The following is a 55416-nucleotide window of genomic DNA, read 5'->3' on the forward strand; positions in this document are numbered from 1 at the left end:
CGTTAGCATCGATCTGCGCCATGTCCCCCTGGTGAGAGTAATAGCCACTCGCCATACCGCCGTCGCGGCTAATGCCGCTACTCAGTTGGTAACTGTCGCCATTTTTCAGTCGATCGTAGTAACTCACCTGGTGACTGTTGTTGGTACGGCTATAGCTGCCGCTGTAGCTGATCGATCCGCTGCCTCCCCACGGCAACGATAACGAGAGGTACATGCCGTCGTCGTTGGCACCGTAATATTTATTGCGGTATCCCGTCAGCGACAGGCTGATATTCCTGAACTGACCGATGTCGAAATTACGCGACAGCGTCAGGGTATAACGGTCATTGGTGGCACTGTTCCAGTAAGTCTGGTGGTTGTAGTTCAGGTAAGCACTCACCCCCAGATCGCGGAGTTGCTGGCTGTAACTGATGGTGTACATTTCTTTGCTGCTCTGGGTGCGGATACCGTTCTCCAGCACATCCAGATATTCACTCATCGACATGTAGTTCCGCTCCGAGAAGCGGTAACCGGCGAAGGTCACCTGGCTGTCAAATTCGTCGAAGCTTTTCGAATAACTCAGTCGGTAGGAGCCACCGGTCAGCGTGCCGTTTTCCCATTGATTGTTCAGGCGCGCACGCGACTGGGTAACGTCAAATGACAGCGCACCGAACATCATCAGATCCCGTCCAAGGCCGACTGCGACTGCATTGTAATCACCGCCCGCCACACCGCCGCCGTAAAGCGACCAGCCGTTGCTAATCCCCCAGGAAAACTCCCCCGTGGCAAACAGCGGCCCATTGGTGTTGTGCTTCCAGTCGGAGGGCCGCCCGCTTGCCACTTTGTAACGTACGGTCCCCGGTCGGGTCAGATATGGAATGCTGGCAGTATCAATTTTGAACTCCTGCACGCTACCGTCCTGCTCTTCGACACGGACATCCAGTTGCCCGGTGACGGCATCATTGATGTCCTGAATACGAAACGGCCCAGATGCAACCTGGGTTTCGTAGAGGACGCGTCCCTGCTGGCTGATAATGACCTTAGCGTTGGTGCGAGCCACCCCGGTCACCTCGGGTGCATAACCGCGCAGGTTCGGTGGCAGCATGCTGTCATCACTGGTCAGGCTAGCCCCCGTAAAGCGGAAACTGTCAAAAATGTCGGAATACAGGTAATTTTCCCCAACCGACAGCTGTGCCCCCATGCGAGGGAGCGCCCGGTAAGCATAATAGCGGCTCCAGTCCCAGCTCTGGCGCGTACCCTCACCGCTACCAGTGGTATGATCCAGCCGTGTTTGCCAGTCAGCGCGCAGCCGCCAGGCCCCCAGATTCCCACCAATCGTACCGTTGCCGCTGACGTTATATTTCTGTTCACCACGTTGCTGCTGACGCTGAGTTTGCGCATTGAGGTAATAATCCAGCAGCAAGCCGGGAACACCATTATCCCAGCGCGATGGTGGATCCCAGTTATCCGCAGAATACTCGAGATAGGCCTGCGGCAGGCTCACGGTAAGGCTGGCACTGCCTAAATCGCCACGCGTTGACATACCCGGCAAACTTTTCAACGACAGGCACTCACCCTGATGCCACCAGGTGAGTTTTTCTTTCATATCCGGCTTTAAACCAAACTGTTCAACCATTGATGGGCTGATGCAGGCGGTACTGTCTTTAGCATCATCCTCTGCGGGATAAAAAATTACGGACTGCTCAGGTAATTCCTGCTTATTAATTCGCACAAGCATGATGTAGTTGCCTGGCATGATATAACCACCGCGAGAGAACTGCCCCAGATCGATATTTTGACGATCTTTCACATCAAGAACATCAGTATTGAACTGTACTTCTTCCGCACTGGCATAATACCCAACAAAACCTAGCGCACAGGCAATGTAAACGCCCAGCGTACGGACGGGAAAGGGTAATAAATTCCAGTTAGCCATCATCATGCTTATTAGTCCCTTTTCTTATTTCCACACCAGCGCCACCAATGAAAATCATTGTTTTTCCATGCGCCATAAAGCAAATGACAGATACACCTGTTGAATAGATTCTTTGCTCTTTAATTTATCATTTCTGAGAATGGATCAGTAATAGTCCATTTTAAACCTGATAGTTGAGGTGTATTCTCCACTACGCAATGTCTGTTTATTACTCACTAATCGCAGAGAGTATTTCAGTTCTTTATTTCCCTCGCTGATATCCAGATAAGGCGAAGGCATGCCGGGTTTGATAATATTCCCGTAACTATCCACTATCTGTAGTGCAACACCCCGCGCAGGTCCGTCGACACCGAATAGTTCATTATCTACCCTGCCATCAAAAGTTACCTGAAAACGCCGCCACTTGGGCAAGCGGTCATCCACGCGATCCAAAACACAGTTTACTAACCGAATACTGAATGGATACTTGCCCCCTTCACCATCACGTATAATTTGGCTCAATGGTATCACCGACATATCAATAGTTTGATCGCGACTGTCGGTATCAATAGCACAGGCAGTTTCAATCACAGCACCTTGCATGTTGACCTGCCCCCAGCCAGCCGCTTGGCTGCTCTGTCCAGGCAACAGCATCAACAGGCAAAGCGCCGGGTAATGAATGGTTAGCGGTTTCATCTCTCACACATCTCCCACAGATAATTCCAACAAGAATGCATGCAAGGTATTCCCCGCATGCATTCTTGATCCTGTTATCGGAACAGATTATTTGTAGTTAAGAATGAAGTTTGCCACGCTCTGGAATTTACCTGGGACGATAGTTTTATCATCACCACCGTCGCCTTTCAGATAAGCACTGAAGGCCAGCGTTGCTTCTGAACCACCAGCACTGAGGACCTGGCCCTGGGTTGCTTTACCCAGTTCAATCAAATTATTGCTACCGTCGGTAATAGCAATGCTGGCACCTTTAGCATCACCGGTCATACCCAGTAAGCCATTCTTACCGGCCGCACCATTGAACGTCGTGGTCACCGTTTTAGCGGTTTCCAGGCTGCATTTCTCCAGATGGATTTCAAATGGTTTCGGGCTGGAGTTACCACCGTTAAGCAGAGAAACGTTTGAAACACCGCCTAAATCTACAGTCTGGTCAAGAGACTTAGAATCAATCGAGCAGGGTGCATCAATAATAGAACCCGTAAAGGTCACTTTACCATGTCCCTGGTCGGTAGCTGGTGTACCAGCACCTGAACCTGCAGCCTGTGCACCAGCAATTGTCCCTAAAGTCACTACTGCTGCCAGCATGGTTTTTTTAAAATTCATTTTTTGCTTTATCCTTAATAAAGAAAGTTATATTCCGTATTCCATTTTCTTTGCAAAGCCGCCACCACTTCTTTGGTGCCATTCAGCAAACACGTAATAGATAGTGTAGGTAACGCACTACTCTGTATCCCGTTGCGTCATAGCCACCAGCGACTGAGGAAAATGATAACCCCCGAAAAAGATTTTAGCAAAATAATCTAATTAAGATAAAGAAATCAGCATAAAAAACTAAATCACTCACAAAAGTACGCATTGATTAAGATTAAAAACCAACAACGAGTAACAAGTTAAAAAATAATACTCTATTAATTTCAATGGGATTTAAGGGAAGGAATCACTTGCTTAAAAATAATTTGACTATGCATGTAGAACTGCAATAAATTTAACAATCACAAAAAATAAGACTATTCTCATCATTGCTGCATTTTTGATTGCACACCCGGAGTAAATGAGTATCCACATGAAATATATAATAAATCTAACTATAGTCTTCGACCCAGAAAACCAATCGTTACTTGTCAGGAATAACCACCAGCTAAAAGTTGAGTTATCTAACCCAGCAACACGCTTGCTAACAGAGTTCATAAAAAATAATAAAGTCGAGTTAACTCGCGAAACACTCATCAAACGCGTCTGGGAGGACTTTGGATTTTCACCGTCGAGCGCTTCGCTGAGTAACCATATTAGCGAATTAAGAAAAGCCTTCGCAGCGCTTGAGTTAAGTACAAAAATTCTGATTACCGTACCGCGGGTAGGCTTCAAAATGGAGGCTGAAATCCATCCTGAGACAAGGATGCAGGTAGACTCAGTCACTGCTGAAAATATAGAGCATGCCCCTTCCTCTTATGAATCGTCGGCAGAAAAAAATACTAAACCCACCTTGATTAACAAAAAGATAGTGGGGAAATTTAAAAAAAAACCTTTCTCAATAAAAATGGCAGCGCTTGTTTTAATCCTTGTCCTGATCATCCTTGCAATAATGGCAATTTACGTTGCTATGCCCCGGGATCACAGGCCGAGGTTAGTCGGCATTGAAGGGAAATGTAGGATTTATACTCTGAATGATAACCAGCAAGGCAATAAACAGTTTGATACCGCTAAAAGGATGCTGGCCAATAAGAGGATAGATTGTACGCAAACACAGCAGAACATCTATTATATGGAGGCTCGCCCGGAAGAGGGGCTGTTCAAAATTCACTTCATGGCTGCATGCACCCTAAATGACAACGTGGATCATACCGACTGCAGTAACTATAAGTTGGTTGAGTAACTTGCAATGAAAAGGATTATTATCGGGATATCCGTTTTTACGATCATCCTCATAAGCGGGGTTGCCCTTTACCTTAACAACACGAGCTGGACACCTTATCGCTGTAAATCTGTCGTAAATGCAAACCTTGTTTACATGAATGGCGAGAACCTTGACCTGAACTTAAGTGTTAATATGATCACCACCCATGAAGGAAAGAGTGAATGGCTTGTGGTCGGTTCCGTTAAAGGACGAAATATACAATATATTATCTCGCGAAGAGTGTTTCTCTCCACCAGAGAAAGTGGTTTTAAAGGGTTAACCAGGTCCATGATAACCCGGGAAGAGCATCAGCCGATCGATAATATTCCCAACGACATCTGGCAGCGGCACGTTCTGCCTGAAGTTCCTGGTGTGGCGTTTTATATGGAAATGAAGCGTTTGGATAACAATCTGTTATTTGTTAAAGGGCTGACCAATCCCTTTTTTATCTGCGCGATTAACGAGAATTAACCATTTAAGGGCATCATTCCTTACCCTGTAAGTCATAATGCCCTTAGCTTCAGGCTACGAAAGCAGCCCTCTCAACATTCCATTGCCACTAAGTTAACGTTAGTAAAAAAACCACTGAAAACCGACGTCAATAATATAAGAAACCAGCAGGGAGAAAGAGGCGCGCTGATTTCAACACTGGCGGAGGCGTGGTTAAAATGCGCTGACCTTGGGAACTGTCGCTTTCGTGATTTAATGAATATGTAGAAGGGTTGGCTGGTGTTCCGCTTTCGGCACTGCAGGAAATGGGAGGTTGGGAGAGCATAGAAATGGTTCAGAGGTATGCGCACCTGCCCCCTAACCATCTGATTGCACATGCACGAAAAATAGACGCAATTTTGTCACCTGATAACACAAATAAGACACAGGGAGAGAATCAGGCAGGATTAAGAATTGCGTAAATGATTGAAAGATATTGGTACGCCCTACAGGATTCGAACCTGTGACCTACGGCTTAGAAGGCCGGTGCTCTATCCAACTGAGCTAAGGGCGCATGGTGATTGCGTCGGATTATACGACGCGATCCTGCTGAGTCAACGTTTTTACAGTGAGTTGCATTCCACTGCTGAAGTAATGAACAGTCTCTCAGCCTCAGATCCGTATCGTGCCATAAAAAACCCACCTTGCGGTGGGTTCCTCATAAATACCGCAACAGAGCCCCTTAATTGGTCGCTTTGTTTTTCAGTTCTTCTGCACCCTGCTTGGTTTTATCCCAGCCTTTCTCGGTGCCTTCTTTGGTTTTGTTCCAGGTTTTCTGGGAACCTTCAGAGATCTTGCTGCTGGTCGAGTGACTCTCGCCTTCCGCGGCATGTTTAGCTTTCAGCTGCATCTCTTCCCCTTCGTGCTGGGATTTATGCAGCTTCTCTTTGGCGGTATCAGCACCTTTATGCGCTTCTGCCACAGTGTTATCCGTCGTAGTCGCAGCAAAAACAGGTGAAGCCATCAGCAAAGCAGACAGTGCAATAATAGTTGTTTTCATCATTCCCTCTTTATCTTTTCGATAAGTTGCCGTGTCACAGTTCAATCCTGGCACAGCCCCGGCGGTAATGATTTAGGAATAAACCGGGAATGGCAGGTTAATGCCGTGTGGAACGCTTTAAAAGCAGTCTGTGGTGTCACCCTTGCCTGTCCATCGTTGAAACTCTGCCTGACAGCGAGCCGCGCTTCTGACAAAATAGGCGTAATCCCCGAATTAACTCAAAACAGATGGATCCCCTTTCTGATGGTAGCAAAAATTATTGACGGTAAAACGATTGCGCAGCAGGTGCGACAAGAGGTTGCAGCACTTGTTCAGCAGCGTCTGGCGGCAGGTAAGCGTGCTCCTGGTCTGGCCGTAGTGTTGGTGGGTGAAAACCCGGCTTCGCAGATTTATGTTGGCAGCAAGCGCCGTGCCTGCGAAGAGGTCGGTTTCCTTTCGCGTTCTTACGATCTGCCCGCGTCCACCAGCGAAGCGGATCTGCTCGATCTGATTACAAAGCTGAACAACGACGCGGAAATTGACGGTATCCTGGTGCAGCTACCGCTGCCTGCGGGCATCGACAACGTCAAAGTGCTGGAACATATTGCACCGGAAAAAGACGTGGATGGCTTCCACCCTTACAACGTCGGCCGCCTGTGCCAGCGCTCTCCGAAGCTGCGCCCGTGTACGCCCCGTGGCATCGTCACGCTGCTGGAACGTTACAATATTGATACATACGGCCTTAATGCCGTAGTGGTCGGCGCATCCAATATCGTTGGCCGCCCGATGAGCATGGAGCTGCTGCTGGCCGGTTGCACCACCACCGTCACCCATCGCTTTACCAAAAATCTGCGTCACCATATCGAACATGCCGATCTGCTGGTGGTGGCGGTAGGTAAGCCCGGGTTTATTCCCGGCGAGTGGATCAAACCCGGCGCGATTGTCATTGACGTGGGGATTAACCGCCTGGAAAGCGGCAAAGTGGTTGGCGATGTGGAGTTTGACGTGGCGGCTGAACGCGCCGCCTATATTACCCCGGTGCCGGGCGGTGTGGGGCCAATGACGGTCGCCACCCTGATCCAGAACACCCTGCAGGCCTGTGAAAATAACGACGATGGAGCAACAGCATAATGGCAACTTTTTCTCTGGGCGATCATCCCCACGTGGATCTGTGCGATCTGATGAAACTGGAAGGCTGGGTTGAAAGCGGCGCAATGGCAAAAATCATGATCTCTGGCGGTCATGTGACGGTCAATGGCGTAAAAGAAACCCGTAAGCGCTGCAAAATTGTGGCGGGACAGAAGGTTGAGTTTGATGGCGAAAGCGTCACCGTAACGGCCTGATATTCAGGGAGATGCGCGAAAGGCTGCCTGCGGGCGGCCTTTTTTGATCGCGGCAGCGCCCGGGCGCAGTACGATTAACATTTCCTGTTGCGGTGGTCACTCCTCACCTGCAATCTGTGTTGCTCCGTCGACCTGCTGCAGCCGGTAGTGGCGTATCGCCGTGTGTCCGGCGATCAGCTGTGCCAGCAGCGGGGAGTGGCTGGTGACCCAGATCTGGCTGTAGCGACTCGCTTCAGCGATCAGCTGCGCCAGCGCCGGTAACAGGTCGGGATGCAAACTGTTCTCTGGCTCGTTAAGCGCCATAAAGGCGGGCGGGCGTGGACTGAGCAACGCCACCACCAGACAAAGGAAGCGCAGCGTGCCGTCAGACAGTTCAGCGGCGTCGAGCGGCCGCAGGATCCCCTGACGGTGCATCAGCATCTGAAAGCGGCCGCTCTGGGCTTCCACCTCAAAATGACTGTCGGGAAACGCCTGCTGCAAAATAGAGAACAGCAACTCGGTGTGGCCGCGTTCGCGGAGGGTCTCAAAGGCGGCGGCAAGGTTGCGACCATCGTGCGCCAGGATCGGCGAGCGGATGCCGACCTGCGGTACGCGCAGCGCACTGCCCGGCCAGACGGCAAACTCGTGGTAAAAGCGCCAGCCGCGCAGGTTCTCACGCACCTGCGAGACTTCCGGATAGAGATGCGGGTCAGCCAACTGACCAAAAACCGACTCTTCCTGGTGCAGTGAAGCCGGATAGGCCACGCGCTCCCCGTCGATATTGTGCAGAAAAGCGGTTTGATTGCTGCGCTCCAGCAGCTGCGCCGAACGCCGCCGCTTTTGCCCACTCAGCCAGAGCTGCTCTTTTTTCACCACCGGGTCGAGGTTAAACAGGCTGATCAGCGGTTCGGGAAAGCCGATCTCCAGCTGATAGTCGAAGTCGTCCATCGTCGCCGACAGGATCATCCGTTTGACTTCGCTATGACGTTCACCGCGCCGCGCGCCTCCGGCCCACATGGCTTTCTGAATGCCGCCATCCTCTGCCAGTGCCGGGGACAGGCGTTCGCAGGCCGCTTCATGCAGCAGGCGTACCGCTTTATACAGATTGGATTTGCCACAGCCGTTGGGGCCGGTGATAACGTTAAGCTGACCGAGTTCAAGTTCGAGGTAGCGAATGGAGCGGTAGTTGGTGAGGGTGAGTTGTCTGATCATGGTAACGGAGTCCTGACCTTCAGCAGAAAGGACAAGGGCGCGGAATACCGCGCCCCGGAGATTACTTACGACGCCAGCGGGTGCCGCCTGCACCATCTTCCAGCACAATGCCCATCGCATTAAGCCTGTCGCGCGCCACATCGGCCTGCGCCCAGTCTTTCGCCAGTCGCGCATCAATACGCATCTGGATCAGTGCTTCAATCTGCGCCACTTCTTCATCATTGATATTCACGCCGTTCTGCAGGAACTGCTCCGGATCCTGCTCAAGCAGGCCCAGCACGCCCGCCAGTACGCGCAGTCGCGCTGCCAGCCCCTCAGCAGCGGTTTTGTCGGTGTCCTTCAGGCGGTTGACTTCACGCGCCAGGTCAAACAGAACCGAATAGGCTTCAGGGGTATTGAAGTCATCATCCATGGCAGCACGGAAACGAGTTTCAAACTCTTCCCCGCCGGCCACAGCAGCACTGGCGTCGGTGTTACGGATGGCGATGTAGAGGCGCTCCAGCGCCGAGCGCGCCTGATTCAGATTATCTTCGCCGTAGTTCAGCTGGCTGCGATAGTGGCCGGACATCAGGAAATAGCGTACGGTTTCCGCGTCGTAGTGCGCCAGCACGTCGCGCACGGTAAAGAAGTTGTTCAGTGATTTTGACATCTTCTCGCGGTCAATCATCACCATGCCGGAGTGCATCCAGACATTCACATACGGACCATCATGGGCACAGGTGGACTGGGCAATCTCGTTTTCATGGTGGGGGAACATCAGGTCAGAGCCGCCGCCGTGGATATCAAAATGCTCACCCAGTTGCTTGCAGTTCATGGCTGAACATTCGATGTGCCAGCCCGGGCGACCCATCCCCCACGGGGACTCCCAACCGGGTTCGTCAGCTTTTGACATCTTCCACAGCACGAAGTCCATCGGGTTACGCTTCACGTCTGCCGCGACTTCCACGCGGGCACCAGCCTGAAGCTGATCGAGATCCTGGCGCGACAGTGAGCCATAGTTTGGGTCGCTGTCGACGGAGAACATCACATCACCATTGCTGGCGACATAGGCGTGCCCACGGTTAATCAGCTTGCTGACCAGCTCAATAATCTCTGGAATATGGCGCGTGGCGCGCGGTTCCTGGTCCGGCGGCAGAATATTCAGCGCGGCGAAATCCTTGTGCATCTCGGCAATCATACGATTGGTCAGTTGCTCAATGCTTTCGCCCTTTTCATTGGCACGTTTGATGATTTTGTCATCAATATCGGTGATGTTACGCACATAGTTCAGCTCATAGCCGCTGTAACGCAGATAGCGTGCCACCACGTCAAAGGCGGCGAAGGTTCTGCCGTGTCCGATATGACAGAGGTCGTAAACGGTAATGCCACACACGTACATCCCGATTTTACCGGCATGAATAGGTTTAAATTCCTCTTTTTGACGACTCAGGGTGTTGTAAATCTTTAGCATTGAGACATTCCGTTTTAAACGTGTGCGGGATTAGCGAAAAAATGGCGAAGTAAATATTCTGACGTATTCTTACCTTCAGCGCGGCGCAAAGCAAGGTTATCTGCGTTTCCTTTATCAAGGGGAGGCTGACGAGCTATCACATTTTGTGATATAAGAGCCGTCTGTCGCACGGGACAGACTCCCGTCTCAGTTCCCGGCGCTCAATGTTAAATACTCCAACCCTGACAGGATGAGAATATGGTCACTTTCCAGACTAATCATGGCGATATCGTCATCAAGACTTTCGATGATAAAGCGCCGGCTACCGTTAAAAACTTCCTTGAGTACTGCCGCGAAGGTTTTTACGACAACACCATCTTCCACCGTGTGATCAACGGCTTTATGATCCAGGGCGGTGGTTTTGAACCGGGCATGAAGCAGAAAGACACCAAAGAAGAGATCCGCAACGAAGCGGGTAACGGCCTGAAGAACACCAAAGGCACCCTGGCGATGGCCCGTACTCAGGCGCCACACTCTGCGACTGCCCAGTTCTTCATCAACGTGGCTGACAACGACTTCCTGAACTTCCGTGACGAAAGCCTGCAGGGCTTCGGTTACTGCGTGTTTGCTGAAGTGGTTGAAGGCATGGACGTGGTTGAGAAAATCAAAGCCGTGGCCACCGGTCGCAGCGGTATGCACCAGGATGTGCCAAAAGACGACGTGATCATTCAGAAAGTCACCGTCAGCGAATAATGTCGCATACGCTGTTTATCGCAGATCTCCATCTGTGTACTGAAGAACCGGCTATTACGGCCGGTTTTCTGCATTTTTTACGCCGTGAAGCACAGCAGGCAGACGCGCTGTATATTCTCGGTGACCTGTTTGAAGCCTGGATCGGTGACGATGACCCGAATCCGCTTCATGCCGAGGTGGCGCACGCCCTGCGCCAGCTGGCTATCCCCTGCTATTTTATTCACGGTAATCGCGACTTTCTGCTGGGCAAACGTTTTGCCAAAGCCAGTGGCATGACCCTGCTGCCGGAAGAGCAGGTGCTGGATCTGTACGGCAGGCGCGTGCTGATTATGCATGGCGATACCCTGTGTACCGATGATCAAGGCTATCTGCGTTTTCGCGCAAAGGTCCAGCAGCGCTGGCTGCAGACGCTGTTCCTCGCCCTGCCCCTCTTTGTCCGCCAGCGAATCGCCCTGAAAATGCGCGCCGGCAGCCGTCAGGCCAACAGCAGCAAATCCCGGGAAATCATGGACGTCAATCAGCAGGCGGTGGTGGCGGCGATGTCACGCCATCAGGTACAGTGGCTGATCCACGGTCATACTCATCGCCCCGCCGTTCATCCCCTGCTGATCCAGGGGCAGGCGGCTGAACGCCTGGTGCTTGGCGCCTGGCATGAAGAAGGGTCAATGATCAAAGTCAGTGCTGACGAAATAAGCCTGATTTCCTTTCCGTTCTGAGGTCAAAGTCTGAGTGAAAACGCGGCTATTTGACGCTACGCAACCGTTTTCCTCACCGCGCAGTCGTGATATTCTCTTTGCCCTTCCCATCGGGTCGCCCTGTTGAGCGGCCCTGGTGACGTTTTACAATCACAGGAGTCAGACCCGCATGACATCGAACGCCGCACCGGCCCGCATTGCTATTGTTATGGGTTCCAAAAGTGACTGGGCAACCATGCAATTTACGGCGGAAATCCTTACCAGCCTGGACGTTCCCTTTCACTGCGAAGTGGTGTCTGCACACCGCACGCCGGACAAACTCTTCAGCTTTGCCGAACAGGCCGCCGGTAACGGCTATCAGGTGATTATCGCCGGCGCAGGCGGGGCAGCCCATCTGCCGGGCATGCTGGCGGCGAAAACGCTGGTGCCGGTACTGGGAGTTCCGGTGCAGAGCGCGGCCCTGAGCGGCGTCGACAGCCTCTACTCCATTGTACAGATGCCGCGCGGCATTCCGGTGGGCACGCTGGCAATCGGTAAAGCTGGCGCTGCCAATGCAGCCCTGCTGGCGGCGCAGATCCTTGCGCTGCACGATGCCGGGCTGGCCGATCGTCTGAATCACTGGCGTCAGAGCCAGACCGACGAAGTGCTGAACAACCCGGACCCGCGGGAGGAAGCATGAAGCCGGTCTGTGTATTAGGTAACGGCCAGCTGGGACGGATGCTGCGCCAGGCGGGTGAGCCGTTGGGCATTGCCGTCTATCCGGTGGGCCTGGATGCGGAACCCGAATCCCTGCCCATTGCACAGAGCGTGATCACTGCTGAAATCGAGCGCTGGCCTGAAACGGCATTAACCCGTGAACTGGCCAGCCATAACGCCTTTGTGAACCGCGATATCTTTCCACTGCTGGCCGATCGTCTGACCCAGAAGCAACTGCTGGACCGGCTGGGCCTGGCAACCGCGCCGTGGCAGTTGCTCTCCAGTGCAGATGAGTGGGCGCAGGTATTCACCACGCTGGGCCCGCTGGCCATCGTAAAACGCCGCACAGGCGGCTATGACGGTCGCGGTCAGTGGCGTCTGCGCGCCGGTGAAACCGAATCACTGCCCGCCGACTGCTACGGCGAGTGCATTGTTGAACAGGGGATCAATTTCTCCGGCGAAATGTCGCTGATCGGCGCACGTGGCCACGACGGTAAAACCGTGTTTTACCCGCTGACGCACAACCTGCATCAGGACGGCATTCTGCGTACCAGCGTCGTGCTGCCGGACGTGAACGAGCAGCATCAGCAGCAGGCCGAGCACATGCTGTCTGCCATCATGAATGAACTGAACTACGTCGGCGTGATGGCGATGGAATGCTTTGTGGTGCCGGAAGGTCTGCTGATCAACGAGCTGGCACCGCGCGTGCACAACAGCGGTCACTGGACGCAGAACGGCGCATCCATCAGCCAGTTTGAGCTGCATCTGCGGGCTATTCTCGACCTTCCACTGCCGACGCCGGTGGTCAGCACGCCGTCAGTGATGGTTAACCTGATTGGCACCGATGTCAATCTGGCCTGGCTGGCGCAGCCGCTGGTGCATCTGCACTGGTATGAGAAAGAAGTGCGTGCCGGGCGCAAAGTCGGCCACCTGAACCTGTCCGACGTCAGCCCGCAGGCGTTAAGCCAGGCACTGAATGCGCTGGTCCCGATGCTGCCGGCAGAGTACGCCAGCGGTATTGCCTGGGCCGAAGAAAAGCTGGGTTAATGTTACGGGCTGACCACCACAGAAGGTCAGCCCCGACATGGTCTGGCGCAGGGTCGACCTTTTTTCCGGCCGCCCCCCTTCCTTATCCCGTGTAATACCCTCTGAACAGCGCTTTCCCTTTCAGTAACCGCACGCCCAGCCAGCCGCCGCACAGCGACAGCAGAACGGCGCCGGTTAATGGCAGCACCAGCCACAGCGTAAAATCAGGCTGCCACGGGAAGTCGAACACCTTACGTTGCAGCCCCCACAGCGCCGCCTCTGCCCCGATAGCCGCCGCCACGCCAGACACGACACCCAGCAGCGCAAACTCACACCACAGCGTGCCGCGCAGCAGACGGGTACTGGCCCCGAGCGTGCGAAAGACCACCAGCTCCTGGCGGCGCTGACGCATGCCGACCTGAATCTGCGCCAGCAGCAGCAGGACACCGCAGGCGGTCACCAGAATCACCATAATCTCCAGCGCCTGACTGACCTGGGCCAGCACCTGGCTTATCTGCCGCAAAATACTGCCAATATCCAGCAGGCTGAGCGTCGGGAACTGCCGGTTTAGCTGTGCCAGCGTGGCGTTATCATTATCCATTCTGAAACTGGTCAGCCAGGTCTGCGGCTGTCCGTCCAGTGCACCCGGCGGGAAGATAAAGAAGAAGTTTGGCTTCAGACTCTCCCAGTCTACCTTGCGCATGCTGCTGATTCTGGCACTGAACTCCTGGGTATCCCCGGTAAAGGTGACGGTATCCCCCAGCTTCACACCGAGCCGTCCGGCCAGCTCCTGTTCAATCGACACTTCTCCCTTTTTCGGCGGCCAGGTGCCTGAAGTCATCGGATTGTGATCCGGCAGATCTTTCTGCCAGGTGAGATTCAGCTCCCGGTTCAGGGACTCATCCAGCGCCGGGTCGGCCGGCTTTTCATTAATGCTGGTCAGCCGCACGCGCACCACCGGATAGAAAGTTTCTGCCTTGACCTGATGCTGCTGCAGGAAGGCCTGCACCTGCGGCACCTGCTGTTCGGTCATGTTCAGCAGAAAATAGTTCGGACTGCCTGGCGGCAGCTGCTGCTGCCAGCGTTCCAACAGATCGCCCCGCATCACCAGCAGCAGCGCCAGCAGCATAAACGACAGCGAGAAGGCCGCCAGCTGGCTGAGCGTCGTCCACGGCTGCCGCAGCAGCCGGTTGACTGCCAGACGAAATGCCAGATTGCGCAGCGTCAGGCGGCGCAGCAGCAGCAGCCCGCCCCAGCCAATCGCCCCCAGCAGTAAGGAGAGCAGCACAATCCCGGCCACCAGCGCCCACAGCAGCTTGCTGCCCCCCACCAGCAGTGCCAGCAGACCGATCACCACCAGCGCCATGACGGGCAGATAGAACTTCAGCGGCCAGAGGTTGGCCACCGTGTCACGACGCAGGACGCGCAGCGGCTGGGTTGCCAGCAGCAGACGGTAAGGACGCAGCCCCACCAGCAGAGAGATGACAAACAGCGATCCCACCGCCCACAGCCACGGCCAGGCGCTGGCAGCCGGCAGCTCACCGGGCAGCACCGGACGCAGCATGCTTAACAGCAGGGCTTCAAAGCCGAGGCCGATGACGCTGCCCACCACGGCCGCCAGCAGCAGCACCGACAGCCACTGTCCGATAATCAGCCTGCGCAGTGCCGCCCGGTTGGCACCGAGCGTTTTCAGCACTGCCACCAGATCGTAGCGGCTGCGGCAGTAATGATTCATCGCCACCGCTACGGCAGCAATGGCCAGCATCAGGGTCAACAGGGCTGACAATAGCAGGAACTGCTGGGCGCGCTGCATGGATTTACCCAGTGCGTCCTCACTGTTCTCCACGCTGATCCAGCGCTGATCCGCCGTGATGCGTGAGGCGATATAACGGTCATAGCGCGCCAGCTGCGCGGGCGTACCGGAAAATTTATAGCGCCAGGTGATGCGGCTGCCGGGCTGGATCGCACCGGTCTTTTCCACATCCGCCAGATTCATCAGCAGACGCGGTGCAGTCTGGAACGGGTTAAAGCCCGCATCCGGCTCCTGGACCACCTCCCCCCCGATAAGCAGGGTGGCATCCCCCACGTCCAGTTGGTCCCCGGCTTTACGCTCCAGCAATGCCAGCAGACGCGGTGCGGCCAGCACCGTGCCCGCTGCCGGTTTCAGTCCGGCAGGCACCGTGGTCAGTTGCCCGAACATCGGGTAAAGATCGTCGACGGCTTTGACCGAAGCCAGCTGCGGGGTATCGCCCGCAAAGGTCATGGTCATAAAAGTCAGTTGACGTCCGACCTGCAGGCCGTCCGCACGCGCCTGTTCAAGCCATTCGGCAGGCACCTCTTTGCCGCTGCGCAGTGTGCGGTCACCTGCCATAAAGTCACGACTTTGCTGGCTTAAGCCTTTTTCCATGCGGTCGCTGAGTGAACCGAGAGCCAGCACGCAGGCGACTGCCAGTGTCAGCGCCAGCCAGACAATCAGCAGCGAGGGGGATTTCCACTCGCGCCAGAACCAGCGCCAGATCATGCCTCCTCCCACAGCTTGCCGTCGCGCAGCCGCAGGCGGCGGTCACAGCGCGCAGCCAGTTGTTCATCATGCGTAACGAGGATCAGCGTGGTGGCATAGTCCCGGTTCATTGAAAACAGCAGGTCGGCAATACGCTCACCGGTTTTCCGGTCAAGATTGCCGGTGGGTTCATCGGCAAAGAGCAACGCCGGCCGACCGTTAAAGGCACGGGCCAGCGCCACCCGCTGCTGTTCCCCTCCGGAGAGCTGTGCAGGAAGATGGCTCAGACGTTCACCGAGGCCCAGTTGGGCGAGCAGCGTGGCTGCCTGCTCCCGGCTTTTGCGATCACTGTCGCCGCGCAGCAGCGCCGGAAGCTGCACGTTTTCCTGAGCGTTGAGGGTGGGGACCAGCATGAAAGACTGAAAAACAAAGCCGACATTTTTCGCACGCAGTTCGGCCCGCTGCTCTTCATTCATCTGATGCAGCGGCTGCCCGAGCATCATCACTTCGCCTTCCGTACCGTCATCCAGGCCGGCAAGAATACCCAGCAGCGTTGACTTGCCCGATCCGGACTCTCCGATCAGGGCGAGCGTCTCAGCCGGTTTGACAACCAGCTCAACTCCGGTAAGGATGGAAAGCTGATGCTCACCCTGACCGACGGACTTACTAAGACGATGAACTTCAAGAATGTTTTCCGCTGGCATTTGCCTTTCCTGTTCTTATTGGCGTTTATGACGCTGCGCGCGACGGCGGCAGAGACACTGCTGGTGCTGGGCGACAGTCTGAGCGCCGGTTACCGTATGTCTGCCAGTGCCGCATGGCCTGCGTTACTCAATGATAAATGGCAAAAATCCCCTACCATTATTAACGGTAGCATAAGCGGCGATACCGCGACGCAGGGGCTGGCACGTTTGCCCGCCCTGCTGAAACAACATCAGCCTCGCTGGGTACTGATTGAACTGGGTGGCAACGACGGACTACGGGGTTTTCCTCCGCAGCAGATCGAGCAGGATCTGGACCAGGCCATTAAGCTGGTCGTGGCGGCTGATGCACAGCCGCTGCTGATGCAGGTGCGTCTGCCTGCGAACTATGGCAAACGCTATACAGAATCGTTTGCCGCACTTTACCCCAGACTGGCGGAGAAGCATGCCATTCCCCTGCTGCCATTCTTTATGGAACAGGTCTATCTGAAACCGGAATGGATGCAGGACGACGGTATACACCCCAATCCTGCCGCTCAGCCGTTTATTGCCGATCTGATGGCCAAAAATCTTACTCCCTTAGTTAAACATGAGTGACCCGGCTGTAAGCGCCGTAACAGGTAAAGTTATGCAAAAAAGTATCGTTATTACCGGCAGTTCCAGCGGAATTGGCCTGGTGGCGGCCAACGATCTGCTGCGCCGGGGCTATCATGTGATTGCAGCCTGCCGGAAACCGCAGGACGTCGCCCGAATGGACGCGCTGGGTTTTCGCGGTGTACTGCTGGATCTGGATGACGCTGCCAGCGTCGAACGGGCAGCGGGGGAGATCCTCACCCTGTGTGGCGGGGAATTACACGGTCTGTTTAATAACGGCGGCTTTGGTGTCTATGGCCCGCTGCAGTCGGTATCGCGCCAGCAGCTGGAGCAGCAGTTCTCCACCAATCTGTTTGGTACCCACCAGCTGACCGTGCTGCTGCTGCCGGCGCTGATCGCAGGCGTCGGGCGTATTATCAATACCAGCTCAGTGATGGGCCTGATTTCCACGCCAGGTCGCGGAGCCTATGCCGCCAGTAAGTACGCGCTGGAAGCCTGGTCAGATGCGCTGCGCATGGAGCTGCACAGCAGCGGTGTGCGCGTCAGTCTGATTGAGCCGGGTCCGATTCATACGCCGTTTACCGACAATGTCCGTCAGGCGCAGCAGGATAAACCGGTGCACAATCCCGGCATCGCCGCCCGCTTTACGCTACCGCCTGAGGCGATCCTGCCGAAACTTCGCCATGCGCTGGAAAGCCGCCGCCCGCGTCTGCGCTATCCGGTAACGCTAATCACGCATGCCATCGTGGTGCTACGCCGTTTACTGCCAGGCTGGCTGATGGACCGGTTTTTACGTCAGAATTAGTCGCCGCCCCTTGAAGCCGCGGCTCGCGCCCCAATACAGTAATAAACTTACGTGAAAAGAGACGAATTCATGTCACCACAAGCAACGATTGTAGAAATTAACGAAACCAACCTGCAGCAGACGCTGGAACAGTCGATGCAGATCCCGGTGCTGTTCTACTTCTGGTCTGAGCGCAGCCAGCACTGTCAGCAGCTGACGCCGTTGCTGGATCGTCTGGCGCAGGAGTATGCCGGCCAGTTTATTCTGGCCAGGCTCGACTGTGATGCCGAGCCCGCTGTGGCGCAGCAGTTTGGACTGCGCTCCCTTCCGACGGTCTATCTTTTCCAGAACGGTCAGCCGGTTGACGGTTTCCAGGGGCCTCAGCCGGAAGAAGCCGTCCGCGCCCTGCTGGAAAAAGTGTTACCAAAAGAAGAAGAACTGAAGGCGCAGCAGGCCATGCAGCTGATGGAAGAAGGCAAGCTGATCGACGCCCTGCCCCTGCTTAAAGAGGCCTGGGCGCTGAGCAATCAGGGCAGCGATATCGGCTTTCTGCTGGCCGAAGTACTGATTGGACTTAACCGCAGCGAAGAAGCCGAAGCGGTGCTGAAAGTGGTGCCGCTGCAGGATCAGGATACCCGCTATCAGGGGCTGATCGCGCAGATTGATCTGCTGAAACAGGCAGCTGATACCCCGGAAATCCAGCAGCTGCAACAGCAGCTGGAGGCGGATCCCAACAATGCCGGGCTGGCCACGCAGCTGGCGCTGCAGTTTCATCAGGTCGGGCGCAATGAAGAAGCGCTTGAACTGCTGTTCTCGCATCTGAAGCAGGATCTGGGCGCGGCCGACGGTCAGGCGCGTAAAATTTTGCAGGAGATCCTCGCAGCACTTGGCACGGGTGATGCTCTGGCAGCAAAATACCGCCGTCAGCTCTACTCCCTGCTCTACTGATATTACCGGGCCGGTGTTCACAGTGCCGGCCCTGCTCCCCTTTATTTCCTCCCTCTACCTGCCCGCAGCCTTTCTCATCCGTTTCACTCCCTCCTGATAAAACGGCCTCATCCGCATTTTCACCGCCTTCACACCAAAAGCCCTCTTCATACCAAAGCCTGAAAAACTCGCCAGCCATTGTTGATTCCCCCCTCGCACAAGGGTGACTTAAAGACTTTTAGATTGCTGGCATTAAATTGATTGAAGTCAAAATAAAAAGACAAGACAAAGACTAGCATTAGTCATAAAACATAGTCACAAAAAATGACAACGGGATGACTAAAACTAAGTCACTAAATTTTCAGGAAGAGCGCGTACTGGTGGCCGGTAAAACCATTCTGTTAATAACACTGACCTCACTCATTATCTTTACTGGAAAAAACTCATGAAACGCACGACTATCGCGCTGGCTGCTCTTGTTGTCATCACTTCACTGAATGCGACTGCTGAACAGCGGTCCCCTGTTTTTAATGATGCCGTCAACAACTGGCATAACTTGCAGGAGCAGGATCGGCAAAACCTGGCACACTACAATGATACAGACAGCAGAGACGGAACTGGCCGCTTTAATCCTGATGGCTCATTCAATAATCAATTAGCGACTGACAGTGATAAGACGCATGCTGCACTTCGGGCGGCTAAGCAAAAGGTCAACGGGACGACCTATCGAGACCAGATCGGCCAGCAACAAGCCGATGCCAGAGCGGCAGCGCTCCAGGGCACTGCGCTCACTCCGGCAGGCACCGTCGGAGTAAAGACCCCCGTTCAGTCAGTTCCCGTTGGTGTAAAGACGCCCGTTCAGTCAGTCCCCTCCGTTATCCGAAATAAGCCGGTCGTCCCCTCTACCGTCCACTTTGTCACTGCGCAAGGGAACGGCGGCAATAATAATCAGAGCCGTTCGTCCTACGGCGGGTCTGAAAATCGTGGCGCGGATAATGCACACAGCTCTGCTTTCGGCGGCCACGGCTACGGTCATGATAATTCCCGTTCTGAAGGTTTTGGGGGGCATGCTCATTTCCACTGAACTCCTGCAGATGCCTTCACCAGGCTGGCCCTGATCTGTTTGAGACCATTAACAGGAGGGGCCAGATGGCACCGGAACACCTGGCGCTGGTCGCTGCATCACGTTCAGCGCTGCTGAGGGCACTGTGCGACAGCGAGCAGTTTCACAGCGAACACCGCGCGGCATGCCTGCAGCTATCCCAGGCGGCACATCATGCACTGTCACTGGCAATAACGCTTGAACGGAGCCCTCTGGCACAGCAGGATGACTATGCACAGCGGCTGGAAAATCAGATGGTTTCTGTCCGCACCTGTCAGGCGGCGTTGAATAAATTAACCCGGAGAAAAACGCAATGAACCGATATTCACAGGCGATCGACAACAGGGTCAATACGGAAGAGCATCACCTTATGATGAAAGAAATTTCGTCTGAGTTTGGCGAAGAGATGTTAAGCACCCTACTGCTGCTGAATGCACGTCTGATGGCACTGAGTATGAGTGACCTGAAATCAGTGGTTATCAGTGTGGTTGCGCGGGATGAGACAACACTGATGCTGAAGCGCGATAACCACACGGTTCACTTTGAGGTGGGTCATTAAAGCTCTTTACCTGCGATGAGTGCCTGTAAAAGTCTCTAAACCACAGTCTGCTTCAAGCGTGAAGGAGAGGTCAGTATGAAAAGCCTTCTGACTTCATGATGGTAAGATGTGATATTATGACTTATCCAGGTAAAGCGGAAAGTTTATAATATGTCACATATTTTCTTTGAGTTTGATCTTGAGCCTGGCGTTAAGTCAGTGGCAGATCTTAACTACGTTCTGCGCGATCACGACAAAAAAACGGCCTTTGTGATGAGCGCTGAGGTGGCAAAGTTCGTTAAAGATGCCCTTATCATTAATGACACCATTATCAGCTTTAAAAACTGCTGCTTCGCTTTTGAAAAAGGAGCTGAGTTCGTTGAGTTTGATCACAATGGTCAGTCCGTTCGTTTTTCAGAGCCTGTTCCTTCATGGTTTATTAGGCCGGCTGTTTTCGCCCGCTCTGACTGGCTGGATAACCACGCTCTGGCCGATCTGGCCGCTCCTGAGTTTATCAAAGCCTTTAACGAAAAATTTCCGGATCTGCATGAACGCAGGAAACACGCCAATTATCTGTTTGACCTTCAGCTACAGAAAGGCAAATTGCCATCAACCGAAACCAGCAGAACACCGGGCAACATTCAGGGAAAATCCACCAAACCCAAAGTCACCGATCTGGGGTCGTTCGAACTCTTTAAGCAATTTTTTGACCGGCTGAAGGCGGCCGTAATGGCTGATGAATTTCCGACGCTCAACGTGCTGACGGCGGCAGATAACGTGAGCAACGTGCCGGGCAGTTATCGTCAGGCGATCCGTACGGCAATGAAAGCAGTCACTCATGAGCTACCGGTCAATAATAAGCGCCTGGCAGCAGGCAATCCGGCGCTGTTCTGCGCACCGGTGCGCGATAAAATCGCAGAGATTGAAGCCATCGGACTTGAGCCCTACTACCTGGCGCTGTCACACGCGATCGCGGAGGCAGAGGGTAGCTATATTGCCGATTTTTCCTTCCAGTACGGCGAGCATCAGCCATAACCGTCGTCTTCAGGGTGGCGCTCCCGCAGGTGTTGCCATATCATCGGGACAGTAATATCGCTGCCTCGCCATAAAGTGGCGCAGCAGACAGGGCGTGCGGGGAAAAGGTCGCCCAATAGATTTATTAATAATAACAATCCGGAGGTTATTTTTTATGTTGGCTGTGATTCCCGTCATTATCATTCTGGCTCTGATCCTCGTCTGGTCAGGGATCAAAATTGTCCCACAGGGTTACCAGTGGACCGTTGAACGTTTCGGTCGCTATACCAACACCCTGCAGCCCGGTCTGAATCTGGTGATCCCTTTTATGGATCGCGTTGGCCGCAAAATTAATATGATGGAGCAGGTACTGGATATCCCGTCGCAGGAGATTATCTCTAAAGATAACGCCAGCGTGACGATTGATGCCGTCTGCTTTATTCAGGTTGTCGATCCGGCGCGTGCCGCCTATGAGGTCAGCAATCTGGAGCTGGCTATCATCAACCTGACCATGACCAATATGCGTACCGTATTGGGTTCAATGGAACTGGACGAAATGCTGTCACAGCGTGACAACATCAACACCCGCCTGCTGCATATTGTCGATGAAGCCACGAACCCGTGGGGTATTAAAATTACCCGCATAGAAATCCGCGATGTGCGCCCACCGGCAGAACTGATCGCCTCAATGAATGCACAGATGAAAGCTGAACGTACCAAGCGTGCCGACATTCTGGAAGCTGAAGGGGTGCGCCAGGCGGCGATCCTGCGTGCCGAAGGCGAGAAGCAGTCGCAGATCCTGAAAGCCGAAGGTGAACGTCAGTCGGCGTTCCTCGCCGCAGAAGCGCGTGAGCGTGGTGCAGAAGCCGAAGCGCAGGCCACCAAGATGGTGTCCGAGGCGATTGCCGCCGGTGACATCCAGGCGATCAACTACTTTGTGGCACAGAAATATACCGATGCCCTGCAAAATATCGGCTCATCGGGCAACAGCAAAGTGGTGATGATGCCGCTGGATGCCAGCAGCCTGCTGGGTTCTATCGCCGGGATCAGTGAGCTTCTGGGAGAGAGCAGAGCGGAGCGTAAACGCTGATGATTGATGAGCTGCTTGCCAACCCATGGTGGATATGGCTGACCCTTGGCGGCCTGCTGCTGGCCGCAGAAATGCTCGGCACCAGCGGCTACCTGCTCTGGAGCGGCGTGGCAGCCGTACTCGTCAGCCTGCTGGTCTGGCTGGTGCCGATGCCCTGGGAGTGGCAGGGACTGAGCTTCGCCGCACTGACGATTATCGCTGCGCTGTGGTGGTATCGCTGGCTTAAGCACCGCGACCGGCAGCATCCTCCCTCCACGCTTAACCAGCGCGGCCAGCAGATGGTAGGCCGCCAGCTTACACTGGATGCCGACCTGGTGAATGGATTTGGCCATGTGCGTATTGGTGATGGTAACTGGCGCGTCCAGGCCGATGAAGATCTGCCTGCCGGGACGCCGATCACCGTGGTCGCCGTGGAGGGGATCACTCTGCGGATTGTACCGCGTAAGGTTTAATTCGATTTACTCCCCTGGTGACAGCCGGCCAGATGGTTGATGATCGGACACTCGGCGCCAGCGTCCCCCGGGCAGCTGGCCGCCAGGTCGATGAGCTTCTGACGCATCAGCTGGAGTTCATTAATGTGCGCTTCAATCTCCCTCACTTTACCGAGCGTACGCGCCTTCACATCGGCGCTGTGGCGCTCAGGGTCGTTAAACAAGCTGACCATCTCCCGGCACTCATCAAGATTAAATCCCACCTGACGAGCCTGACGCAGCAGCGTCAGCTCCTCCACGTGTTTTGCACTGTAGCTGCGATAGCCATTATCCATCCGTAGCGGCGGCGTCACCAGCCCCTTCTCTTCGTAGAAACGAATCGCTTTGCTGGTTAATCCGGTTTTTTTTGCCACGTCGCTAATATTCATTATTGCTCCTTGACCTTCCCCTTGATGGAAGGTTTAACCTCCATAATGAAGGTAATAACAGCCCCGGGTCAAACCGGATCAACAGGAGTCATGATATGACGCAAGTAACCACGCTGGCACTGGACGGTTTGTCCTGCGGCCACTGCATTAAACGAGTCAAAGAGACGCTGGAGCAGCGTGATGATGTGGAACAGGCAGAGATCAGCCTCACCGAAGCCCGCGTTACCGGTAAGGCCAGCGCCGATGCGCTGATCGCCGCTATTGAACAGGCCGGCTATCACGCCAGCCTGTAAGCGGGTATTTCTCATGCAAAGCCTGATACGCTGACAGAGTCAGAACCACAGCCGGAAGCGCTGACAGCGTCTTCGCCTGAGCTTCCGGCGCATAACGTTTCCCTCCCCCCTGACAGCTATCAGTTGCTGATAGACGGTATGACCTGTGTCAGCAGCGTACAGAATGCTCTGCAACTGATTGCTGGCGTCAGTCAGGTGGCGATCGAAACAGCGGGCATCACACTGATGCGCCAGGATCTGAACACTGTCGCAGACGCCTTAGCCATTTCTCAGGCCGCGTTGCGTAACATGAAACACAATTTACCCGGGGCATTTATCTACAACGCCTGCGGTATTCCGATTGCGGCCGGCGGACTCTATCCGTTGACGGGCACCCTGTTGAGTCCGGTTGTGGCGGGGGCGGCAATGGCCCTGTCGTCAATCACGGTGGTCAGTAATGCCAATCGCCTGTCCGCTCCCCTCCACCGAAGGCGTAATTCTGTTAACCCCTGTGGCTTATTGCCCTGTCCGTCAGCGAGTTATCACGCTAGCATGGTGTGATTAACCGGATGAGGCAGAAAACCATGGGCAATGTTGCACACAGGCTTCAGACATTATGGCGTCGGCTTTGGCCGGTCAGTTACCGCTATCCAGCCATGGATTTCCACGCGGGGGGTAGCCATCTGCACCTGGTGGGCAGCATACATATGGGCATGCGTAATATGATGCCGCTGCCCGCTGTGCTGAATGAAAAACTTCAGCACGCCGATGCACTGATCGTTGAGGCCGATATCACTGCCGGAGCGTCCCCTTTCAGAGAAAGTGAAATATGCCCCTCTCTGGCCGACCGGCTCTCCGGAGAACAGCTACAACGGCTACAGCGCTACTGTGAAGAATTAAGTATCGATCGGGAACGTATTGATACCCTGCCTGCCTGGCAGGTTGCTCTGATGCTTCAGGCCCAGCAGGCGCAGCGGCTGGGACTGCGTGCCGACTGCGGTATTGACTATCAGCTGTTACAGGCCGCGCGCGAACAGCAAAAAAAGGTGATTGAGTTAGAAGGCCCCGACACGCAGCTGGCCCTGCTGAAATCCCTGCCGGATAACGGACTGCCGCTGCTGGAAGATACGCTTATTCACTGGCAGACTAATGCCCGCCTGCTGCAAACGATGGTGAGCTGGTGGCTGGAAGCCCCGCCGGACAGCGCAGGAAAACTTGCGCTGCCGAGTACTTTCAGCAACAGTCTTAACGATCTGCTTATGCATCAGCGCAATCGCCAGTGGTGCCAGTTTTTACGCCAGCTGCCGCCGGGGCGCTATGTGGTTGCTGTCGGTGCGCTGCACCTGTACGGCGAAGGAAATTTACCGGAACTGTTGGCGCAGAAATAAAAAAAAAGGCCGATATCGCTATCGGCCCGTCAATAAGGACATATTTATGAATTTTAGTTATCGTCTCAGCGGTTACGCTGACGCGGGCAAGATTGTCGCTCAAAGAGTGAACTTTCGCCAGTACTTTTCTTCATCAATGATGGCTGTTGCCTGTTATCTCAGACACAAGGTGAGTCGATATGACACCCGCCGTAAAACTGCTTGAAAAACAAAAAGTCGCCTTTACATTACACCCGTATGAACATGACAGCAGCGAAACCCATTTCGGCGACGAGGCGGTGCGCAAATTAAATCTGAACGCGGATCAGGTTTATAAAACCCTGCTGGTGGCGCTCAACGGCGATAATAAAATGCTGGCCGTCGCGGTCACGCCGGTAGCCGGACAGCTCGACCTGAAGAAAGTCGCAAAAGCACTGGGCGCAAAAAAAGTCGAGATGGCCGATCCGCAGTTTGCACAGCGCAGTACTGGCTACCTGCTGGGTGGCATCAGCCCGCTGGGTCAAAAGAAACGGCTACCGACGGTGATTGATCATCTGGCATCGCAGTTTGCTACCGTCTATGTTTCCGGCGGCAAACGCGGGCTGGATATTGAACTGGCCCCGCAGGATCTGGCCCGGCTGCTGAACGCCAGTTTTGCTGATATCGCTAAACGCGATTAACCGGGTGGCTGGGCAAGCAGTTGATCGATCATCCAGCGGCCAGCCGGTCCCGGCGGCGTTCGCCGTGACCACACCACATCGACCTGAATGTTTTGTGGCCAGCCGGGCACCGGCAGCTCGCGCAGTTTTTGATGACCAAACTGCTGCGTCAGCCAGCGTGGCAGGATGCTCCAGCCAAACCCCTGCTCCGCCATTTCCAGCAGCAGCAGGTAGGACTGCGCCAGCCAGACCTTGCCCGCCGGTACGGGGGTACGTTCAATCCAGGTGTTCAGACGCAGCTGCCGGAGCTGCTTCAGATCGGCTTCCGTCACCCGCGGTTGCTGCGCCAGCGGATGATCCTGATGTAGATAAATCGCCATCTGCGCCTCAATCTGCAGGCGCTGTACAGTGATATCGGAAGGATAATACTCCTGCACACGCACCACACCAATGTGCGCGCGGTTGCTCTGCAAAAGGTCAATAACGTCGGCATCTTCGGCGATCATGCATTCGAATTCAATGTCAGGGTAGCGTGTGGAGAAGCGCTGCAACAGTGATTCATGGTAATCCGCCTGCCAGAAATCGGAGATTGCCAGCCGCAGGCACGGTTCCACCTCCCCCGCAAGGCGGATCGCCAGTTCATCCAGTTGAGCTGAAGCGGCCAGGATCTCTTTGACCTGCGCCAGCGCCCGCTGCCCATTTTCTGTCAGTACCGGATTACGCGACTCGCGGCTGAACAACGTAAAGCCGAGATCCTGTTCCAAGTTTGCCACAGCGGTGCTGATCGTCGACTGGCTTTTACGCAGCGCCCGGGCTGCCGCCGAGAACGATCCGCTTTCGACTGTCTGCACAAAGGCTTCCAGTGACTCCGGTGAGTAACGCACAGGTGTATCGCTTTTTTCGATGGATAGTCATTTTATCTTAGCAAATAAAACGTGGAAAATAGCGACCATAGCAAATTCGACCATAGCAAATTAAGGAGGACGTATGTCTGCTCGCAAGCTGAAAGAGCGTGTTTTTCATGCAATAGGATTTGAGGTGCTGGCCATTGCCATCGTGTCGCCGGTGGCCGCCTGGGTGATGAATAAACCGTTGCTTCAGATGGGCGCACTGGCCATTATGCTGTCGACGGTGGCTATGATATGGAACATCATTTATAACGCCGGGTTTGATCGTCTGTATCCGCGTGAGCAAGTGAAGCGCGGCCTCGGCCTGCGCATTATGCACGCGCTGGGCTTTGAAGGGGGGTTTATCCTGATAGGTCTGCCGCTGGCGGCCTGGATGCTCGGCGTGTCGCTGTGGCAGGCATTTATGATTGAAGTGGCTTTCTTCCTGTTCTTCCTGCCGTATACCGTGGTGTATAACTGGCTGTACGACAAGTTACGCGAACGTTTTACTGCCGGCCGTCGCCACCCGGCATAATGCGGGTCAGGGTCGACCGGAACAGGTCGACCCATGGGTAACCCGGTTAGTTAATGCATCGCAGTATCTATCTTCGCCTGGCGCCACTTCTTCGGCGCCGGGGACGTCTCCTCCACGGAGGCCTTCTCAGCCTCAGCAGGTTTTTCCTTCGCCTTCTGGTACACGATCTCTCCGGCCGGCTGATACTTCGCCACGTCCAGCGGGGAATGGCTCTGGATATATTGCTTAAGTACTTCGGCATCGACAAACCCGGTATTGACGTAACCCGGCAGCTTATCCACCAGCGGATAGCCATCGCCGCCCGTCGCGTTAAAGCTCAGGGTCGCCATGCGATAGGTTTTGTCAGCCTCCAGCGGCTTTCCATTGATGCGGATATTGCTGACGCCACTGCCGTCGGCCGTCAGACTGACGCGGGCAAACTGCGCATAGGCCCCGGAATCCACCTGTTTATTGGCCACCACGGCGAGATACTGTTCCACTTCGCTGCCTTTCATATCCACATAGACCAGCTGATTGCCGAACGGCTGCACTTTGAGGACGTCTTTGTAGGTGATCGGCCCCGCCTCAATGGAGTCGCGCACGCCACCGCCGCTCATGACCGCGAAGTCAGCCTTAGTGCGATCGATCTGGCCTTCCAGAATCAGACGCGCCATTGAGGTCTGCACAAAGCGCACTTTGCTGCGATCCCCTTCCAGCCGCCCGTTAACGCTGCCGATATTAATGCCAAGCTGCGCTTCGCCCTTTTTCTGGAACGGGGTCAGTAATTTTTGCATCGCCGGATTTTTCGCAATCTCGGGCGTGTAATTTACCCAGGTGGTGCTGCCGTCAGCATTTTTCACCTTGTGCTTCAGGTTAATCGGCACCAGTTCGTAATGTTCCAGCGTCAGCTTACCGTTCAGGAAAGTGAAGTCGGCCCGGCCGATATATTTACCCCACTCATGCGCCTGCGCAATCCAGGTGCCGTTCTGACGATCCGGCGTACAGGGCGTGCCGGGCACGTAATCGGCCTGTTTCACATTCTCTTTCGCCATACAGACCGGATCCTGCGAGTGGCCCCCGACAATCATATCCAGGTAGCCAGCCGGCAGTTCACGCGCCATCTCAACGTCGCCCGGGGCATTGGAACCGTGCTGGCCATTATCATAGTGGCCCATATGCGTGGCGGCGATAATCACATCCGGCTTCTCTTTCGCCCGCAGCGCTTCAACCACCGCTTTCGCTTCCGTGGCTGGTTTGTGGAACACGATATCGGTGAAATTTTCCGGATTGCCGATTTTCGCCGTGTCATCCGTGGTCAGACCGATGACGGCAATTTTCAGCCCCATGCGGTTAAACAGCGCATAGGGCTCAAACAGCCGTTTCCCGGTGCTTTTCTGATAAATATTGGCTGAGAGCAGCGGGAATTTGGCCCATTTCTGCTGCTGACGCAGAACGGAAAGGGGATTATCAAATTCATGGTTGCCGATCGCCATGGCGTCATAGCCAATCAGGTTCATACCGCGAAAGTCAGGCTCCGCATCCTGCAGGTCTGACTCCGGCACACCGGTATTAATATCGCCGCCGGAGAGGATCAGCGTCGCCCCGCCGTGCGCCTGCACCTCATAACGTATCTGGTCCATCATGGTTTTTTGCGCCGCGAGGCCATATTCGCCCTGCTCGTTATTCCAGAAACGGCCGTGGTGATCGTTGGTATGCAACACGGTAAATTTATAGGTGCGATCTTTGACCCACGCCTGAGCCATCAGCGGCGCGCTTAATAACGCCACCGTCATGACGCTGGCAAGACTTTTTTTGAATACTGGCACTCTGACCCTCCTTGTTGAACAACCCGGACTTAACAAAATAATAATTTTTGTGACACTGACCTGATTATGCCGCAGGATTAGCTCTAAAAGATAATTACTCCAGCTTATGTTGTGGGCAAGCTAACGGCTTTTCTCCGCACAATAAAAACATAAGACAATGACAGGTTAAATTAATGGCAAGCGATCGAACTCTCTCTTCCCCACAACCCCCCGTCAGGCGCACCGCTTTTGAGGTGCTTGGTGCCATCAGCGTGGCGCATTTACTCAACGATATGATCCAGTCCCTGATTCTGGCGATTTATCCGCTGCTGCGTGAGGACTTTTCACTGAGTTTTGTTCAGATAGGCCTGATCACGCTGACGTATCAGATGACCGCCTCGCTGTTACAGCCGCTGATTGGTTACTATACCGATAAGCATCCTCAGCCTTGGTCACTGCCTGTCGGCATGGGGTTCACCCTGTGTGGTCTGGTTCTGCTGGCAATGGCCAGTAATTTCCCGATGATCCTGGTGGCGGCGGCGCTGGTGGGCACCGGATCCTCCGTGTTCCATCCTGAGTCATCGCGCGTGGCTCGCATGGCCTCCGGGGGGCGGCATGGCCTGGCACAGTCACTGTTCCAGGTCGGTGGTAATCTGGGCAGCTCGCTTGGCCCCCTGCTGGCAGCACTGATCATCGCGCCGTACGGTCGCGGTAATGTAGCCTGGTTCTCGCTGGCAGCACTGCTGGCCATTATTGTGCTGTTGCAGATCAGTCGCTGGTATCAGCATCAGAATCGCGTGACTAAAGGGCATACTGCTCCGGTGGTCAGCACGCTGCCGCGTCGCAAGGTGGCGTTTGCCATTACCATTCTGCTGGTACTGGTATTCTCGAAGTATTTCTATCTCACCAGCCTCAGCAGTTATTACACATTCTACCTGATGCATAAATTCGGGCTTTCCGTGCAGAATGCACAGCTGCACCTGTTTATGTTCCTGTTTGCCGTGGCGGCCGGTACCGTGGTGGGAGGCCCGATTGGCGACAAAATTGGCCGTAAGCGGGTTATTTGGGTGTCGATTCTGGGCGTTGCCCCCTTTACCCTGATGCTGCCCTGGGTCAACTTGTGGTGGACCGGTGCGCTGTCGGTGGTGATAGGCTTTATTCTGGCCTCAGCATTTTCCGCTATTCTGGTGTATGCCCAGGAGCTGATGCCCGGACGTATCGGTATGGTTTCCGGCCTGTTTTTCGGTTTCTCCTTCGGAATGGGTGGCCTGGGTGCCGCCGTGCTGGGGGTGGTGGCCGATCATCGTGGCATCGAGCTGGTCTATCAAATTTGTGCTTATCTTCCCCTTCTGGGCATTCTTACGGCTTTCCTGCCCGATAACCGCCCTAAATAGTCCCTTCCCGGTGCTAATCACTGTTTTTAGCACCGGTTCATCCTCCTGCAATGTCTGCCTTACACTCTGATAAGTGTATAAAATCGCACTCTCTGACAACTTTATCTCAATGAATCACTTTTTTTGCCGTTATTACTAATAATGACAAGCGTCATCCCGGAATATGCCATACACTAAAAACTTACAACTGGACACAATTACACTCTGAATGATTTGAGTTGCTCGATAACGGCAAACCTGCGGGTCTCCTGGAGCTACAGTCAGCGAAATGACCCGGTTGTCGCCAACGCCTCCGCAACTTGATGTATCAAGAGTATGCACACAAAGGAGACAGGCATGCATCACACCACACCGCTTATCACCACTATCGTAGGAGGCTTAGTTCTCGCCTTCCTCTTCGGTATGCTGGCCAATCGTCTGCGCATTTCTCCTCTTGTTGGTTATCTTTTGGCTGGCGTCCTTGCCGGACCCTTTACACCGGGCTTTGTGGCGGACACGAATCTGGCCCCGGAGCTGGCTGAACTGGGGGTGATCCTGCTGATGTTTGGCGTGGGTCTGCACTTCTCACTGAAAGACCTGATGGCGGTAAAGTCGATCGCCATCCCTGGTGCTGTTGCACAAATCGCCGCCGCCACGCTGTTAGGCATGGGGCTGTCGTGGGCGCTGGGATGGCCAATGATGACAGGTCTGGTGTTCGGGCTGTGCCTTTCCACCGCCAGCACCGTCGTGCTGCTGCGGGCGCTTGAAGAGCGGCAGCTGATTGACAGCCAGCGTGGACAGATTGCTATTGGCTGGCTGATTGTGGAAGACCTGATGATGGTACTGGCGCTGGTGCTGCTGCCTGCTCTCGCCGGACTGTTCGAAGAAGGAAATGCCAGCGTTACCACCATCATGATTGACCTGCTGATCACCATCGGCAAGGTGGTCGCCTTTATGGTACTGATGATGGTCGTCGGACGCCGCGTGGTACCGTGGATCCTCGCCCGCAGCGCGGCCACCGGTTCACGCGAGCTGTTTACTCTTTCAGTGCTGGCACTGGCGCTGGGCATTGCCTTTGGTGCCGTCGAATTCTTTGATGTTTCCTTTGCACTGGGTGCCTTCTTCGCCGGTATGGTGCTGAACGAATCTGAACTGAGCCATCGGGCGGCGCACGATACGCTGCCCCTGCGCGACGCCTTTGCCGTCCTGTTCTTCGTTTCCGTCGGCATGCTGTTTGATCCGATGATCCTGGTCCAGCAGCCGCTGGCCGTCCTGGGCGCGCTGGCGATTATCGTCTTCGGCAAATCCCTGGTCGCGCTGGCGCTGGTAATGCTGTTTGGCCACTCCAAACGCACCGCGCTGACCATCTCCGTCAGCCTGGCCCAAATCGGTGAGTTCGCCTTTATCCTTGCCGGACTGGGCATTTCGCTGAATATCTTACCGGAGAGCGGGCGTAACCTGGTGCTGGCAGGCGCTATCCTCTCGATCATGCTGAACCCGATCCTGTTCGCCATACTGGAGCGCTATCTGCAAAAAACAGAAACCATCGAAGAGCAGACGATGGAAGAAGCTATCGAAGAAGAGAAACAGATCCCGGTGGACCTGTGCAATCACGCCGTGATTGTTGGTTTTGGCCGCGTCGGCAGCCTGCTGGGCAGCCGCCTGATGGAAGCCGGTATTCCCATTGTGGTGGTGGAAAACAGCCGGCCGCGCGTTGAGGCGCTGCGTGAACAGGGGATCAAAGCCGTACTGGGCAATGCCGCACGCAGTGACACGATGGCACTCGCCCGTCTGGACTGTGCGCGCTGGCTGCTGCTGACGATCCCGAACGGTTATGAAGCCGGGGAAATTGTCACTGCCGCGCGGGAAACGCGCCCGAATATCGAGATTATCGCCCGCGCACATTATGATGATGAAGTGGATTACATCATGGAGCGCGGTGCAGACCGTGTGGTGATGGGCGAGCGGGAGATTGCTAACAGCATGCTGAATCTGCTGCTGCTGAGTCCGGTGGAAACCCCGGCCGAATGCCCGATTTGAACCCCGGTTGGGGCGACCTTTTCTCCGGTCGCCCCAACCCGGTGATGGGCACAATCCGTCATTCTGCCTCTTACCGCTCCCAGTAAGACTCTTCCAGGCTGTCTTCCCGCTCCGGTAACCCGCGCGTCAGACGCGGCGAATGCTGATTTAATACCTGATAGCTCACGCGATTAGCATATTTACATACCTGCGCCAGCGAGGAGTAGGTCAGATAATTGCGCGCATGCTTACTCGAGTTCGGCACATTGGAGCGGTGGAAGTTATTGGCCGTAATATCGTGCAGCAGCGCCGCCAGCGCGCCATCCCCTGCCCCATTTGTATTCATGATTTTCTCCGGGCCGCCCATATAGGGTGCGATATGGGAAAAAATACGCAGGGGCTGGGTGCAGTCCTGATGACGCATAGCACGGCTGAACTCGTACTGGTTGAACTCAGGGATCGCCCCCGGCAATAAAGGATGCTGCGTGGTGCGCTTGCCGGATTCCTCGGTAAAGGCAGCCATATACAGGCCATTGGGGCCGGCCGTACAAAGTACCAGGTCCACCCAGTCGAGGGCAATATTTGCCGCCTGCAGCGGGTCCTGCTCACCGGTCAGCTCAAACGCTTCATCTTCGTTCATCGCCACCACAGAGACGTGCTCGCGCAGGAAGTCACGCCAGAACTGCGGATTGTCTGCAATGACGTATTTGGTACCCAGCGTCAGCACCACCGGGACGTTATGCTTCTTCGCCCACTGGATAGCCTGCATGGTGGCCGCCGGCATCGGCTCGCCCGGCTTACAGCGCACCAGATACGAAGTCAGTACCAGCGCTGAGGCCCCGGCAATAACTTCTTCCGGAATACTCTGTGGATGCAACTGGTTCATCATCCCCGGACTGATAGCGAAGGTGCGCTCACCGTTATCGCCAATCAGGGTAAAACAGCGGCCTATGGCGCCGTCCACACCCTGCAGATAGTTCAGGTCGGTGCGGCTGGAGGTATTACACAGGTAACGGTATGCGTAGCCGCCAATCTGGACGTTATTGCACATCACGCCCAGCAGCACTGAACGGTCATCAGCCAGAACCGAATAATTGTGCAACGTATTGCCGATGGTACCTCCGGCAAACTGGTGGGTGATCAGATTATGGGCAACCAACTCAGCATAAAGCGCCTCGGCAACGTCATCTTCAATCACCAGCGAGTGGCCGAGACTCAGACCATAACGCGCCACAAAGTCGTCATCCACCTTTGCCTCAATGTCGACCAGGATCTGGTCGATACCGACAATCCAGCTGTTTGCAGCATCATTTTCCGGCTGAACCGGCTGCAGCAGGGGGTCACGGGCGCTGACGGGGAAATAGTGTTTGGATTTACGTTTACCGGGGAATTTCATAATTGCAGACTACAAGAGGGGGATCAGAGCGCAATCATAGCAACAATTGCGCTCTGTGACGATCATGGGACAACAGATGCCCCATGATTTTAGCGGTACTGGTTCACCAGCTCCTGCATCATCGCGACATGAGCGTCATCATCATTCAGCGCCGGGATGTACTCAAAACGCGTGCCGCCTGCATGCAGGAAGATTTCACGGTTCTCTCCATTGATCTCCTCCAGGGTTTCCAGGCAGTCAGAGGAAAAGCCCGGGCTCATAATCTGCACGTGCTTCACGCCTTTAGCAGGCAGTGATTTCATGGTTTCATCGGTATAAGGCATCAACCACGGCTCACGACCGAAGCGCGACTGGAAGGTCAGCATGGCTTCGCTGCTGCCCAGCCCCAGTGATGCGGTCAGCGCGTTAAAGGTGTCGTAGCAGCGCTGCGGATAGTCGTCGCCTTCATTGGCAAAACGCTGCGGGATACCGTGGAAAGAGGTGACCAGCAGGTCGGGCTTGCCATGCTGCGCAAAGGATCGCTCCACCGACGCTTTCAGCGCGGCAATGTAGGCCGGGTGCTCTGCATAGTCGCGGATAAAGTGCACAGAGGGCAGGCTGCGATAACCGGCAAAGACCTCGGTGATGCCGTCCCATACCGCGGCCACCGTCGAGCAGGAAAACTGCGGATAAAGCGGCAGCACAATCAACCGCGTTACGCCCTGCTGCATCAGGCTGTCGATGGCGCTTTTCAGGCTTGGATTACCGTAGCTCATCCCCAGCTCTACCGGCATATCCAGTCTGGCAGCCAGCGCATTGCGCTGACGCTTGCTGAAGACCAGTAGCGGAGAGCCATCATCCATCCATACGGAGGCGTACAGCTTCGCCACGCGAGGAGAGCGGATCGGAAGGATCCCAAGATTCAGGATTGGCCACCATAGCCAGCGCGGGGAATCGACCACGCGTTTATCGCTAAGGAACTGTTTAAGGTAACGTTTTACGGCAGGTGTCGTTGGGGCATCAGGTGTGCCTAAGTTAACCAGTAATACGCCAGGCTTATCTTGCCTCATTGTTATTCCTTTTTACGGCATCGTCGGGGGATGAAAACGAGACTTATTCTAGCGGAAAAAAGCGGGGGAAAAACCAATTGCTGCAATTGAGCCAGGGGGGAACCCTGGCTCAGCGGCATTAACCGAGGATTTTAGCCAGCTCGCCGCTGACTTCAGTCACTTTACGGGTGCCGTCAATTTTGTGGTACGCGGTGTTACCGGCGTCCGCTTCTTTGCTGTAGTAAGCAATCAGCGGTGCGGTCATCTCGTGGTATTCCACCAGACGTTTACGTACGGTCGCTTCCTGATCGTCTTTGCGGATGGTCAGTTCTTCACCGGTCACGTCATCTTTACCTTCCACTTTCGGTGGATTGTAGGTGACGTGGTACACACGACCGGATGGCGCATGAACCCGGCGGCCCACGATACGATCCACGATCAGTTCATCAGGTACGGCGAATTCCAGCACGTAGTCCACTTTAATGCCCGCTTCCTTCATGGCATCAGCCTGAGGAATGGTGCGTGGGAAACCGTCCAGCAGGAAACCATTACGGCAGTCTTCCTGAGCAATACGCTCTTTAACCAGCGCAATGACCAGCTCGTCGGTCACCAGTTTACCATCATCCATAATCTGTTTGGCTTTCTGACCCAGTTCCGAACCGGCTTTAACCGCGGCGCGTAACATGTCACCCGTGGAGATTTGCGGAATACCGTATTTCTCCATAATGAACTGAGCCTGAGTCCCTTTACCTGCACCCGGAGCTCCGAGCAGAATAATACGCATTGCGTAAATCCCCTTGCGAATCGCTTAATTGATCACTTTATCTGAGCGCAAGAACATACCATTTTGGCCCGCTATCCACAAGGAAGGGCGCGGTTAACCTGCATCCGCATAGCCTTGCAGCGCCCCCTGACGACGAACATAAAGGGACTGAGAAATTACCGCAATGATGATAACCGCACCGCCAATAACTGCATGAATTGTAGGCACTTCGTCCATAAAAAGGTACATCCACAAGGGGGCCAGGGCCGTTTCAAGCAGTAAAAACAGTCCGGCATTGGCCGGTGAGACAAAACGCGTGGATAAGGTGATTAAACCCATGGCCAGCGGCATAATCAGCGCCCCTTCCGCAATCACCCAGCCATATTGCGCGGCGGACAACACTTTCAGACTATCTGCCATATTGGCGCCGGGCCAGAGTACGATTAACACCGAGGCCAATACCGCCCCCAGTGAGGGTAATCCCGCTGTGCCGCCGCTGACACGGGAGGTAAAGATAAACGCCAGCGCCATCGATACGGCCGTGCCCAGCGCATAAACATTGGCAATACCACTATGGCCAAGGCCGCGCCCTGACATCACAATCACCACGCCAACGATCCCCGCCAGCGAGGCCAGCATCACGCCGCGGTCGATAGTCACTTTAAAGAACAGGCGGCTGATCATTGCGGAGATAAACGGCGTTGAAGAGATGATGACCAGAACGGTGGCAACGTTGCCCCGGTTCAGCGCGTTAACGAAGCAGGCGGAAGCGATGCAAAAAAACAGCACCGACAGGACGTTGTCTTTGGTCAGCCAGGGCATACCCAGCGTGGAGCGACTCTGTCGCCAGACAGCCCACATCAATAGACAGACGCCCCACATACAGAAGCCACGCAGCATCACGATCAGCCACGAGTTTTCGATCCCCATCATACGGATAAATACGGAGTCGGTGCTGAGGATCACCCCGCCCAGCAGGCCAATCATATTGCCATTCACAGCAAAGCGACTTTTCATTTTTCCTCCCACAGGGTGCAAAGCTTCTGTTCAACCTGCTGCGTCATGTCCACCGATTTACTGCCGTCGCCCCGCACCCAGCAAGAGATGCGCAGGGTGCTGGCATGCGGAAAATAGCAGGCTTCTGCCGCTTTCACCTGCTGCTGTAACCCCTCGCTAAGGGCCGGCACCGGAAAACAACTAAAGGGTAAATCTGCGGCACTGATGGAAGTAAAGTCCATGCCGGCGACATCCTTCAACGCTACCGCTCCGACCTTCGCCACGTTATAAGGCTGCCAGCCCGGACTACGCACGTTATCCAGCGCTTCTATCAGCGGTTTGGCCGATGACGTTGATTCTTCAAACAACCGCAGTTCACTACGCATCAGAGTACTGAAATCCTCCGGACGCAGGGCAATGACCGCCAGTCCGATGGTCAGCGAGGCATGTTTGTGCAGAGGAGCAACAAAGATGGAACTGTCAGCAATGAGTTCGCGATGGCGGTTAGTCGCAAAACTGTGGGAGGCATCGACAACCCCTTTGCCTTTGCTGTCTTTCAGGCTGTTGACTTCACCGGTATAGGGATTAACGTGGGTAATGATCGGCACGCTACCAGGCCCGGTATAATGGGAAGCCGGCGGACTGAAAAGCGCAGTGATCGGCTGATAATGCGCATGTTTTGCCAGACAGAGCGTGGTCTCCTGCTTATGAAAGAGGTGGGACAGGATCACCAGTCCGACGCGTACTGACTGGACGAAAAACAGATCGTACTCTTCCAGCTGGTAGATGCGGGTCAGTTCTTCCCGGAGTTCGTCTTTCAGCATAGCAACTCGCTTATAAAACCGATCGCCGTGGACCTGTTGTAACTGGGGGGAAAGTGAAGATGCGTCCATTAGTTGATCAACTCTTGCTGGTAAAGCAGTGGCATAACGTTATCGCGGAAGATCGAGCCGACCGCGATTTCACAAGGAGGCTGGCGGTAGTTCACCCACGCAATCTCTTCTATCTCGCTGCCGGCACGCGGCTGGCCGGCGATTTCTACATGGTAGACGTGGTTTTCAATGGCCATCGCTTCGAATTCCGCCTTGCCATGAAACAGGCCAAACGGTCGGAAGCTGTTAATCTGCACGCCCAGTTCCTCCTGTAGCTCACGCTTCAGGCAGCTCAGATGGTCTTCCCCCACCCGCGGCTTACCGCCTGGAGAAATGAAAATTCCGGTGCCGCGTTTGCGGGTCAGCAAGAGCGAACGCTGATAAATAATAATGGCTGCACATTTAACGATTATTTTCATCTCAGGCTCCGGGTGGCGTAACCCCCTGGTTACGCCACCTCTGACAGTCAGATTCAGGCTGCCGCGCTGGCTTTCAGCACAGGCGTCATCAGGGTCTCACCCGACAGGAAACGCACAATATTGTGCGCCAGCGGGGCTTTGTCATGCAGATAGGCGAGGATCACCTCATCGTTCGGCGTTGAGAAGCTGTCGGCAAAGATGCTGATGCCTTCCAGAGACTTGGTGGAGATCCCCAGTTGCAGAAGGCGGTACTTCACATCGTCTGCCGACTGGGCAAACTCATAAATGGGTGACTGATAATTGATATCGTATCGGGCCATCATCTCCATCAGAAACGTCTTGGCCACCTGACGCTGTTCCGGAAACTCCATCTGATAATGGGTGATGCCATCGTTGATGGTATTGATGTCGTTGCGGTGGCAGAAATCCACCAGATGGGCGTGGATCGCCAGTTTCTCTCCCAGCAGTACCAGGTTTTTGCGATATTTCAGAATGTCACTTTCCAGGTGCTCGATGGCGATGGAGCGAAAAGCGCCGCTGATATCGGCAATGGTATGGGCGACCACAAGGTCACCAAACCGGCTTTTCAGCTCATCAACACGATGAGATAAAATACCCCGGTGCAGTGAACATCCGCTGTTACCAGACCAGAGGTGCACGGGAATACCTTGTAACATCAGATAACATGCTGCCAGCGTGCTATCACGACCTCCGGTGAACATAACAAGCTGTGTTTTTACAGAATGCTGATTGGTCATTTTCCTTTCCTTCGCATAGATGTTGAATGTAATCGTCGGCTGACAAGGGGAAAATACGGCTGTGCAACGAGAGAAACCAGAAGGGGGTGTATGCTGGTGGCTGACAGGACACGACCCCGACCTGCCAGTCAGAGTAGGGAAATTACGCTGGACTTGAAAATGATAAAAACAGACACTCTCTGTTAGTTTTTCTAACAAGGTATGATTATGTCTGGCCTCCCTTCCCTGCGCGCGCTGCGTTATTTTCATCAGGCAGCGCTGCACCAAAGCTTCAGCCTGGCGGCACAGTCGCTGAGTGTTACGCACAGCGCCGTCAGTCATCAAATCAAGCAGTTAGAGGAGTGGCTGGGCAAGCCGCTGTTTTTACGCATCAACGGGCGCGTGCAGCTTACCCCCGACGGTGAACGCCTGAAGGTATGCTGTATGCAGACCTTCAGCGAGATTGAAGTGACCTGCGAAAAAATCCGTGCGAGCAACCTGCACAGTCTGAGCGTCTCCTGCGCCCCCAGCTTTCTGGCACAGTGGCTTATCCCGCGTATCAGCCGCTTTACCGAACGCCACAGTGAAATTGCCCTCACCTTTCAGACCCATGTCGATATAGAGCGAGTGCGCAGCGAGCATACGGATGTGCTGATCGTCAGCCATGAGCAGTCTGTACAGGAAGATATTGCCGCTACGCTGATTACCGTTGACTATATCGGCCCGGTCTGTGCCCCGAAGTTCAGCAACCGCTTTACCTATGAAACGGATTTTTCCACCCTGCCGCTGTTACATGCCGACACCAAGCTGCATGCGTGGGCGGAATGGGCAAAAAAAACCGGAGCAAAGGGGGACTTCTGGGCGGGTCGACATTTCGACAATCTGACGCTGGCCATACAGGCGGCCCGTAATGGGATGGGAATTATTATGACGCCGCAGATCCTGGTAAAAAAAGAGATCCGTGAGGGATCGCTGATCGCCCCGCTGGGGTTTGCTGAAGTGGATCGCGCGACATGGATGATGGTGAAAGCGGCACGTAAAGAGGAAACGGAGATTGAGCTTTTCAGACGCTGGCTGTTAGAAGAGGCATCGATTGCGGGATAATAACAGCACGGGGCCCCTTTTACGGTTGCCCCGTGCTGGCATGCTGCTCTCGTGGCGGGCGAACCGGAACAGACGGTTCGCCCTGCGGTGTTAACCCAGCAGCAGCTGGTTCATACGGCGAATAAACTGATTCGGGTCGTCCAGCGACCCTTTTTCTGCCAGCAGCGCCTGTTCGAGCAGCAGCTCGATCCATTCGGCGAAGCGGGCTTCGTCCTGGGTATCAGCGGCACGTTTCACCAGCGCATGGTCCGGGTTCAGTTCAAACAGGTATTTGACTTCAGGCACGTCCTGACCCGCCGCAGCAAACAGCTTCGCCATCTGGGTGGTCATTTCGTTCGCTTCGGTAGTGACAATTGCAGGCGTATCGGTCAGACGGTGCGTCAGACGCACTTCCTTGACGCGCTCACCCAATAGCGTTTTCACTCGCTCTACGAACGGCTCCAGCGCTTTTTCCGCTTCTTTCTGCTCTTCGGTTTCTTCATCCGCCAGTTTGCTCAACGCATCATCGGCTTTGCTGACAGACTGGAAGCTTTTCCCGTCAAATTCGGTCAGGTAGCTCATCATCCATTCGTCGATGCGGTCGGAGAGCAGCAGAACCTCGATACCTTTCTTACGGAACAGCTCCAGGTGCGGGCTGCTTTTCGCGGCGGCATAGCTGTCGGCCGTGATGTAGTAAATCTTCTCCTGACCTTCCACCATACGGCTGACATAGTCTTCCAGCGACACGGTTTGCGCCGGGCCTTCGCTGCTGGTGCTGGCGAAACGCAGCAGTTTTGCAATGGTTTCCGCGTTGCTGCTGTCTTCTGCCGGACCTTCTTTCAGGACCAGGCCAAACTGCTGCCAGAATGACTGATATTTTGCTTCGTCATCCTTAGCCACTTTTTCCAGCATCTGCAGGGAACGCTTAGTCAGCGCTCCACGCAGGCTTTGGGTAATACGGCTGTCCTGCAGGATCTCACGCGAAACGTTCAGCGGCAGATCGTTTGAATCGATCAGACCTTTTACGAAACGCAGGTAGTTCGGCATAAACTGTTCCGCGTCGTCCATGATGAACACCCGCTGTACGTACAGTTTCAGACCATGCTTGTGGTCACGATTCCACATATCCCACGGGGCCTGGGCCGGGATGTACAGCAGGCTGGTGTACTCCTGCTTACCTTCTACGCGGTTATGGCTCCACGTCAGCGGATCGGTAAAATCATGGGCAACGTGCTTGTAAAATTCTTTGTACTCGTCTTCGCTGATGTCAGACTTGTTGCGCGTCCACAGCGCCTGCGCTTTGTTGATCTTTTCCCACGTGGTGGTGTTGTCTTCTTCGTTGTGGGTTTCGATCTCTACCGGCAGCGCAATATGGTCAGAGTATTTACTGATGATGCTGCGCACGCGCCAGGCGTCGAGGAATTCGTCTTCGCCTTCGCGCAGATGCAGGGTAATTTCAGTGCCACGATCGGCTTTTTCAATATCGGCAATGGTGTATTCACCTTCACCGGCAGACTCCCAGAATACCCCCTCAGACGCCGCAGCGCCTGCAGCACGGGTGCGCACAGACACTTTATCCGCGACGATAAACGCCGAGTAGAAGCCCACACCGAACTGTCCAATCAGTTGGCTGTCTTTCGCCTGGTCGGAGCCCAGTGATTCCAGGAAAGATTTCGTCCCGGATTTGGCAATCGTCCCCAGGTTTTCTATCACTTCGTCACGACGCATCCCGATGCCGTTATCACTCAGGGTCAGGGTACGCTTTTCCTTGTCAACGGAAACCCGGACGCGAAGATCGCCGTCGCCTTCGTAAAGGTCCGGCGTGGATAACGCACGAAAGCGCAGCTTATCAGCAGCATCTGAGGCGTTAGAGATCAGCTCACGCAGGAAGATTTCTTTATTTGAATAGAGTGAGTGGATCATCAGGTGCAGAAGCTGTTTTACCTCTGACTGGAAGCCACGTGTCTCTTGTCCTTTCATGGTCATTGCTACCTCAACTAAAAACAGATGATGAACGTTGAGGTATTAAATGGGGGTAACAAAAAAGATTTCAAGACGGCACGAAGGGCTCGTGCCGCTGATTGTTCAGAATTTAAACTTTTGACGTCCGGCCAGCGAGTGCGACAGTGTGGTACCGTCCACCATTTCAAGTTCGCCCCCTACCGGCACACCGTGGGCAATGCGGCTGGCTTCAATGCCATACTGTTCACACAGGCTGGCAATATAGTTGGCGGTGGCCTCACCTTCTACGGTGGGATTAGTGGCGAGGATCACTTCGACAATCTTCTCTTTCTCGAGTCGCTGCTCCAGACGATCAAGGCCGATATCGTTTGGTCCAATGCCATCCAGCGGTGACAGATGCCCCATCAGCACGAAGTAACGGCCAGAAAATTGCCCGGTCTGTTCAACCGCATGGATATCTGCCGGACTTTCTACAACACAGATCAGCCCGTTCTCTTGACGTCGCGGATTGGCGCAGATAGTGCAAATGTCCTGCTCGGTAAAGGTACGGCAATCAGAGCAGTGCCCAATTTCCGACATCGCGCGCGTCAGTGCCTGCGCCAGGCGCATCCCGCCGCTGCGGTCACGCTGCAACAGCTGGAAGGCCATACGCTGCGCTGATTTTGGTCCAACGCCTGGCAGGCAGCGCAGAGATTCCATAAGGGCGGTAAGTAAAGGGCTGGTTTGCATTGCTCAGACTTCTGAAATAAGAGGGGGCTATAGCCTAACATCTGCCCTGCGGACGAGCATAGAAAAAGATATTCCCCGGACTTATCCGGGGAAGCATTAATCAGCGACGTTCAGAATCGAGCGTTTCATGGTGGCTGACCACGTCCTGGGCTTTTTGATAGCTTTCCGCCAGCAGCCCATATTCCGTAAAGACCGCAGGCCACAGTGCCGCCCAGTCCATCGCATCAGTGCGGTTCCAGCTACCCTGAATTTCGCCCGCGACGGCGGCCGTATCCAGTGGAACCACACCCGCCTGCACGACCCGTGCAAGGGTAATTTCCTGCGCCATCTTCGAGTAGGTCCCTGATGCGTCGATCACCGCGAAGACTTTAAAACCTTCGGCTACCGCGCTAATGGCCGGGAAAGCCATACAGACGCTGGTAACCGTACCAGCAATGATCAGGGTTTTTCGTCCCGTAGCTTTAACCGCAGCGACAAACTCAGCGTTATCCCATGCGTTGATCTCGCCCTTACGGGCAACGTACTGCGCATGAGGTGCATACTGATGGATCTCCGGGATCAGCGGACCATTTGGTCCCTGTGGCACGGAAGCCGTAGTAATTACCGGGATGTTAGCCATCGTTGCCATTTTGGCAAGCATCGTCACATGTCCACGCAATGTCGGCATCGGCATATCATGCACCAACTGAAACAAACCGCTTTGGTGGTCGATTAATAACATCACGGCGTCATCAACGTCGATCATCGGTTTTTGCCCATTAAAGTTTGCTGGCATCATCTTCGTGCTCCTGTTAATTAAAGCGTTCCGGCTATCCGCATGATAGCCGTTCTGTCTTACTGAATAGCGTCGCCAAAACGACCCTGATTAAAATCATCAATTGCCTGGCGAATGCCTTCATCCGTGTTCATCACAAACGGGCCATAACCGACCACAGGTTCATCAATGGGCTCGCCACTCAGCAACAGTACAACCGCATCGTTGTTTGCTTCTATTTGCACACTGTCACCTTTGGCATCCATCACCACTAGCTGGGCCTCACGGACCACCTCTTCACCGTTAACCTGTACCGTCCCTTTCAGCACCATCAGGGCGGTATTCCAACCTTCCGGTACGTCCAGGTGCGTTTGAGCATGCGCATTGAGCCGCACGTCCCAGATATGCATCGGTGTGAAGGTCTGGGCGGGGCCATTTTTTCCCGCCATTGACCCTGCTATCACGCGTACCTTTCCGGCATGGTCAGGTAAGGCCACCACAGGGATATCACTGTCTGTAATGGGCTGATAACGCGGCGCGGTCATCTTATCTTTTGCCGGTAAATTGACCCATAACTGCACCATTTCCAGCGTGCCACCCGCTGCGCTAAAGGCAGGCGAGTGGAACTCTTCATGCAAAATGCCACTGCCCGCAGTCATCCACTGCACATCGCCGGGGCCGATAACGCCACCCTTGCCCGTATTATCGCGGTGAGCTACTTCTCCCGCGTACACGATGGTGACGGTTTCAAAACCGCGATGTGGGTGTTGACCGACGCCACGCGGTGTTTTATGCCCGGCGCTGAACACTGCAGGTCCGGCATAATCCATCAGTAAAAATGGGCTAAGCTGACGAGCCATTGTTGAGTAGGAAAACATCGACCGCACCGGAAAACCGTCACCGACCCAATGAGAGGCAGGAGCAGAATGAACAGCGATAATAGATTTCATGATTTTTCTCCAGACGACCTGTTTCGATGTGAGTGATCTTATGCGCAAGACAAACAATCCGGTAGAGTGTCAATCTGGACTCAGCGTTCTATCAACAGGACAATACGTATGCAGGATTTAAATGACCTGTGGTATTTCGTACAGGTGGTGGATCATGGCGGTTTTTCCCCGGCAAGCCGTGCGATTGGCATACCGAAGTCGCGACTAAGCCGTCGCATTGCGCTGCTGGAAGAGGGGCTGGAGACACGCCTGTTACAGCGCTCAACGCGAAGTTTCACCGTGACGGAGGCCGGTCAGATTTATTACCGACACTGTAAGGCGATGATCATTGAAGCAGAAGCCGCCCAGGAAGCGATTGATACACTCCGGGTCGAGCCGCGAGGGCTTATCCGGCTGACCTGCCCTGTCGCACTGCTGCACGCCCATATCGGGCCGATGCTGGCGCGTTTTATGATGATGTACCCGCTGACCAGCGTTCAGCTTGAAGAGACGAACCGTCGTGTGGATGTGCTGAACGAAAACGTCGATTTGGCGATCCGTGTACGCCCTCTGCCGCTGGAAGATAGTGAGCTGGTGATGCGTAAACTGGGCACGCGCCCTATGTGCCTGGTCGCGAGCCCGGCATTGGTCAGACTGCACGGCATGCCCACTCTGCCCATGGACTTGCAGCAGTGGCCGAGCCTCGCCGTTGGCAGGCCCCAGCAAACGTACCGCTGGTTTTTATACGGGCCTAATCAGCAAGAGGTGACGCTGTTCCACCAGCCGCGGTTTGTCACCACCGATATGGCCTCATTGCGCACAGCCGCGCTGGCGGGAGTAGGTGTGGTGCAGTTACCGAGGTTAGTGTTAGAAGAACAGTTGGAAAACGGCAGTCTGGTTCCCCTGCTACCTGAATGGCATACCAGGCCCGAGAGTATTCATGTGGTGTTCCCCTCCCGGCGCGGTCAGTTACCGGCGGTAAGAGCACTGATTGATTTTCTGGCGGAAAATTATGCGGCAATGGTGGAATAGAAAAATTACCAGAGGCGACACAACGCATCGCCTCTGGTCTGCTATCAGAATGGCATCTTGAAGCCAGGTGGGAGCTGCATACCACTTGATACCGCAGCCATTTTCTCTTTCTGCGTTTCAGCCACACGGCGCGCTGCATCGTTGAAAGCCGCAGCCACCAGATCTTCCAGCATGTCTTTGTCATCTTCCAGCAGGCTTGGGTCGACTTCCACGCGACGGCAGTTATGCGCACCGTTGATGGTGACTTTAACCAGCCCGGCACCGGATTCACCGGTTACTTCCATCGCAGCAATCTCTTCCTGCACCTGGGCCATTTTGTCCTGCATTTGCTGGGCCTGTTTCATCAGGTTGCCCAATCCGGCTTTACCAAACATAAGTTCTCTCTCTTCAGCTCAGGCCGCATCAACGTAACTGCGATACGGCGGGTTAAACAGGTCGGATACTTTCTTCGTCCACGTCGGCATCGAAAAACCGACGCAGCGTCTGAATATGCGTATCTGAGATAATCGACTGACGCGCTTGCGCCAGTTTCTCTTCATAAATTTTTTGCCGCCATTCCAGCGGTGTCAGCACAGCAGGATTATCATCCTCCACCACACTTAATTCAATGGGGTGCCCGGCAGCCGCATTCAAGGCTTCCCCCAACGCTTTTTGCGCCGAAGGGGAATTGAGATGACGCTGGCTGGTGCGCAGATGGAGACAGATACCGTTCGCGGTCTGCTCCTTCCAGGCGTTTAGCGCCAGCTGCTGCACCAGTTTTGGCATCGTCAGCGCCGCGATTTCCGCAGCCCAGGGATCGCGCGCCTGCGACTCTGCCACCAGTTTGGCCATCAGCTCAGGGTTTTTCTCATGCTCTAAGGCCGTGCGAAGCGCTTTTGGCGTAGCCACCGGCGCAATTTTCACTTCAGCTGGGTTTTGCGCTTTCCAGCGATACGCCTCTTCCTTTACCGGGACGGCTTCGGCTGCGGCCTGTTGCAGGCGTTGCTGTCCACGTTCGGTCACTGCAGCAAGCCGTTCCAGGGCCGAACTCGCCGGCCGCGCACCCTGCGCTGCCGGCTCACTCTTTTTTGGCTTACTCGCCCCCTGATGGCGCATCAGTTGCGTTCGCGCCTGCAGGAGCTGACTGGTGGCACCGGATAACCCCTGAGGAGGGGGAGATTCCTGTGCCGGTGGCGGTGAGGATGCACTATGCGCTACCGGTGCGCTGTTCTGTGCTGGCGCGGCAGCCTCTGCCGGCGCCTGCAACGTCATGGTCGGACGTGCGACCGGATCGGCGATAACGGCTTTGGGATGAAAGGCCAGCGCGCGCAGCAGCGTCATTTCCACGCCCATGCGGCGGTCCGGTGCCAGCGGCAGTTCTTTCCGCCCCACCAGTAGCGTCTGGTAATAGAGCTGGACATCGGCTGGCGGCAATACCCGCGCCAGCTCACGCAAGCGCTGTTCGATAGCGGCCATATCGTCGCCCAAAGCAGAAGGCAGCAGTTGGATCATCGCCACACGGTGCAGCAACGTCAACATTTCCACCAGCAGTGCTTCCCACTCCACGCCGCGTGAGGCGGCCTGACTGAGCAGCGCCATCACCTGGTTACCATCGGCATGAACCAGTGCCTCAATCAATGCCAGCGGCTGTTCATCATCAAGCGTACCCAGCATATCGTTGACGGTGGCCGTCGTGACCTGCCCCTGTCCCATCGCGATCGCCTGATCGGCCAGGCTCAGGGCATCACGCATACTGCCATCCGCGGCACGGGCCAGCAGTTGCAGCGCGCGGCTCTCCGCGCCAATCTGTTCAGCCTGTAAGACATGTTCCAGCTGGCCGCGAATCTGTTCCTGATCAAGGGCTTTCAGATGGAACTGCAGACAACGCGATAAAATGGTGACCGGTAATTTTTGGGGGTCGGTGGTGGCAAGCAGAAATTTAACGTGCTCCGGGGGCTCTTCAAGCGTTTTTAACAGCGCATTAAAGCTGTGACGCGAGAGCATATGGACTTCATCGATAAGGTAAACCTTGAAACGACCGCGTGCCGGCGCGTACTGCACGTTATCCAGCAGGTCGCGCGTGTCTTCCACTTTGGTTCGGGAAGCCGCATCGATTTCTATCAGATCAACAAAGCGGCCCTGCTCAATTTCCCTGCAGTTGTCGCACTGCCCACAGGGGGTAGCGGTAATGCCAGTTTCACAGTTCAACCCCTTTGCCAGCAACCGGGCAATGGTGGTTTTCCCGACGCCACGTGTGCCGGAAAACAGATAGGCGTGATGGATGCGGCCAAGGGACAAACCGTTAGCCAGCGCGGTGAGAACATGTTGCTGACCGACGACATCAGTAAATGCTTGTGGACGCCACTTGCGGGCCAGTACCTGATAGCTCATTAAGACTTCATCATTGTTTTTTAATAGCTTATTAACCTAAACAGTGAGAAACCGCAGTTTAGCCTGTTGACGAGTATCGGCAAAATCAACCGTATCAACGGCAGTTAAGCAGATTTAGGAAGGGTACTATAACAGAAGGCCTTCTTACCGCCATGCTGAAGCATGCATTATTTTCCCGACCGGGTTCATCCCTTTTTCTTTTATAAGAGCAAAAAATCAGCACCCTACCCCGCCCTCCTTTTTGCAGACGTCTTTACCCGGTTTAAGTGAAATTCAAACGATAAAACAGGGAGTAAACACATCATCTCTGGGGCCAGGGGCGGGCGGTCGTGATGGAGAAAAGGATAAAAAGGGCTGCGTCGGCAGAGGCAGCGCTCAGGGTGCAACGGGGAGTCGTGGTCCGAAAATCAAAACTGATACCCTACCCCGACAGTAAATCCATTACTGGATGTTTTCTGCACGTGTCCGGCTTGATAACCGACATCCAGCACAACATTATCAATCAGGTTGAACTGCATCCCTGTGCCCCACGCAAAACGCGCATCGAACACTTTATAGTGGCCGGAACGATCGCCTGAAGGAGAATAATATTCGTTTTTGTTAGAACTGCTCTCCCAACCGGCCCCTGCCAGTAAATAGATACTGGCCCATGTGGCTACGCGATATGCTGGCCCCACCATAAGGGAATAGTAACGTACACGATGATGATCCTCCTCCGCTGTTTCATCAAAATGCTGAGACTGACTTCCCCGCGTGTTCATCCATGTCAGCGATGCCACAGCACTGAGAGGAAGTTCAGGAATTTCATAGTGATATTTAAAATTGAACCCTTTCATATCTTTAAAACGCTTCACGTGGCTTTGCGCATAACCCAGGGTAAAAGTGTGCTTTCCGCTGTCACTCCCGGCCTGATAGTGATAATCAGGGGGCACGCTGCTCTGGTCTGCGAGCGCCGCTTTGCTCCCTGCTATCAGGGAAAATGCAATCAATGTAGTGGCGACTGTCTTCATCCCGATTGTCCTTAATCGCTATTTCAGTGTGCTGCATGACGGTATTTAACGGGTCAGTTTAATGAGAGGGATAGAGACATCGCTGCTTTTTGTGCCGAAGCGTGAAGGAAGGCATTTTAGGCAGTAGAGGGAGGACGGGGGAAATAATGGCAGGGGCAGATCGGTCTGCCCCCAAAACCTTAGTGACCGGGGAAGTTCACCAGGCTGTAACTTTCGATACCCAGCGCTTCCAGGCGAGATTCCCCCGTCAGATCGAACAGGTTAATGATGAAAGCGGCATGTTGAACACTGCCACCCGCACGGCGGATCAGTTTCACGGTCGCTTCGATGGTCCCGCCCGTGGCCAGCAGATCATCGATCACCAGCACCACGTCGCCGGGCTGAATCGCATCACAGTGCAGTTCCAGCGTATCGGTGCCGTACTCCAGCTCGTAGGTTTCCGCAAAGGTTTTACGCGGCAGCTTGCCCGGTTTACGTACCGGAACAAACCCCACACCCAGCCCAAGTGCCACGGGTGCACCAAACAGGAAACCACGCGCTTCGGTGCCCACCACTTTGGTGATGCCAGCGTCACGATAGCGTTCAACCAACAGTTCAATGCTCAGTGCAAACGCCTTCGGATCTTCCAGCAGGCTGGTGACATCACGAAAGAGAATGCCCGGTTTAGGATAATCCGGGATGCTTTTGATACTGTTTTTAATCAATTCAAGCTGCTGCGCAGTCGCGGTCATAATGTTATGCCTGGTAAATACAAATCTGACTCGCGCAGCTTCATTTCACGCGACGGCCATATTACCGGGTGAAATTCAGACGTTGAGGGGAAGCCGCGCACGAAAACGACCAAATCTATGCAAAGCGCCGGACAATTGCAACCGCGTTTAGCAAAATCACGGTTTTTCTTGCCCTTCATCAACCACCGGCAAACGGATCATAAAGATCAGCAGGCAGCCGAGGATAACCAGCAGCAGCAGGCGTACCCAAAGGATCTTGACCATCCACAGCGAAAACGCAAATGTCACAAGAATAAACAGGATCGCCCTGCCCTTCGCCCCTGGCGGCATTGCCCGGTGCTGCTGCCAGTGACGCAGATAGCGTCCGAAGATGGAACGATGCAGCAGCCAGTGGTGAAAGCGCGGCGACGAACGGGCAAAACACCAGGCAGCCAGCAAGAGAAAAGGCGTCGTGGGTAGTAGCGGCAGCACCACGCCCAGTGTGGCCAGCACCACGGCAATCCAGCCTAAAACAATAAGTATGTAACGTTGCATGGCTCGCCCGGTAAAATGCCTCAGAATCAGGGTATCATAGCGCGCATTTCTGCCCGGGAGAACAAGATGAAAAGCGCAGGTTTACTGCAACAACTCGATATCCAGCTGGAACAGCTTGCGCAGGCCGTGGAGCCCCATGCCAACAAGCGAACCGCACAGGCGCGCTTCGACAGGCAGCTGTTTCATTGCCATACCACCCGACTCGGTGATTACCTGCTGGAAGTGCGTCAGACATTTGAGCAGCTTAAGCAAAGCGTGAAGGATAATCGTACCGAGCGCGTGGCGTGGATGGCCGAGCGCGTGGTATTGCAAATGAGTGCGCTGCAGCGCGAGCTGGCGACGCAAAAGCTGCGCAACAATGAACCCCGCACCGTGCCGGTGAAAGAAAATTTGTACGAAAAACTGGCCGAGCATCAGGATTTCGAACGGCGCTTACGCGCGATGATCGGCGACCGTGAGAGCCTGCTGTCAGCACAGGAGACCCTGGCTCAGCAGCAGCAATTGCAGAGAGAAATCGCCGCGCTTGAAGGCAGATTGCAGCGCTGTCTGCAGGCACTAAAACGGATTGAGCGCGGCATCGAAAATCGTGAGCGCCAGGGCTAGTCCCTGCTGCCCTTATGCCGGACGGAGGGGCTATACTCTTATCATCCCTTTTTTCAGTGGAGCAATGCGATGGGCCTGATCTCCTGGCTGGTTATCGGTTTAATGGTGGGCTTTGTCTTCCGCTATTTCTTCCCTGGCCGTCCGGGCGGTGGCGTGCCAACACTGGTGCTGGCCGCTGTGGGTGCGCTGATTGGCGGCTATATCAGTACCTATATCAATTACGGTACGCTGTCCACGCTTGATCCCCGCGCCCTGCTGATTGCACTGGCAGGTGCGCTGATAATGATCGCGGTAATCAAAATTTTACGAATCTGACCACGCATTGCGTGCTGGAAAAATACAGGAGCGTTTATGTCGCTGGAAACCGCGCCGGAAGAAGTGAAGCTTGCCGTCGACTTAATTATGCTGTTGGAAGAACATCAGATTGCACCAGAAACCGTGCTGGCGGCGCTGGCGATCGTACAGCGGGATTTCGAAAAGAAAGTGGAGACACCGTCCTGAGTGCGACGTTAAGACGGCTTACGCAGCGTCGGACAGAAAGCCAGCATCTCAATCAGGGTCGTCACCAGCTGTGGCGCATCAGCGGCCAGATCAAAGCTTTCTGGCATAAATAACCAGTTTTCCATGATGCCACTGATATAACCGCGCATCACAATAGCCGCGCGTCGCGTGTCCAGATTTTCGGGGAGTTGTTTTGCATCAATACACTGAGCCAGCACTTCTTCTATCTTTTCGTAACATTCGAGATAGAGATTTTGTTGCATCAGCTGTAAGGTGGTCATTTCACCAACAAACTCACATTTGTGGTAAATAATTTCCATAAGTGCACGTCTTCTTGGATCCCTGGCTGTCGCGTCAAGGACATACAGCACCATAGCACGCATCACAGAAAGTGGATCAGAAGGATATTTTGATTGATACTCAAGCTCCAGGTCCGCCATTCCGGATTCGGACTGCGCCCAAATTTCATTGAGTAAATCGGTTTTATTTTTGAAATGCCAGTAGATTGCACCCCGCGTCACGCCAGCACTTGAGGCAATATCAGCCAGTGACGTTTTAGAAACGCCATATTCAGAAAATCGCTCGATAGCTGCATCGATGATGTGATTGCGCGTTGCCTGCGCCTGTTGTTTGGTATTTCGTGCCATGAGGGTGTTATTTACAAAGGGTTAGACTTACATACATTTCCGAATGTATGTACCATAGCACGACCATAATTTAAACGCAGCAATGGGTTTATGGGTTTGTGATCCATTGAACAATCGATATCGGACACTCGAGGTTTATTTATGAACAAAAACAGAGGGTTAACGCCTCTGGCGGCCGTTCTGATGCTTTCAGGAAGCTTAGTGCTAGCGGGATGTGACAACAAAGATTCGCAGCAGGCCGGGCAGCAACAGGCACCTGAAGTGGGCATCAAAACGTTGAAAAGCGCCCCACTTAAAATTACTACCGACCTGCCAGGTCGTACCTCATCGTTCCGAATTGCAGAAGTTCGCCCACAGGTCTCAGGCATTATTCTGAAACGCAACTTTGTTGAAGGAAGTGATATTAAGGCGGGCGAATCCTTGTATCAGATCGACCCGGCGACCTATCAGGCATCCTATAACAGTGCGAAAGGTGATCTGGCGCAGGCACAGGCGAATGCGCAAATCGCTGCATTAACCGTTAAGCGCTACAAGCCCCTGCTGGGCACCAAGTACATCAGCCAGCAGGACTATGACACCGCCATGTCTACCCAGGGTCAGACCGCGGCAGCCGTCCAGGTTGCTCAGGCCGCAGTAGAAACGGCACGCATCAACCTCGCCTATACCCGCGTGACCTCGCCTATCAGCGGACGCATTGGTAAATCCTCGGTGACGGAAGGCGCGTTAGTGGCCAGTGGGCAAACCACTGCCCTGGCAACCGTACAGCAACTGGACCCGATCTACGTCGATGTGACTCAGTCCAGCGAAGACTTTATGCGCCTGCGTAATGAGCTGAATGCCGGCAAGCTTCAGCAAACTGACGGTAAAGCACAAGTTAAGCTCCTGATGCAGAATGGTAGCGAATACGCCCAGAGCGGAACATTAGAATTCTCTGATGTCACCGTGGATGAAACCACGGGTTCCATCACACTGCGTGCCGTGTTCCCTAACCCGGACCACAGCCTCCTGCCTGGCATGTTCGTGCGTGCCCGACTCGATGAAGGTACCAATCCGAATGCACTGCTGGTTCCTCAGCAGGGTGTCACCCGTACGCCAACCGGTCAGGCGACCGCTATGGTCGTGGGCGCGGATAACAAGGTTGAAGTCCGCACGCTGAAAGCCGATCAGGCATTCGGTGATAAGTGGCTGGTAACGGAAGGTCTTAAAGATGGCGACCGTGTGATTGTGACCGGTCTGCAACGCGTGAAACCTGGTGCAGCGGTAACGCCTCAGGAAGTCAGCGATGACAGCGCCAAAGCAGGTACCGAGTCTCAGGCGAAGTCTGAACAACCGAAGTCTTAACAGGAGCCACTGAGACATGGCTAAGTTTTTTATCGATCGCCCCATCTTTGCCTGGGTAATCGCCATCATCATTATGTTGGCGGGTGCGCTGTCGATTCTTAAACTGCCGATCGAGCAATATCCTAACGTTGCTCCAACGGCCATTGAGATCACAGCAACCTACCCAGGTGCTGATGCGAAAACGCTGCAGGACTCCGTCACGCAGGTTATCGAACAAAATATGAACGGCATCGACGGCCTGATGTACATGGGTTCAAGCAGCGACTCCTCCGGGACGCTGCAGCTGACTCTGACATTTGAGTCGGGTACGGATGCTGACATCGCCCAGGTGCAGGTGCAAAACAAACTGCAACTGGCGATGCCGCTGCTGCCTCAGGAAGTGCAACAACAGGGGATTAAAGTTCAAAAATCCTCCAGTAGCTTCCTGATGGTCGCCGGCTTCATTAATGACAACGGCACCATGACGCAGAACGATCTCTCCGACTATGTCGGGTCGAACATTAAAGACCCTATCAGTCGAGTATCCGGCGTCGGTGACACCCAGCTGTTCGGTGCGCAGTACGCCATGCGTATCTGGATGGATCCTCATAAGCTTAACAACTACGCGCTGACGCCTGTTGATGTTATCAGCGCCATTAATACTCAGAACGCCCAGGTTGCAGCGGGTCAGCTCGGTGGCTCACCACCGGTGCAGGGCCAACAGCTTAATGCCTCGATTATTGCGCAGACTCGTCTGACCTCGGCTGAGGAGTTCGGCAAGATCCTGCTGAAGGTTAACAGCGATGGGTCACGCGTTCGTTTGAGCGACGTGGCACATATTGAGCTGGGCGGTGAAAACTACGAGATCATTGCCCGTTATAACGGACAACCGGCCTCCGGTCTGGGGATCAAACTGGCCACCGGCGCTAACGCGCTGGACACGGCGGCCGCAGTAAAAGCAGAATTAACCAAGCTGCAACCATTCTTCCCTTCCGGGATGAAAGTGGTTTATCCGTATGACACCACACCATTCGTTAAAATTTCCATTAACGAAGTGGTGAAAACGCTGGTGGAAGCCATCGTACTGGTATTCCTGGTGATGTATCTGTTCCTGCAAAACTTCCGCGCAACGCTGATCCCGACGATTGCCGTTCCGGTGGTATTGCTGGGGACCTTTGCTATTATCAGCGCCTTCGGGTATTCGATAAACACGCTGACGATGTTCGGGATGGTGCTGGCCATCGGCCTGTTGGTGGATGACGCCATCGTGGTAGTGGAAAACGTCGAGCGTGTGATGGCCGAAGAGGGCCTGCCGCCGAAGGAAGCCACCCGTAAATCGATGGATCAGATTCAGGGCGCCCTGGTGGGGATTGCTCTGGTTCTGTCGGCAGTATTTATTCCGATGGCCTTCTTCGGGGGTTCAACCGGCGTTATCTACCGTCAGTTCTCGATTACCATTGTCTCGGCAATGGTGCTGTCAGTGGTGGTTGCGTTGATCCTGACCCCGGCACTGTGTGCCACGATGCTGAAACCGATTGCGAAAGGCGATCACGGTAAAACAACCGGTTTCTTTGGCTGGTTCAACCGCCTGTTTGACAAGAGCACCAATCACTACACCGACAGCGTAGGCCACATCGTGCGCAGTACGGGTCGTTACCTGGTGATTTACCTGCTGATTGTCGTGGGCATGGCCTTCCTGTTCCTGCGCCTGCCGACCTCCTTCCTGCCGGAAGAAGATCAGGGTGTGTTCCTGACCATGGCCCAGCTTCCTGCCGGTGCCACTCAGGAACGTACTCAAAAGGTGCTGGATCAGGTGACCGATTACTATCTGACAAAAGAAAAAGCCACTGTGAACTCCGTGTTTACAGTTAACGGCTTTGGTTTTGCCGGTCGTGGTCAGAACACCGGTCTTGCCTTCGTCAGCCTGAAGCCGTGGGATGAACGTCCGGGTGCGGATAATAAGGTTCCGGCAATTGCCGGGCGGGCAATGGGTGCACTGTCAGCGATTAAAGATGCGATGGTCATCCCGTTCAACCTGCCAGCGATTGTCGAACTGGGTCAGGCTACCGGCTTCGACTTCCAGCTGATCGATCAGGGTGGCCTTGGCCATGAACAACTGACTGCCGCGCGTAACCAGCTGCTGGGTATGATTGCTCAACATCCGGACGTGCTGGTCGGTGTTCGCCCTAACGGTCTGGAAGATACTCCTCAGTTTAAACTGAATATCGATCAGGAAAAAGCGCAGGCGCTGGGGGTATCGCTGTCTGATATCAACACCACGCTGGCAGCGGCCTGGGGCGGCTCCTACGTCAATGACTTCATTGACCGTGGCCGTGTGAAGAAAGTGTACGTGATGGGTGATGCACCTTACCGTATGCTGCCTGGCGATATCGGTAACTGGTATGTGCGTTCTTCCAGTGGCGAGATGGTCTCTTTTGATGCCTTCGCGTCTGCCAACTGGGTGTACGGTTCGCCACGTCTGGAACGTTATAACGGCCTGCCGTCAATGGAGCTGTTAGGACAACCGGCTCCGGGTAAAAGCTCCGGTGAAGCGATGGATCTGATGCAGGATCTGGCCTCGAAGCTACCTACCGGTATTGGTTATGACTGGACGGGGATGTCGTATCAGGAACGTTTGTCGGGTAATCAGGCTCCGGCACTGTATGCCATCTCGCTGATTGTCGTGTTCCTGTGTCTGGCTGCACTGTACGAAAGCTGGTCGATTCCGTTCTCGGTTATGCTGGTGGTTCCGTTGGGTGTGGTCGGTGCGCTGATCTTCACCACCCTGCGCGGACTGAGCAATGACGTTTACTTCGTCGTGGGGCTGCTGACAACCATAGGGTTATCCGCGAAGAACGCCATCCTGATCGT

Annotated in this window: 58 protein-coding genes, 1 tRNA gene, 2 pseudogenes and 1 other annotated feature (2 of these 62 only partly in view); of the genes and pseudogenes, 32 read left to right on the forward strand and 29 right to left on the reverse strand. The window is 54.6% G+C overall.

Annotation, left to right across the window (positions count from 1 at the left end; translation table 11 throughout):
* From K6L24_RS15875 to K6L24_RS15885, 3 genes are all read right to left on the reverse strand, one after another.
* A protein-coding gene (locus K6L24_RS15875; protein ID WP_157076011.1) for an outer membrane usher protein crosses the window boundary here: on the reverse strand, positions 1-1921 show its 5' portion. 617 nt of this gene lie to the left of the window's left edge; the window shows 1921 of its 2538 coding nt (coding positions 1-1921); its start codon is at positions 1919-1921; the stop codon falls past the left edge of the window.
* A gap of 138 nt (positions 1922-2059) precedes the next feature.
* Positions 2060-2590: a fimbrial protein gene (locus K6L24_RS15880; RefSeq protein ID WP_062745148.1), complete on the reverse strand. Its 531-nt coding sequence runs from the start codon at positions 2588-2590 to the stop codon at positions 2060-2062.
* An 87-nt stretch (positions 2591-2677) separates the two neighbouring features.
* Positions 2678-3232 (reverse strand): fimbrial protein, encoded by a 555-nt coding sequence (locus tag K6L24_RS15885; protein ID WP_118664504.1) that lies wholly within the window; start codon positions 3230-3232, stop codon positions 2678-2680.
* Between the two features lie 460 nt (positions 3233-3692).
* On the opposite strand from K6L24_RS15885, the gene K6L24_RS15890 reads away from it, so the two are divergent.
* From K6L24_RS15890 to K6L24_RS22330, 3 genes and pseudogenes are all read left to right on the forward strand, one after another.
* Positions 3693-4502, forward strand: coding sequence for a winged helix-turn-helix domain-containing protein (locus K6L24_RS15890; protein WP_072277448.1), 810 nt, complete (start codon positions 3693-3695; stop codon positions 4500-4502).
* A gap of 6 nt (positions 4503-4508) precedes the next feature.
* Positions 4509-4994 carry a hypothetical protein gene (locus K6L24_RS15895; RefSeq protein WP_072277445.1) on the forward strand — a complete coding sequence of 162 codons (486 nt, stop codon included), beginning with the start codon at positions 4509-4511 and terminating at the stop codon, positions 4992-4994.
* A gap of 254 nt (positions 4995-5248) precedes the next feature.
* A pseudogene (locus K6L24_RS22330) lies at positions 5249-5434 on the forward strand (integrase); the annotation flags it as partial.
* A 15-nt stretch (positions 5435-5449) separates the two neighbouring features.
* Here K6L24_RS22330 and K6L24_RS15900 read toward each other — a convergent pair.
* Both K6L24_RS15900 and K6L24_RS15905 read right to left on the reverse strand, forming a co-directional pair.
* Positions 5450-5526, reverse strand: a tRNA-Arg gene (locus K6L24_RS15900).
* Between the two features lie 168 nt (positions 5527-5694).
* Positions 5695-6012 carry a hypothetical protein gene (locus K6L24_RS15905; RefSeq protein WP_062745135.1) on the reverse strand — a complete coding sequence of 106 codons (318 nt, stop codon included), beginning with the start codon at positions 6010-6012 and terminating at the stop codon, positions 5695-5697.
* Positions 6013-6255: 243 nt separating this feature from the next.
* On the opposite strand from K6L24_RS15905, the gene folD reads away from it, so the two are divergent.
* Together folD and ybcJ are read left to right on the forward strand one after the other, a co-directional pair.
* On the forward strand, positions 6256-7122 hold the full coding sequence (folD, locus tag K6L24_RS15910) for a bifunctional methylenetetrahydrofolate dehydrogenase/methenyltetrahydrofolate cyclohydrolase FolD (RefSeq protein ID WP_062745132.1): 867 nt from the start codon (positions 6256-6258) through the stop codon (positions 7120-7122).
* Positions 7122-7334, forward strand: a complete 213-nt coding sequence (ybcJ, locus tag K6L24_RS15915; RefSeq protein ID WP_062745129.1) for a ribosome-associated protein YbcJ — start codon at positions 7122-7124, stop codon at positions 7332-7334. Before folD ends, ybcJ begins: the two co-directional genes overlap by 1 nt.
* A gap of 96 nt (positions 7335-7430) precedes the next feature.
* Here the strand turns inward: ybcJ and K6L24_RS15920 are convergent, their stop codons facing one another.
* Both K6L24_RS15920 and cysS read right to left on the reverse strand, forming a co-directional pair.
* Entirely contained in the window at positions 7431-8525 is a 1095-nt protein-coding gene (locus K6L24_RS15920; protein ID WP_062745372.1) for an AAA family ATPase, read from the reverse strand.
* A 61-nt stretch (positions 8526-8586) separates the two neighbouring features.
* Positions 8587-9975 carry a cysteine--tRNA ligase gene (gene cysS, locus K6L24_RS15925; protein ID WP_062745127.1) on the reverse strand — a complete coding sequence of 463 codons (1389 nt, stop codon included), beginning with the start codon at positions 9973-9975 and terminating at the stop codon, positions 8587-8589.
* 237 nt (positions 9976-10212) lie between these two features.
* On the opposite strand from cysS, the gene ppiB reads away from it, so the two are divergent.
* The 4 genes from ppiB (at position 10213) to purK (ending at position 13145) form a co-directional block, all read left to right on the forward strand.
* Positions 10213-10707: a peptidylprolyl isomerase B gene (ppiB, locus tag K6L24_RS15930; protein ID WP_062745124.1), complete on the forward strand. Its 495-nt coding sequence runs from the start codon at positions 10213-10215 to the stop codon at positions 10705-10707.
* On the forward strand, positions 10707-11423 hold the full coding sequence (gene lpxH / locus K6L24_RS15935; RefSeq protein ID WP_062745122.1) for a UDP-2,3-diacylglucosamine diphosphatase: 717 nt from the start codon (positions 10707-10709) through the stop codon (positions 11421-11423). Before ppiB ends, lpxH begins: the two co-directional genes overlap by 1 nt.
* Before the next feature lie 148 nt (positions 11424-11571).
* Complete coding sequence (gene purE, locus K6L24_RS15940) at positions 11572-12081, forward strand: 5-(carboxyamino)imidazole ribonucleotide mutase (protein ID WP_062745120.1); 510 nt, start codon at positions 11572-11574, stop codon at positions 12079-12081.
* Complete coding sequence (gene purK / locus K6L24_RS15945) at positions 12078-13145, forward strand: 5-(carboxyamino)imidazole ribonucleotide synthase (protein ID WP_187509958.1); 1068 nt, start codon at positions 12078-12080, stop codon at positions 13143-13145. The genes purE and purK overlap by 4 nt, the downstream gene beginning before the upstream one ends.
* Before the next feature lie 82 nt (positions 13146-13227).
* On the opposite strand, the gene ybbP is transcribed toward purK, so the two are convergent.
* Both ybbP and ybbA read right to left on the reverse strand, forming a co-directional pair.
* On the reverse strand, positions 13228-15645 hold the full coding sequence (gene ybbP, locus K6L24_RS15950; protein WP_222681644.1) for a putative ABC transporter permease subunit YbbP: 2418 nt from the start codon (positions 15643-15645) through the stop codon (positions 13228-13230).
* Entirely contained in the window at positions 15642-16328 is a 687-nt protein-coding gene (gene ybbA, locus K6L24_RS15955) for a putative ABC transporter ATP-binding protein YbbA (protein ID WP_062745114.1), read from the reverse strand. The genes ybbP and ybbA overlap by 4 nt, the downstream gene beginning before the upstream one ends.
* Between ybbA and tesA the strand changes: the two genes are divergently transcribed.
* The 9 genes from tesA (at position 16299) to K6L24_RS16000 (ending at position 22826) form a co-directional block, all read left to right on the forward strand.
* The gene (tesA, locus tag K6L24_RS15960; RefSeq protein ID WP_062745111.1) at positions 16299-16922 is read left to right on the forward strand and encodes a multifunctional acyl-CoA thioesterase I/protease I/lysophospholipase L1; all 624 of its coding nucleotides are present in this window, start codon (positions 16299-16301) and stop codon (positions 16920-16922) included. The genes ybbA and tesA overlap by 30 nt on opposite strands.
* 31 nt (positions 16923-16953) lie before the next feature.
* Positions 16954-17724, forward strand: a complete 771-nt coding sequence (locus K6L24_RS15965; RefSeq protein WP_118664508.1) for an SDR family oxidoreductase — start codon at positions 16954-16956, stop codon at positions 17722-17724.
* A 69-nt stretch (positions 17725-17793) separates the two neighbouring features.
* Positions 17794-18651: a co-chaperone YbbN gene (locus tag K6L24_RS15970; RefSeq protein ID WP_222681645.1), complete on the forward strand. Its 858-nt coding sequence runs from the start codon at positions 17794-17796 to the stop codon at positions 18649-18651.
* Positions 18652-19075: 424 nt separating this feature from the next.
* Positions 19076-19714 (forward strand): hypothetical protein, encoded by a 639-nt coding sequence (locus K6L24_RS15975; RefSeq protein ID WP_222681646.1) that lies wholly within the window; start codon positions 19076-19078, stop codon positions 19712-19714.
* Between the two features lie 65 nt (positions 19715-19779).
* On the forward strand, positions 19780-20049 hold the full coding sequence (locus K6L24_RS15980) for a hypothetical protein (protein WP_118664510.1): 270 nt from the start codon (positions 19780-19782) through the stop codon (positions 20047-20049).
* The gene (locus K6L24_RS15985) at positions 20046-20291 is read left to right on the forward strand and encodes a hypothetical protein (RefSeq protein WP_118664511.1); all 246 of its coding nucleotides are present in this window, start codon (positions 20046-20048) and stop codon (positions 20289-20291) included. Before K6L24_RS15980 ends, K6L24_RS15985 begins: the two co-directional genes overlap by 4 nt.
* A 150-nt stretch (positions 20292-20441) precedes the next feature.
* The gene (locus K6L24_RS15990; protein WP_187509931.1) at positions 20442-21305 is read left to right on the forward strand and encodes a hypothetical protein; all 864 of its coding nucleotides are present in this window, start codon (positions 20442-20444) and stop codon (positions 21303-21305) included.
* Between the two features lie 154 nt (positions 21306-21459).
* A complete protein-coding gene (locus tag K6L24_RS15995; RefSeq protein WP_062745093.1) occupies positions 21460-22374 on the forward strand; it encodes an SPFH domain-containing protein in 915 nt (304 codons plus the stop codon).
* Positions 22374-22826, forward strand: a complete 453-nt coding sequence (locus K6L24_RS16000; RefSeq protein ID WP_062745090.1) for an NfeD family protein — start codon at positions 22374-22376, stop codon at positions 22824-22826. The genes K6L24_RS15995 and K6L24_RS16000 overlap by 1 nt, the downstream gene beginning before the upstream one ends.
* Here K6L24_RS16000 and cueR read toward each other — a convergent pair.
* Entirely contained in the window at positions 22823-23233 is a 411-nt protein-coding gene (gene cueR, locus K6L24_RS16005) for a Cu(I)-responsive transcriptional regulator (protein WP_187509930.1), read from the reverse strand. The genes K6L24_RS16000 and cueR overlap by 4 nt on opposite strands.
* Positions 23234-23328: 95 nt before the next feature.
* On the opposite strand from cueR, the gene K6L24_RS22490 reads away from it, so the two are divergent.
* The 4 genes and pseudogenes from K6L24_RS22490 to ybaK all read left to right on the forward strand — a co-directional run bounded on the left by K6L24_RS22490 (position 23329) and on the right by ybaK (position 25552).
* Positions 23329-23526, forward strand: coding sequence for a cation transporter (locus K6L24_RS22490; protein ID WP_062745084.1), 198 nt, complete (start codon positions 23329-23331; stop codon positions 23524-23526).
* Positions 23527-23703: 177 nt separating this feature from the next.
* Positions 23704-23976 (forward strand): annotated as a pseudogene (copA, locus tag K6L24_RS22495) (Cu+ exporting ATPase); the annotation flags it as partial.
* Positions 23977-24089: 113 nt separating this feature from the next.
* Positions 24090-24893, forward strand: a complete 804-nt coding sequence (locus tag K6L24_RS16015) for a TraB/GumN family protein (protein ID WP_062745078.1) — start codon at positions 24090-24092, stop codon at positions 24891-24893.
* 179 nt (positions 24894-25072) lie between these two features.
* Complete coding sequence (ybaK, locus tag K6L24_RS16020) at positions 25073-25552, forward strand: Cys-tRNA(Pro)/Cys-tRNA(Cys) deacylase YbaK (RefSeq protein ID WP_062745076.1); 480 nt, start codon at positions 25073-25075, stop codon at positions 25550-25552.
* Here the strand turns inward: ybaK and K6L24_RS16025 are convergent.
* Complete coding sequence (locus K6L24_RS16025) at positions 25549-26415, reverse strand: LysR family transcriptional regulator (protein WP_137268727.1); 867 nt, start codon at positions 26413-26415, stop codon at positions 25549-25551. The genes ybaK and K6L24_RS16025 overlap by 4 nt on opposite strands.
* Positions 26416-26518: 103 nt before the next feature.
* Between K6L24_RS16025 and K6L24_RS16030 the strand changes: the two genes are divergently transcribed.
* The gene (locus K6L24_RS16030) at positions 26519-26953 is read left to right on the forward strand and encodes a multidrug/biocide efflux PACE transporter (RefSeq protein ID WP_062745070.1); all 435 of its coding nucleotides are present in this window, start codon (positions 26519-26521) and stop codon (positions 26951-26953) included.
* A gap of 50 nt (positions 26954-27003) precedes the next feature.
* Here the strand turns inward: K6L24_RS16030 and ushA are convergent, their stop codons facing one another.
* Positions 27004-28758, reverse strand: a complete 1755-nt coding sequence (gene ushA, locus K6L24_RS16035) for a bifunctional UDP-sugar hydrolase/5'-nucleotidase UshA (protein WP_222681647.1) — start codon at positions 28756-28758, stop codon at positions 27004-27006.
* 173 nt (positions 28759-28931) lie between these two features.
* On the opposite strand from ushA, the gene K6L24_RS16040 reads away from it, so the two are divergent.
* Positions 28932-30131 carry an MFS transporter gene (locus K6L24_RS16040; protein WP_191930988.1) on the forward strand — a complete coding sequence of 400 codons (1200 nt, stop codon included), beginning with the start codon at positions 28932-28934 and terminating at the stop codon, positions 30129-30131.
* A 336-nt stretch (positions 30132-30467) separates the two neighbouring features.
* A complete protein-coding gene (gene ybaL / locus K6L24_RS16045) occupies positions 30468-32150 on the forward strand; it encodes a YbaL family putative K(+) efflux transporter (protein WP_062745066.1) in 1683 nt (560 codons plus the stop codon).
* Positions 32151-32220: 70 nt separating this feature from the next.
* On the opposite strand, the gene K6L24_RS16050 is transcribed toward ybaL, so the two are convergent.
* The 7 genes from K6L24_RS16050 to K6L24_RS16080 form a co-directional block, all read right to left on the reverse strand.
* A complete protein-coding gene (locus K6L24_RS16050) occupies positions 32221-33525 on the reverse strand; it encodes an inosine/guanosine kinase (protein WP_062745064.1) in 1305 nt (434 codons plus the stop codon).
* An 89-nt stretch (positions 33526-33614) separates the two neighbouring features.
* Positions 33615-34574, reverse strand: a complete 960-nt coding sequence (hemH, locus tag K6L24_RS16055; RefSeq protein ID WP_062745061.1) for a ferrochelatase — start codon at positions 34572-34574, stop codon at positions 33615-33617.
* 118 nt (positions 34575-34692) lie between these two features.
* Positions 34693-35337: an adenylate kinase gene (gene adk, locus K6L24_RS16060; RefSeq protein WP_062745057.1), complete on the reverse strand. Its 645-nt coding sequence runs from the start codon at positions 35335-35337 to the stop codon at positions 34693-34695.
* Between the two features lie 93 nt (positions 35338-35430).
* A complete protein-coding gene (locus K6L24_RS16065) occupies positions 35431-36333 on the reverse strand; it encodes a DMT family transporter (protein WP_137268731.1) in 903 nt (300 codons plus the stop codon).
* Entirely contained in the window at positions 36330-37205 is an 876-nt protein-coding gene (locus K6L24_RS16070) for a DUF6024 family protein (protein ID WP_062745053.1), read from the reverse strand. The genes K6L24_RS16065 and K6L24_RS16070 overlap by 4 nt, the downstream gene beginning before the upstream one ends.
* A complete protein-coding gene (locus tag K6L24_RS16075; RefSeq protein WP_062745050.1) occupies positions 37205-37603 on the reverse strand; it encodes an NUDIX hydrolase in 399 nt (132 codons plus the stop codon). The genes K6L24_RS16070 and K6L24_RS16075 overlap by 1 nt, the downstream gene beginning before the upstream one ends.
* 53 nt (positions 37604-37656) lie before the next feature.
* Positions 37657-38361, reverse strand: a complete 705-nt coding sequence (locus K6L24_RS16080; RefSeq protein ID WP_062745046.1) for a hypothetical protein — start codon at positions 38359-38361, stop codon at positions 37657-37659.
* A 207-nt stretch (positions 38362-38568) separates the two neighbouring features.
* Between K6L24_RS16080 and K6L24_RS16085 the strand changes: the two genes are divergently transcribed.
* Positions 38569-39444, forward strand: a complete 876-nt coding sequence (locus tag K6L24_RS16085; protein ID WP_062745043.1) for a LysR substrate-binding domain-containing protein — start codon at positions 38569-38571, stop codon at positions 39442-39444.
* 90 nt (positions 39445-39534) lie between these two features.
* Here K6L24_RS16085 and htpG read toward each other — a convergent pair whose 3' ends face one another.
* The 4 genes from htpG to K6L24_RS16105 form a co-directional block, all read right to left on the reverse strand.
* Positions 39535-41409 carry a molecular chaperone HtpG gene (htpG, locus tag K6L24_RS16090; protein WP_062745041.1) on the reverse strand — a complete coding sequence of 625 codons (1875 nt, stop codon included), beginning with the start codon at positions 41407-41409 and terminating at the stop codon, positions 39535-39537.
* 99 nt (positions 41410-41508) lie between these two features.
* A complete protein-coding gene (recR, locus tag K6L24_RS16095; RefSeq protein ID WP_062745039.1) occupies positions 41509-42114 on the reverse strand; it encodes a recombination mediator RecR in 606 nt (201 codons plus the stop codon).
* Positions 42115-42214: 100 nt separating this feature from the next.
* Entirely contained in the window at positions 42215-42892 is a 678-nt protein-coding gene (locus K6L24_RS16100; RefSeq protein ID WP_191927269.1) for an isochorismatase family protein, read from the reverse strand.
* 56 nt (positions 42893-42948) lie between these two features.
* Complete coding sequence (locus tag K6L24_RS16105) at positions 42949-43818, reverse strand: pirin family protein (protein WP_062745033.1); 870 nt, start codon at positions 43816-43818, stop codon at positions 42949-42951.
* 108 nt (positions 43819-43926) lie between these two features.
* On the opposite strand from K6L24_RS16105, the gene K6L24_RS16110 reads away from it, so the two are divergent.
* Positions 43927-44829 carry a LysR family transcriptional regulator gene (locus K6L24_RS16110; protein WP_118664519.1) on the forward strand — a complete coding sequence of 301 codons (903 nt, stop codon included), beginning with the start codon at positions 43927-43929 and terminating at the stop codon, positions 44827-44829.
* Between the two features lie 44 nt (positions 44830-44873).
* On the opposite strand, the gene K6L24_RS16115 is transcribed toward K6L24_RS16110, so the two are convergent.
* From K6L24_RS16115 to K6L24_RS16135, 5 genes are all read right to left on the reverse strand, one after another.
* Positions 44874-45203, reverse strand: coding sequence for a YbaB/EbfC family nucleoid-associated protein (locus tag K6L24_RS16115; protein ID WP_017799391.1), 330 nt, complete (start codon positions 45201-45203; stop codon positions 44874-44876).
* 52 nt (positions 45204-45255) lie between these two features.
* Positions 45256-47199, reverse strand: a complete 1944-nt coding sequence (dnaX, locus tag K6L24_RS16120; RefSeq protein WP_062745029.1) for a DNA polymerase III subunit gamma/tau — start codon at positions 47197-47199, stop codon at positions 45256-45258.
* Positions 45856-45917, reverse strand: a sequence feature (DnaX frameshifting element). (Overlaps the previous gene by 62 nt.)
* Positions 47200-47606: 407 nt before the next feature.
* On the reverse strand, positions 47607-48209 hold the full coding sequence (locus K6L24_RS16125; protein ID WP_118664520.1) for an Ail/Lom family outer membrane beta-barrel protein: 603 nt from the start codon (positions 48207-48209) through the stop codon (positions 47607-47609).
* Between the two features lie 179 nt (positions 48210-48388).
* Positions 48389-48940, reverse strand: a complete 552-nt coding sequence (apt, locus tag K6L24_RS16130) for an adenine phosphoribosyltransferase (RefSeq protein ID WP_118664521.1) — start codon at positions 48938-48940, stop codon at positions 48389-48391.
* A gap of 156 nt (positions 48941-49096) precedes the next feature.
* Positions 49097-49474 (reverse strand): DUF454 family protein, encoded by a 378-nt coding sequence (locus K6L24_RS16135; RefSeq protein ID WP_062745023.1) that lies wholly within the window; start codon positions 49472-49474, stop codon positions 49097-49099.
* A gap of 66 nt (positions 49475-49540) precedes the next feature.
* Here K6L24_RS16135 and priC point away from each other — a divergent pair, with 66 nt between their 5' ends.
* From priC to rsmS, 3 genes are all read left to right on the forward strand, one after another.
* A complete protein-coding gene (gene priC, locus K6L24_RS16140; protein ID WP_118664522.1) occupies positions 49541-50077 on the forward strand; it encodes a primosomal replication protein PriC in 537 nt (178 codons plus the stop codon).
* A gap of 69 nt (positions 50078-50146) precedes the next feature.
* Entirely contained in the window at positions 50147-50392 is a 246-nt protein-coding gene (locus K6L24_RS16145; RefSeq protein ID WP_062745019.1) for a GlsB/YeaQ/YmgE family stress response membrane protein, read from the forward strand.
* A gap of 36 nt (positions 50393-50428) precedes the next feature.
* On the forward strand, positions 50429-50578 hold the full coding sequence (gene rsmS, locus K6L24_RS16150) for a pleiotropic regulatory protein RsmS (RefSeq protein WP_072277442.1): 150 nt from the start codon (positions 50429-50431) through the stop codon (positions 50576-50578).
* A gap of 8 nt (positions 50579-50586) precedes the next feature.
* On the opposite strand, the gene acrR is transcribed toward rsmS, so the two are convergent.
* Positions 50587-51225: a multidrug efflux transporter transcriptional repressor AcrR gene (gene acrR / locus K6L24_RS16155; RefSeq protein WP_062745016.1), complete on the reverse strand. Its 639-nt coding sequence runs from the start codon at positions 51223-51225 to the stop codon at positions 50587-50589.
* A 141-nt stretch (positions 51226-51366) separates the two neighbouring features.
* Here acrR and K6L24_RS16160 point away from each other — a divergent pair, with 141 nt between their 5' ends.
* Together K6L24_RS16160 and acrB are read left to right on the forward strand one after the other, a co-directional pair.
* Entirely contained in the window at positions 51367-52566 is a 1200-nt protein-coding gene (locus K6L24_RS16160) for an efflux RND transporter periplasmic adaptor subunit (RefSeq protein WP_118664523.1), read from the forward strand.
* 16 nt (positions 52567-52582) lie between these two features.
* Positions 52583-55416, forward strand: partial view of a multidrug efflux RND transporter permease subunit AcrB gene (acrB, locus tag K6L24_RS16165; RefSeq protein WP_137268734.1) — the 5' portion only. The gene runs 319 nt beyond the window's last position; the window shows 2834 of its 3153 coding nt (coding positions 1-2834); it begins with the start codon at positions 52583-52585; the stop codon falls past the right edge of the window.

Origin of the sequence: Erwinia persicina (genome assembly GCF_019844095.1) — a bacterium.
Classification (GTDB): domain Bacteria; phylum Pseudomonadota; class Gammaproteobacteria; order Enterobacterales; family Enterobacteriaceae; genus Erwinia; species Erwinia persicina.

Bases quoted from the DNA above. Each gene is read 5' to 3' on its own strand.
- K6L24_RS15885 (WP_118664504.1), bottom strand. From the start codon at position 3,232: ATGAATTTTAAAAAAACCATGCTGGCAGCAGTAGTGACTTTAGGGACA.
- acrR (WP_062745016.1), bottom strand. From the start codon at position 51,225: ATGGCACGAAATACCAAACAACAGGCGCAGGCAACGCGCAATCACATC.
- K6L24_RS16160 (WP_118664523.1), top strand. From the start codon at position 51,367: ATGAACAAAAACAGAGGGTTAACGCCTCTGGCGGCCGTTCTGATGCTT.
- folD (WP_062745132.1), top strand. From the start codon at position 6,256: ATGGTAGCAAAAATTATTGACGGTAAAACGATTGCGCAGCAGGTGCGA.
- K6L24_RS15920 (WP_062745372.1), bottom strand. From the start codon at position 8,525: ATGATCAGACAACTCACCCTCACCAACTACCGCTCCATTCGCTACCTC.
- htpG (WP_062745041.1), bottom strand. From the start codon at position 41,409: ATGACCATGAAAGGACAAGAGACACGTGGCTTCCAGTCAGAGGTAAAA.
- ybaK (WP_062745076.1), top strand. From the start codon at position 25,073: ATGACACCCGCCGTAAAACTGCTTGAAAAACAAAAAGTCGCCTTTACA.
- K6L24_RS15995 (WP_062745093.1), top strand. From the start codon at position 21,460: ATGTTGGCTGTGATTCCCGTCATTATCATTCTGGCTCTGATCCTCGTC.
- K6L24_RS16000 (WP_062745090.1), top strand. From the start codon at position 22,374: ATGATTGATGAGCTGCTTGCCAACCCATGGTGGATATGGCTGACCCTT.
- purE (WP_062745120.1), top strand. From the start codon at position 11,572: ATGACATCGAACGCCGCACCGGCCCGCATTGCTATTGTTATGGGTTCC.
- K6L24_RS16080 (WP_062745046.1), bottom strand. From the start codon at position 38,361: ATGACCAATCAGCATTCTGTAAAAACACAGCTTGTTATGTTCACCGGA.
- K6L24_RS15975 (WP_222681646.1), top strand. From the start codon at position 19,076: ATGAAACGCACGACTATCGCGCTGGCTGCTCTTGTTGTCATCACTTCA.
- K6L24_RS22490 (WP_062745084.1), top strand. From the start codon at position 23,329: ATGACGCAAGTAACCACGCTGGCACTGGACGGTTTGTCCTGCGGCCAC.
- K6L24_RS15965 (WP_118664508.1), top strand. From the start codon at position 16,954: ATGCAAAAAAGTATCGTTATTACCGGCAGTTCCAGCGGAATTGGCCTG.
- K6L24_RS16100 (WP_191927269.1), bottom strand. From the start codon at position 42,892: ATGATGCCAGCAAACTTTAATGGGCAAAAACCGATGATCGACGTTGAT.
- priC (WP_118664522.1), top strand. From the start codon at position 49,541: ATGAAAAGCGCAGGTTTACTGCAACAACTCGATATCCAGCTGGAACAG.
- K6L24_RS16125 (WP_118664520.1), bottom strand. From the start codon at position 48,209: ATGAAGACAGTCGCCACTACATTGATTGCATTTTCCCTGATAGCAGGG.
- K6L24_RS15880 (WP_062745148.1), bottom strand. From the start codon at position 2,590: ATGAAACCGCTAACCATTCATTACCCGGCGCTTTGCCTGTTGATGCTG.
- K6L24_RS16115 (WP_017799391.1), bottom strand. From the start codon at position 45,203: ATGTTTGGTAAAGCCGGATTGGGCAACCTGATGAAACAGGCCCAGCAA.
- dnaX (WP_062745029.1), bottom strand. From the start codon at position 47,199: ATGAGCTATCAGGTACTGGCCCGCAAGTGGCGTCCACAAGCATTTACT.
- K6L24_RS16105 (WP_062745033.1), bottom strand. From the start codon at position 43,818: ATGAAATCTATTATCGCTGTTCATTCTGCTCCTGCCTCTCATTGGGTC.
- K6L24_RS15905 (WP_062745135.1), bottom strand. From the start codon at position 6,012: ATGAAAACAACTATTATTGCACTGTCTGCTTTGCTGATGGCTTCACCT.
- K6L24_RS16145 (WP_062745019.1), top strand. From the start codon at position 50,147: ATGGGCCTGATCTCCTGGCTGGTTATCGGTTTAATGGTGGGCTTTGTC.
- ybbA (WP_062745114.1), bottom strand. From the start codon at position 16,328: ATGCCAGCGGAAAACATTCTTGAAGTTCATCGTCTTAGTAAGTCCGTC.
- adk (WP_062745057.1), bottom strand. From the start codon at position 35,337: ATGCGTATTATTCTGCTCGGAGCTCCGGGTGCAGGTAAAGGGACTCAG.
- K6L24_RS15895 (WP_072277445.1), top strand. From the start codon at position 4,509: ATGAAAAGGATTATTATCGGGATATCCGTTTTTACGATCATCCTCATA.
- ybcJ (WP_062745129.1), top strand. From the start codon at position 7,122: ATGGCAACTTTTTCTCTGGGCGATCATCCCCACGTGGATCTGTGCGAT.
- K6L24_RS16030 (WP_062745070.1), top strand. From the start codon at position 26,519: ATGTCTGCTCGCAAGCTGAAAGAGCGTGTTTTTCATGCAATAGGATTT.
- hemH (WP_062745061.1), bottom strand. From the start codon at position 34,574: ATGAGGCAAGATAAGCCTGGCGTATTACTGGTTAACTTAGGCACACCT.
- tesA (WP_062745111.1), top strand. From the start codon at position 16,299: ATGAACTTCAAGAATGTTTTCCGCTGGCATTTGCCTTTCCTGTTCTTA.
- apt (WP_118664521.1), bottom strand. From the start codon at position 48,940: ATGACCGCGACTGCGCAGCAGCTTGAATTGATTAAAAACAGTATCAAA.
- K6L24_RS15970 (WP_222681645.1), top strand. From the start codon at position 17,794: ATGTCACCACAAGCAACGATTGTAGAAATTAACGAAACCAACCTGCAG.
- K6L24_RS16075 (WP_062745050.1), bottom strand. From the start codon at position 37,603: ATGAAAATAATCGTTAAATGTGCAGCCATTATTATTTATCAGCGTTCG.
- rsmS (WP_072277442.1), top strand. From the start codon at position 50,429: ATGTCGCTGGAAACCGCGCCGGAAGAAGTGAAGCTTGCCGTCGACTTA.
- cueR (WP_187509930.1), bottom strand. From the start codon at position 23,233: ATGAATATTAGCGACGTGGCAAAAAAAACCGGATTAACCAGCAAAGCG.
- ybaL (WP_062745066.1), top strand. From the start codon at position 30,468: ATGCATCACACCACACCGCTTATCACCACTATCGTAGGAGGCTTAGTT.
- recR (WP_062745039.1), bottom strand. From the start codon at position 42,114: ATGCAAACCAGCCCTTTACTTACCGCCCTTATGGAATCTCTGCGCTGC.
- ppiB (WP_062745124.1), top strand. From the start codon at position 10,213: ATGGTCACTTTCCAGACTAATCATGGCGATATCGTCATCAAGACTTTC.
- K6L24_RS15985 (WP_118664511.1), top strand. From the start codon at position 20,046: ATGAACCGATATTCACAGGCGATCGACAACAGGGTCAATACGGAAGAG.
- ybbP (WP_222681644.1), bottom strand. From the start codon at position 15,645: ATGATCTGGCGCTGGTTCTGGCGCGAGTGGAAATCCCCCTCGCTGCTG.
- K6L24_RS16040 (WP_191930988.1), top strand. From the start codon at position 28,932: ATGGCAAGCGATCGAACTCTCTCTTCCCCACAACCCCCCGTCAGGCGC.
- K6L24_RS15990 (WP_187509931.1), top strand. From the start codon at position 20,442: ATGTCACATATTTTCTTTGAGTTTGATCTTGAGCCTGGCGTTAAGTCA.
- K6L24_RS16135 (WP_062745023.1), bottom strand. From the start codon at position 49,474: ATGCAACGTTACATACTTATTGTTTTAGGCTGGATTGCCGTGGTGCTG.
- K6L24_RS15890 (WP_072277448.1), top strand. From the start codon at position 3,693: ATGAAATATATAATAAATCTAACTATAGTCTTCGACCCAGAAAACCAA.
- K6L24_RS15980 (WP_118664510.1), top strand. From the start codon at position 19,780: ATGGCACCGGAACACCTGGCGCTGGTCGCTGCATCACGTTCAGCGCTG.
- K6L24_RS16070 (WP_062745053.1), bottom strand. From the start codon at position 37,205: ATGGACGCATCTTCACTTTCCCCCCAGTTACAACAGGTCCACGGCGAT.
- lpxH (WP_062745122.1), top strand. From the start codon at position 10,707: ATGTCGCATACGCTGTTTATCGCAGATCTCCATCTGTGTACTGAAGAA.
- K6L24_RS16015 (WP_062745078.1), top strand. From the start codon at position 24,090: ATGGGCAATGTTGCACACAGGCTTCAGACATTATGGCGTCGGCTTTGG.
- K6L24_RS16085 (WP_062745043.1), top strand. From the start codon at position 38,569: ATGTCTGGCCTCCCTTCCCTGCGCGCGCTGCGTTATTTTCATCAGGCA.
- K6L24_RS16065 (WP_137268731.1), bottom strand. From the start codon at position 36,333: ATGAAAAGTCGCTTTGCTGTGAATGGCAATATGATTGGCCTGCTGGGC.
- purK (WP_187509958.1), top strand. From the start codon at position 12,078: ATGAAGCCGGTCTGTGTATTAGGTAACGGCCAGCTGGGACGGATGCTG.
- K6L24_RS16050 (WP_062745064.1), bottom strand. From the start codon at position 33,525: ATGAAATTCCCCGGTAAACGTAAATCCAAACACTATTTCCCCGTCAGC.
- K6L24_RS16110 (WP_118664519.1), top strand. From the start codon at position 43,927: ATGCAGGATTTAAATGACCTGTGGTATTTCGTACAGGTGGTGGATCAT.
- cysS (WP_062745127.1), bottom strand. From the start codon at position 9,975: ATGCTAAAGATTTACAACACCCTGAGTCGTCAAAAAGAGGAATTTAAA.